At 68.8% G+C, this 55,053-nt stretch carries 55 protein-coding genes (1 of these 55 only partly in view); 36 read left to right on the top strand and 19 right to left on the bottom strand.

What is annotated here, in order from left to right:
* The 9 genes from hflX to WG923_RS25405 form a co-directional block, all read left to right on the top strand.
* A protein-coding gene (gene hflX / locus WG923_RS25445; RefSeq protein WP_340353817.1) for a GTPase HflX crosses the window boundary here: on the top strand, positions 1–959 show its 3' portion. It extends 217 nt beyond the left edge of the window; 959 of the gene's 1,176 nt are visible here — the last part of the coding sequence; the start codon falls outside the window, past its left edge; its stop codon occupies positions 957–959.
* Positions 960–1,011: 52 nt separating this feature from the next.
* The gene (gene hflK / locus WG923_RS25440; RefSeq protein ID WP_340353816.1) at positions 1,012–2,355 is read left to right on the top strand and encodes an FtsH protease activity modulator HflK; all 1,344 of its coding nucleotides are present in this window, start codon (positions 1,012–1,014) and stop codon (positions 2,353–2,355) included.
* Positions 2,356–2,441: 86 nt separating this feature from the next.
* A complete protein-coding gene (gene hflC / locus WG923_RS25435; RefSeq protein WP_340353815.1) occupies positions 2,442–3,365 on the top strand; it encodes a protease modulator HflC in 924 nt (307 codons plus the stop codon).
* Between the two features lie 6 nt (positions 3,366–3,371).
* Complete coding sequence (locus WG923_RS25430) at positions 3,372–3,560, top strand: DUF2065 domain-containing protein (protein WP_340353814.1); 189 nt, start codon at positions 3,372–3,374, stop codon at positions 3,558–3,560.
* Positions 3,561–4,040: 480 nt separating this feature from the next.
* A complete protein-coding gene (locus WG923_RS25425) occupies positions 4,041–5,204 on the top strand; it encodes an ATP phosphoribosyltransferase regulatory subunit (RefSeq protein WP_340353813.1) in 1,164 nt (387 codons plus the stop codon).
* Between the two features lie 48 nt (positions 5,205–5,252).
* The gene (locus tag WG923_RS25420; protein WP_340353812.1) at positions 5,253–6,581 is read left to right on the top strand and encodes an adenylosuccinate synthase; all 1,329 of its coding nucleotides are present in this window, start codon (positions 5,253–5,255) and stop codon (positions 6,579–6,581) included.
* Between the two features lie 15 nt (positions 6,582–6,596).
* A complete protein-coding gene (locus tag WG923_RS25415) occupies positions 6,597–7,121 on the top strand; it encodes a phosphoribosyltransferase (protein ID WP_340353811.1) in 525 nt (174 codons plus the stop codon).
* Between the two features lie 157 nt (positions 7,122–7,278).
* On the top strand, positions 7,279–8,493 hold the full coding sequence (locus tag WG923_RS25410) for a PLP-dependent transferase (protein ID WP_340353810.1): 1,215 nt from the start codon (positions 7,279–7,281) through the stop codon (positions 8,491–8,493).
* A gap of 43 nt (positions 8,494–8,536) precedes the next feature.
* Positions 8,537–9,322, top strand: coding sequence for a DUF2189 domain-containing protein (locus WG923_RS25405; RefSeq protein WP_340353809.1), 786 nt, complete (start codon positions 8,537–8,539; stop codon positions 9,320–9,322).
* 144 nt (positions 9,323–9,466) lie between these two features.
* Here WG923_RS25405 and mnmH read toward each other — a convergent pair whose 3' ends face one another.
* Both mnmH and WG923_RS25395 read right to left on the bottom strand, forming a co-directional pair.
* On the bottom strand, positions 9,467–10,522 hold the full coding sequence (gene mnmH, locus WG923_RS25400) for a tRNA 2-selenouridine(34) synthase MnmH (RefSeq protein WP_340353808.1): 1,056 nt from the start codon (positions 10,520–10,522) through the stop codon (positions 9,467–9,469).
* A gap of 82 nt (positions 10,523–10,604) precedes the next feature.
* A complete protein-coding gene (locus WG923_RS25395; protein WP_340353807.1) occupies positions 10,605–11,243 on the bottom strand; it encodes an arylesterase in 639 nt (212 codons plus the stop codon).
* Between WG923_RS25395 and WG923_RS25390 the strand changes: the two genes are divergently transcribed.
* From WG923_RS25390 to WG923_RS25355, 8 genes are all read left to right on the top strand, one after another.
* Entirely contained in the window at positions 11,242–11,913 is a 672-nt protein-coding gene (locus WG923_RS25390; protein WP_340353806.1) for an ABC transporter ATP-binding protein, read from the top strand. The genes WG923_RS25395 and WG923_RS25390 overlap by 2 nt on opposite strands.
* Positions 11,914–11,960: 47 nt before the next feature.
* On the top strand, positions 11,961–12,794 hold the full coding sequence (locus WG923_RS25385) for a TauD/TfdA dioxygenase family protein (RefSeq protein ID WP_340353805.1): 834 nt from the start codon (positions 11,961–11,963) through the stop codon (positions 12,792–12,794).
* 24 nt (positions 12,795–12,818) lie between these two features.
* A complete protein-coding gene (locus WG923_RS25380; protein ID WP_340353804.1) occupies positions 12,819–13,787 on the top strand; it encodes a Bug family tripartite tricarboxylate transporter substrate binding protein in 969 nt (322 codons plus the stop codon).
* A 44-nt stretch (positions 13,788–13,831) separates the two neighbouring features.
* A complete protein-coding gene (rlmB, locus tag WG923_RS25375) occupies positions 13,832–14,575 on the top strand; it encodes a 23S rRNA (guanosine(2251)-2'-O)-methyltransferase RlmB (RefSeq protein ID WP_340353803.1) in 744 nt (247 codons plus the stop codon).
* The gene (locus WG923_RS25370) at positions 14,572–15,696 is read left to right on the top strand and encodes an NAD(P)/FAD-dependent oxidoreductase (RefSeq protein ID WP_340353802.1); all 1,125 of its coding nucleotides are present in this window, start codon (positions 14,572–14,574) and stop codon (positions 15,694–15,696) included. Before rlmB ends, WG923_RS25370 begins: the two co-directional genes overlap by 4 nt.
* Positions 15,693–16,412 carry an SIR2 family NAD-dependent protein deacylase gene (locus tag WG923_RS25365; RefSeq protein WP_340353801.1) on the top strand — a complete coding sequence of 240 codons (720 nt, stop codon included), beginning with the start codon at positions 15,693–15,695 and terminating at the stop codon, positions 16,410–16,412. The genes WG923_RS25370 and WG923_RS25365 overlap by 4 nt, the downstream gene beginning before the upstream one ends.
* Positions 16,413–16,417: 5 nt before the next feature.
* Positions 16,418–16,753, top strand: coding sequence for a hypothetical protein (locus tag WG923_RS25360; RefSeq protein ID WP_340353800.1), 336 nt, complete (start codon positions 16,418–16,420; stop codon positions 16,751–16,753).
* 87 nt (positions 16,754–16,840) lie between these two features.
* Entirely contained in the window at positions 16,841–17,455 is a 615-nt protein-coding gene (locus WG923_RS25355; RefSeq protein WP_340353799.1) for a 3-keto-disaccharide hydrolase, read from the top strand.
* A gap of 92 nt (positions 17,456–17,547) precedes the next feature.
* On the opposite strand, the gene WG923_RS25350 is transcribed toward WG923_RS25355, so the two are convergent.
* From WG923_RS25350 to WG923_RS25335, 4 genes are read right to left on the bottom strand one after another with little or no spacing between them, the layout of a single operon-like run.
* A complete protein-coding gene (locus WG923_RS25350; RefSeq protein ID WP_340353798.1) occupies positions 17,548–18,123 on the bottom strand; it encodes a chromate transporter in 576 nt (191 codons plus the stop codon).
* Entirely contained in the window at positions 18,120–18,707 is a 588-nt protein-coding gene (locus WG923_RS25345; protein WP_340353797.1) for a chromate transporter, read from the bottom strand. The genes WG923_RS25350 and WG923_RS25345 overlap by 4 nt, the downstream gene beginning before the upstream one ends.
* A gap of 8 nt (positions 18,708–18,715) precedes the next feature.
* Entirely contained in the window at positions 18,716–19,603 is an 888-nt protein-coding gene (locus WG923_RS25340; protein WP_340353834.1) for a DMT family transporter, read from the bottom strand.
* An 8-nt stretch (positions 19,604–19,611) separates the two neighbouring features.
* Entirely contained in the window at positions 19,612–20,547 is a 936-nt protein-coding gene (locus tag WG923_RS25335; protein ID WP_340353796.1) for a bifunctional helix-turn-helix transcriptional regulator/GNAT family N-acetyltransferase, read from the bottom strand.
* A 59-nt stretch (positions 20,548–20,606) separates the two neighbouring features.
* On the opposite strand from WG923_RS25335, the gene WG923_RS25330 reads away from it, so the two are divergent.
* Genes WG923_RS25330 through WG923_RS25320 form a run of 3 tightly spaced genes read left to right on the top strand, consistent with a single transcriptional unit; the run spans position 20,607 to position 22,347 of the window.
* On the top strand, positions 20,607–21,473 hold the full coding sequence (locus WG923_RS25330; protein WP_340353795.1) for an SMP-30/gluconolactonase/LRE family protein: 867 nt from the start codon (positions 20,607–20,609) through the stop codon (positions 21,471–21,473).
* Between the two features lie 17 nt (positions 21,474–21,490).
* Entirely contained in the window at positions 21,491–22,147 is a 657-nt protein-coding gene (locus tag WG923_RS25325) for a sigma-70 family RNA polymerase sigma factor (RefSeq protein WP_340353794.1), read from the top strand.
* Entirely contained in the window at positions 22,144–22,347 is a 204-nt protein-coding gene (locus WG923_RS25320; RefSeq protein WP_340353793.1) for an anti-sigma factor family protein, read from the top strand. The genes WG923_RS25325 and WG923_RS25320 overlap by 4 nt, the downstream gene beginning before the upstream one ends.
* Here WG923_RS25320 and WG923_RS25315 read toward each other — a convergent pair.
* The 4 genes from WG923_RS25315 to WG923_RS25300 form a co-directional block, all read right to left on the bottom strand.
* Entirely contained in the window at positions 22,334–23,347 is a 1,014-nt protein-coding gene (locus tag WG923_RS25315; RefSeq protein ID WP_340353792.1) for a hypothetical protein, read from the bottom strand. The genes WG923_RS25320 and WG923_RS25315 overlap by 14 nt on opposite strands.
* A 120-nt stretch (positions 23,348–23,467) precedes the next feature.
* A complete protein-coding gene (locus WG923_RS25310; RefSeq protein WP_340353791.1) occupies positions 23,468–24,877 on the bottom strand; it encodes an aldehyde dehydrogenase family protein in 1,410 nt (469 codons plus the stop codon).
* A 1-nt stretch (position 24,878) separates the two neighbouring features.
* Entirely contained in the window at positions 24,879–27,026 is a 2,148-nt protein-coding gene (locus tag WG923_RS25305; protein ID WP_340353790.1) for a 3-hydroxyacyl-CoA dehydrogenase NAD-binding domain-containing protein, read from the bottom strand.
* 2 nt (positions 27,027–27,028) lie between these two features.
* Positions 27,029–28,234, bottom strand: coding sequence for an acetyl-CoA C-acetyltransferase (locus WG923_RS25300; RefSeq protein WP_340353789.1), 1,206 nt, complete (start codon positions 28,232–28,234; stop codon positions 27,029–27,031).
* 185 nt (positions 28,235–28,419) lie between these two features.
* Here WG923_RS25300 and WG923_RS25295 point away from each other — a divergent pair, with 185 nt between their 5' ends.
* Both WG923_RS25295 and WG923_RS25290 read left to right on the top strand, forming a co-directional pair.
* Positions 28,420–30,861: a DUF6351 family protein gene (locus tag WG923_RS25295; RefSeq protein WP_340353788.1), complete on the top strand. Its 2,442-nt coding sequence runs from the start codon at positions 28,420–28,422 to the stop codon at positions 30,859–30,861.
* A 52-nt stretch (positions 30,862–30,913) separates the two neighbouring features.
* On the top strand, positions 30,914–32,080 hold the full coding sequence (locus WG923_RS25290) for an acyl-CoA dehydrogenase family protein (protein WP_340353787.1): 1,167 nt from the start codon (positions 30,914–30,916) through the stop codon (positions 32,078–32,080).
* A 22-nt stretch (positions 32,081–32,102) separates the two neighbouring features.
* Here the strand turns inward: WG923_RS25290 and WG923_RS25285 are convergent, their stop codons facing one another.
* Positions 32,103–32,624, bottom strand: coding sequence for a GlcG/HbpS family heme-binding protein (locus WG923_RS25285; RefSeq protein ID WP_340353786.1), 522 nt, complete (start codon positions 32,622–32,624; stop codon positions 32,103–32,105).
* Positions 32,625–32,765: 141 nt separating this feature from the next.
* On the opposite strand from WG923_RS25285, the gene WG923_RS25280 reads away from it, so the two are divergent.
* Both WG923_RS25280 and WG923_RS25275 read left to right on the top strand, forming a co-directional pair.
* Entirely contained in the window at positions 32,766–33,113 is a 348-nt protein-coding gene (locus WG923_RS25280; protein ID WP_340353785.1) for a GFA family protein, read from the top strand.
* Between the two features lie 75 nt (positions 33,114–33,188).
* Positions 33,189–33,584: a VOC family protein gene (locus WG923_RS25275; protein ID WP_340353784.1), complete on the top strand. Its 396-nt coding sequence runs from the start codon at positions 33,189–33,191 to the stop codon at positions 33,582–33,584.
* A 22-nt stretch (positions 33,585–33,606) separates the two neighbouring features.
* Here the strand turns inward: WG923_RS25275 and WG923_RS25270 are convergent, their stop codons facing one another.
* The 3 genes from WG923_RS25270 to WG923_RS25260 form a co-directional block, all read right to left on the bottom strand.
* Positions 33,607–34,116, bottom strand: a complete 510-nt coding sequence (locus tag WG923_RS25270; protein ID WP_340353783.1) for a hypothetical protein — start codon at positions 34,114–34,116, stop codon at positions 33,607–33,609.
* Between the two features lie 115 nt (positions 34,117–34,231).
* The gene (locus tag WG923_RS25265; RefSeq protein ID WP_340353782.1) at positions 34,232–34,699 is read right to left on the bottom strand and encodes a J domain-containing protein; all 468 of its coding nucleotides are present in this window, start codon (positions 34,697–34,699) and stop codon (positions 34,232–34,234) included.
* Between the two features lie 105 nt (positions 34,700–34,804).
* Positions 34,805–35,131, bottom strand: coding sequence for a hypothetical protein (locus WG923_RS25260; protein ID WP_340353781.1), 327 nt, complete (start codon positions 35,129–35,131; stop codon positions 34,805–34,807).
* A gap of 203 nt (positions 35,132–35,334) precedes the next feature.
* On the opposite strand from WG923_RS25260, the gene WG923_RS25255 reads away from it, so the two are divergent.
* The 4 genes from WG923_RS25255 to WG923_RS25240 are packed head-to-tail and all read left to right on the top strand — an operon-like array spanning position 35,335 to position 39,969.
* A complete protein-coding gene (locus tag WG923_RS25255; protein ID WP_340353780.1) occupies positions 35,335–36,735 on the top strand; it encodes an efflux transporter outer membrane subunit in 1,401 nt (466 codons plus the stop codon).
* Entirely contained in the window at positions 36,732–38,021 is a 1,290-nt protein-coding gene (locus WG923_RS25250; RefSeq protein ID WP_340353779.1) for an efflux RND transporter periplasmic adaptor subunit, read from the top strand. Before WG923_RS25255 ends, WG923_RS25250 begins: the two co-directional genes overlap by 4 nt.
* Positions 38,018–38,761 carry an ABC transporter ATP-binding protein gene (locus tag WG923_RS25245; RefSeq protein ID WP_340353778.1) on the top strand — a complete coding sequence of 248 codons (744 nt, stop codon included), beginning with the start codon at positions 38,018–38,020 and terminating at the stop codon, positions 38,759–38,761. The genes WG923_RS25250 and WG923_RS25245 overlap by 4 nt, the downstream gene beginning before the upstream one ends.
* On the top strand, positions 38,761–39,969 hold the full coding sequence (locus tag WG923_RS25240) for an ABC transporter permease (RefSeq protein WP_340353777.1): 1,209 nt from the start codon (positions 38,761–38,763) through the stop codon (positions 39,967–39,969). The genes WG923_RS25245 and WG923_RS25240 overlap by 1 nt, the downstream gene beginning before the upstream one ends.
* Positions 39,970–39,990: 21 nt before the next feature.
* Here the strand turns inward: WG923_RS25240 and WG923_RS25235 are convergent, their stop codons facing one another.
* Positions 39,991–40,500, bottom strand: a complete 510-nt coding sequence (locus tag WG923_RS25235; RefSeq protein ID WP_340353776.1) for a hypothetical protein — start codon at positions 40,498–40,500, stop codon at positions 39,991–39,993.
* Positions 40,501–40,507: 7 nt separating this feature from the next.
* The gene (locus WG923_RS25230) at positions 40,508–41,671 is read right to left on the bottom strand and encodes a mandelate racemase/muconate lactonizing enzyme family protein (protein ID WP_340353775.1); all 1,164 of its coding nucleotides are present in this window, start codon (positions 41,669–41,671) and stop codon (positions 40,508–40,510) included.
* Positions 41,672–41,933: 262 nt separating this feature from the next.
* Here WG923_RS25230 and WG923_RS25225 point away from each other — a divergent pair, with 262 nt between their 5' ends.
* From WG923_RS25225 to WG923_RS25195, 7 genes are all read left to right on the top strand, one after another.
* Positions 41,934–42,407: a transposase gene (locus WG923_RS25225; protein WP_340353774.1), complete on the top strand. Its 474-nt coding sequence runs from the start codon at positions 41,934–41,936 to the stop codon at positions 42,405–42,407.
* Positions 42,408–42,762: 355 nt separating this feature from the next.
* Positions 42,763–43,575, top strand: coding sequence for a hypothetical protein (locus WG923_RS25220; protein WP_340353773.1), 813 nt, complete (start codon positions 42,763–42,765; stop codon positions 43,573–43,575).
* 201 nt (positions 43,576–43,776) lie between these two features.
* Complete coding sequence (locus WG923_RS25215) at positions 43,777–44,943, top strand: DUF4062 domain-containing protein (RefSeq protein WP_340353772.1); 1,167 nt, start codon at positions 43,777–43,779, stop codon at positions 44,941–44,943.
* 189 nt (positions 44,944–45,132) lie between these two features.
* Complete coding sequence (locus tag WG923_RS25210; protein ID WP_340353771.1) at positions 45,133–46,176, top strand: hypothetical protein; 1,044 nt, start codon at positions 45,133–45,135, stop codon at positions 46,174–46,176.
* Positions 46,177–46,361: 185 nt separating this feature from the next.
* Positions 46,362–47,003 (top strand): HAD family hydrolase, encoded by a 642-nt coding sequence (locus WG923_RS25205; RefSeq protein WP_340353770.1) that lies wholly within the window; start codon positions 46,362–46,364, stop codon positions 47,001–47,003.
* A 123-nt stretch (positions 47,004–47,126) separates the two neighbouring features.
* Positions 47,127–47,657 (top strand): dihydrofolate reductase family protein, encoded by a 531-nt coding sequence (locus WG923_RS25200; protein WP_340353769.1) that lies wholly within the window; start codon positions 47,127–47,129, stop codon positions 47,655–47,657.
* Between the two features lie 44 nt (positions 47,658–47,701).
* Positions 47,702–48,154 carry a VOC family protein gene (locus WG923_RS25195; protein WP_340353768.1) on the top strand — a complete coding sequence of 151 codons (453 nt, stop codon included), beginning with the start codon at positions 47,702–47,704 and terminating at the stop codon, positions 48,152–48,154.
* Positions 48,155–48,341: 187 nt separating this feature from the next.
* Here WG923_RS25195 and WG923_RS25190 read toward each other — a convergent pair whose 3' ends face one another.
* The 3 genes from WG923_RS25190 to araD all read right to left on the bottom strand — a co-directional run bounded on the left by WG923_RS25190 (position 48,342) and on the right by araD (position 52,181).
* Positions 48,342–49,862, bottom strand: coding sequence for a tripartite tricarboxylate transporter permease (locus WG923_RS25190; RefSeq protein ID WP_340353767.1), 1,521 nt, complete (start codon positions 49,860–49,862; stop codon positions 48,342–48,344).
* A gap of 1 nt (position 49,863) precedes the next feature.
* Positions 49,864–50,286, bottom strand: a complete 423-nt coding sequence (locus WG923_RS25185; RefSeq protein WP_340353766.1) for a tripartite tricarboxylate transporter TctB family protein — start codon at positions 50,284–50,286, stop codon at positions 49,864–49,866.
* Positions 50,287–50,450: 164 nt separating this feature from the next.
* A complete protein-coding gene (gene araD, locus WG923_RS25180) occupies positions 50,451–52,181 on the bottom strand; it encodes an L-arabinonate dehydratase (RefSeq protein ID WP_340353765.1) in 1,731 nt (576 codons plus the stop codon).
* A gap of 467 nt (positions 52,182–52,648) precedes the next feature.
* Between araD and WG923_RS25175 the strand changes: the two genes are divergently transcribed.
* Positions 52,649–54,808: an AAA family ATPase gene (locus WG923_RS25175; RefSeq protein ID WP_340353764.1), complete on the top strand. Its 2,160-nt coding sequence runs from the start codon at positions 52,649–52,651 to the stop codon at positions 54,806–54,808.
* Positions 54,809–55,053 lie beyond the last annotated feature (245 nt).

The following is a 55,053-nucleotide window of genomic DNA, read 5'->3' as shown; positions in this document are numbered from 1 at the left end:
AAACCGGCGCCAGCGAGATCCTGTTCGACCAGTCCCTGAGCCCCGCGCAGCAGCGCAACCTGGAGCGGCACATGGGCCTGCCGGTCAACGACCGCACCCTGCTGATCCTGGAGATCTTCGCCCAGCGCGCCCGCAGCCACGAGGGCAAGCTGCAGGTGGAGCTGGCGCGCCTGCAGTACCTGAGCACGCGCCTGGTGCGCCGCTGGTCCCACCTGGAACGCCAGACCGGCGGTGCGGGCGTGCGCGGCGGCCCGGGCGAAAAGCAGATCGAACTGGACCGGCGCATGATCGACGATTCGATCAAGCGCACCCGCGAGCGGCTGGTGAAGGTGAAGAAGCAGCGCGCCACGCAGCGGCGCCAGCGCGAGCGGCGCGACACCTTCAACATCTCGCTGGTCGGCTACACCAACGCCGGCAAGTCCACGCTGTTCAACGCGCTGGTCAAGGCCCGCGCCTATGCGGCCAACCAGCTCTTCGCCACGCTGGACACGACCACCCGCCAGCTGTTCCTGCAGGACGAATCCGCGGGCAACGGCATGGCCGGCCGCTCGGTCTCGCTGTCCGACACCGTGGGCTTCATCCGCGACCTGCCGCACGGCCTGATCGACGCCTTCCAGGCCACGCTGCACGAAGCCGCCGATGCCGACCTGCTGCTGCACGTGGTGGATGCGGCCAACCCGCACCATCCGGAGCAGATCGCGGAAGTCCAGCGCGTGCTGCATGAAATCGGCGCGGCCGGGGTGCCGCAGCTGCTGGTGTTCAACAAGATCGATGCGCTGGAGGCCGGGCAGCGGCCGCGCCAGCTGGTGGACCATTTCGAGGTCGAGGGGATGCAGCATCCGCGCGTGTTCGTCAGCAGCCAGACGGGCGAAGGCCTGCCCGAGCTGCGCCGCGAACTCACGCGCATCGTGGCCGAGGCGACACGCCCGGCGGACGCCGTTGCCCCTGGCTCATCCTGACGTCAGGCGCTTTGGGCACAATGCGCCTGCCGATAACGAGAGATCCGAACGAATGAAGCTTCTTTCCCGCAGCCTGAGCCCGACCGGGCTGATAGGCCGCATCCGGGGCATGTTCAACCTGAACGATCCCCGCTGGGGCCGCGGCGAAGACAAGAACAGCGACCGCGACCGTGACCGCGGGGACGGCAAGGGCCCCAACCAGGGCCCGCCCGACCTCGACGAACTGTGGCGCGACTTCAACCGCAAGCTCGGTGGCCTGTTCGGCGGCCGCAAGGGCGGCAGCGGCGGCGGCTTCGGCGGCGGCGGCAACGGCAACTTCCAGCCGGACATGAAGAGCGCCGGCGTGGGCGCCGGCCTGATCGCGATCGTGGTGGTGGTGATCTGGATGGGCACCGGCATCTTCATCGTGCAGGAAGGCCAGCAGGCTGTGATCACGCGCTTCGGCAAGTACAGCGCCACCGTCGGCGCGGGCTTCAACTGGCGCCTGCCGTACCCGATCGAGCGCCACGAGGTCGTGTACGTCACGCAGATCCGCTCGGTGGACGTGGGTCGCGACAACGTGATCCGCGCGACCGGCCTGAAGGAATCGGCGATGCTGACCGAGGACGAGAACATCGTCGAGATCAAGTTCGCCGTGCAGTACCGCCTGAACGACGCGCGCGCCTGGCTGTTCAACAGCAAGAACCCGCAGGAGGCCGTGGTACAGGCCGCCGAGACGGCCGTGCGCGAGGTGGTGGGCAAGATGCGCATGGATTCGGCGCTGGCCGACGAGCGCGACCAGATCGCGCCCCGCGTGCGCACGCTGATGCAGCAGATCCTGGACCGCTACCAGATCGGCGCCGAGGTGGTCGGCATCAACCTGCAGCAGGGCGGCGTGCGCCCGCCCGAGCAGGTGCAGTCGGCCTTCGACGACGTGCTGCGCGCCGCCCAGGAACGCGAGCGCGCCAAGAACGAGGCGCAGGCCTATGCCAACGACGTGATCCCGCGCGCGGTGGGTGCCGCCTCGCGCCTGTCGCAGGAAGCCGAAGGCTACAAGGCGCGCATCGTGGCGCAGGCGCAGGGCGATGCGCAGCGCTTCAAGCTGCTGCTGGTGGAGTACCAGAAGGCGCCGCAGGTCACGCGCGACCGCCTGTACATCGATTCGATGCAGCAGATCTACGGCAACGTGACGAAGGTGCTGGTGGAATCGCGCCAGGGCGGCAACATGCTGTTCCTGCCGCTCGACAAGATCCTGCAGCAGGTGGCCGCCGGCGGGGCCGCCGCCACGCCGGCGCACGAGAGCGCCACGCCGCAGCCGTCCCCGGCTTCGGCACCGCCGCCGTCCTCGTCTTCCAACGCGTCCACCGACGCCCGGGCCCGCGACAGCGGCCGCGGCCGCGAGAGGGAGTCTCGCTAGATGTACCCCCACGCTCGTCACTACGTGTACTCGCTGCCCCCCGGGGTGGCGTCTGGCCTCCTTGAGGCGGCTCGGCGGAGGCCAGAATGAACAGAATCGGTTTTATCGTCTCCTCGCTGCTGGTCCTGCTGGCGCTCCTGAGCTCCATGCTGTTCGTGGTGGACCAGCGCCAGTTCGGCGTCGTCTATGCCTTCGGCCAGGTCAAGGACGTGATCAGCGAGCCGGGGCTGAAGTTCAAGCTGCCGCCGCCGCTGCAAAGCGTGAGCTACATCGACAAGCGCCTGCTGACGCTCGACAGCGTGGACACCGAGCCCATGCTCACGGCGGAGAAGCAGCGCGTGGTGATCGACTGGTACGTGCGCTGGCGCATCACCGATCCGCTGCAGTACATCCGCAACGTGGGCCTCGACGAGGCCGCGGGCAACAACCAGCTCAATCGCGTGGTGCGCAACGCCTTCCAGGAGGAAGTGAACCGCTTCACCGTGCGCGAGCTGCTGTCGACCAAGCGCGAGCAGCTGATGGCCGACGTCAAGCGCGAGGTGCAGGAAGTCGTCAAGGGCGCCAAGCCCTGGGGCATCGACGTGATCGACGTGCGCATCACGCGGGCCGACTACGTCGACGCGATCACGACGGCGGTCTACGGCCGCATGGAAGCCGAGCGCAAGCGCGTGGCCAACGAACTGCGTTCGACGGGCGCCGCCGAGGGCGAGAAGATCCGCGCCGACGCCGACCGCCAGCGCGAGGTGACGGTCGCCAATGCCTACCGCGACGCGCAGAAGATCAAGGGCGAGGGCGATGCGCTGGCCGCGTCGACCTATGGCGAGGCCTTCGGCCGCGACCCGCAGTTCGCGCAGTTCTATCGCAGCCTGGAGGCCTACAAGTCGAGCTTCAGCAAGAAGAGCGACGTGCTGGTGGTCGACCCGAACGGCACCGAGTTCTTCCGCGCCTTCCGCGGCGGCCTCACGGGCGGCGCCGCGCCCGCGGCGCCTGCCGCAGCCCCGCGCCGGTAGTCCGCATTGGATACGGATGTCTTCTGGGCCGCACTGGCCCTGATGCTGGTGCTGGAAGGCCTCTTTCCCTTCCTGTCGCCGGGGGGCTGGCGGCAGACATTCCTGAAGCTGCTGCAGCTCAAGGACGGGCAGCTGAGGTTCTTCGGGCTGACCAGCATCATGCTGGGGCTCGTGCTGCTCTGGATCGTGCTTTGACGTTGTTGTGACATCATTCCCGCGCGGGCGGCATGCGCGTTTCGGCGCTGCGCGTCCGTTCCCCTGACCCGGACCAGGATGGAACAGTCCGCCTCCGCGACTGTCCTCCGGCGCGGATGAGAACCGTTGCCCGTCATAGCATGGCGCCCGCGCCTCCTCCTTGATGTCGCCGAGTCGGACTGTCCCATCCTGGTCCTCGCCTTGCGCGTGACCGACACGCGCGCCTCCGGCGAGCTCCACCGAAGCCGCGGTGCCCGATCGCGCACGCTCCAGGATCAGCCCGGGAGTGTCCGTCTCAGCGGCATCAAGGAGGAGGCGCGGGCGCTGCGACATCACGGGCAACGGTTCTCATCCGCGCCGGGGGACAGTCGCTGAGACGGACACTCCCGGGCTGATCCGGCGGGAAGGCCCACCAAGGACCCGGCGAGGCCACCACATCCTCACCCGGTAGAATCACGTTTTTAACAGCGTCCCCTTCCCATGTCCGCCTGGGTCCTGCCGGATCACATCGCCGATGTGTTGCCTTCCGAGGCCCGGCACATCGAAGAACTCCGCCGCGAATTGCTGGACACCGCCCGTGGCTACGGCTACGAGCTGGTGATGCCGCCCATGCTGGAGCACCTGGAATCGCTGCTCACGGGCACGGGCGAGGCGCTGGACCTGCAGACGTTCAAGCTGGTCGACCAGCTCTCCGGCCGCATGCTGGGCCTGCGCGCCGACACCACGCCGCAGGTCGCCCGCATCGACGCGCACCTGCTCAATCGCCAGGGCGTCACGCGCCTGTGCTATTGCGGCCCCGTGCTGCACACCCGCCCCGATCGCCCGCACGCCACCCGCGAGCCGCTGCAGTTCGGCGCCGAGATCTACGGCCACGCCGGGCTCGAGGCCGATCTCGAGGCCCTGCTGCTGGCCCTGGACTGCCTGAAGGCCACGCGCGTGGAGCCGCTCACCGTGGACATGGCCGACGCGCGCATCGTGCGCGCGCTCGTCGCCGACCTCGGCCTGTCCGCCGAGCGCCTGGCGCGCGTGCACGCGGCGCTCGCCACCAAGGATTCGACCGAGCTGGCGGATCTGACGAAGGAATTCCCGCGCGCCGCCCGCGAAGGCCTGCTGGCGCTGATCAACCTCTATGGCGATGCCAGGGTGCTGGACGAAGCCGCGCGCGTGCTGCCGGATTCGCCGCTGACGCAGCAGGCGCTGCAGCACCTGCGCTGGATCTCCGGCCACGTCGAGGGCGCGAAGATGCGCTTCGACCTGGCGGACCTGCGCGGCTACGCGTATTACAGCGGTATGCGCTTCGGCATCTACACGCCGGGCGCGAGCGACGCGCTGGTGCGCGGCGGCCGCTACGACGAAGTGGGCGCCGTGTTCGGGCGCAACCGTCCGGCCGTGGGCTTCAGCCTCGACGTGCGCGAACTGGTCGGCGTGGCCGCCACGCGCTCGCTCAAGGCCGCGATCCGCGCGCCGTGGCTGGATGCCGGCCCCGACGCCTCCGAGCTGCGCGGCGCGATCGCGCAGCTGCGCGGCCAGGGCGAGACGGTCGTGTGCGTGCTGCCCGGCCACGAGAGCGAGCTCGACGAGTTCGACTGCGACCGCGAGCTCGCGCGCGACGCGGCGGGCCGCTGGGCCGTGCGCACGCTCTGATCCTCCCAACCGAAACTTTTCCCGGATTTTTTTCGAATGGCGACAGCGATGACGAAGACGAAGGGCCGCAATGTGGTCGTGGTCGGCACCCAGTGGGGCGACGAAGGCAAGGGCAAGCTCGTGGACTGGCTCACCGAGATGGCCCAGGGCGTGGTGCGCTTCCAGGGCGGGCACAACGCCGGGCACACGCTGGTGATCAACGGGGTGAAGACGGCGCTGCACCTGATCCCCAGCGGCATCATGCGCCCGGGCGTGAAGTGCTACATCGGCAACGGCGTCGTGCTGTCGCCGGCCAAGCTGCTCGAGGAGATCGCCAGCCTCGAGAAGGCCGGCGTGGAAGTGCGTTCCCGGCTGCGCATCAGCGAGGCCTGCCCGCTGATCCTGCCGTTCCACGCGGCGCTGGACCTGGCGCGCGAAACGCGGCGCGAGGAAGGCGGCACCGAGAAGATCGGCACCACCGGCCGCGGCATCGGCCCGGCCTACGAGGACAAGATCGCCCGCCGCGCGCTGCGCGTGCAGGACTTGAAGCACGCCGACCGCTTCGCCGAGAAGCTCAAGGAACTGCTGGACCTGCACAACTTCGTGCTGACGCAGTACCTGAAGTCGCCCGCCGTGGATTACCAGCAGGTGCTGGACGAGGCGCTGGCGCACGGCGAGCAGATCCGCCCGATGATGGCCGACGTGTCGCGCGAGCTGAACGAGGCCCACCTCCACGGCGACAACCTGCTGTTCGAAGGCGCGCAGGGCACGCTGCTGGACGTGGACCACGGCACCTATCCCTACGTCACTTCCAGCAACTGCGTGGCGGGCAATGCGGCGGCGGGCGCCGGCATCGGCCCGGGCATGCTGCACTACATCCTGGGCATCACCAAGGCCTACTGCACGCGCGTGGGCGGCGGCCCGTTTCCGACCGAGCTCGATTGGCAGACGCCCGGCACGGTGGGCTACCACCTCTCCACGGTGGGCGCGGAGAAGGGCGTGACCACGGGGCGTTCGCGCCGCTGCGGCTGGTTCGACGCCGCGCTGCTCAAGCGCAGCGCGCAGGTCAACGGCCTGTCGGGCCTGTGCATCACCAAGCTGGACGTGCTCGACGGCCTGAAGGAACTGCAGATCTGCACCGGCTACGAGCTCGATGGCCAGCACACCGACATCCTGCCGCTGGGGGCCGACGAGATTTCCCGCTGCAAGCCCGTCTACGAGACCATGGAGGGCTGGAGCGAATCGACCGTGGGCGTCACGCAGTTCGACAAGCTGCCGGTGAACGCGCGGCTGTACCTGCAGCGCATCGAGCAGGTCACGGGCGTGCCGGTCGATATCATTTCCACCAGCCCCGATCGTGAGCACACGATCATGATGCGCCACCCCTACCTGGCCTGAACGAGGATCCGAGCGATGTTGACGGAAGACGGCAAGCACCTGTACGTGAGCTACGACGAGTACCACAACCTGTGCGAGAAGCTCGCGATCAAGGTGTACCAGTCGGGGTGGCAGTTCGACACCATCCTGTGCCTGGCGCGCGGCGGCATGCGGCCGGGAGACATCCTCTCGCGCATCTTCGACGTGCCGCTGGCGATCATGTCGACGAGCTCGTACCGGGCCGAGGCCGGCACGGTGCAGGGCCACCTGGACATCGCGCACTACATCACGACGCCCAAGGGCGAGATCGCCGGCCGCGTGCTGCTGGTGGACGACCTGGCGGACTCGGGGCACACCCTGCACCGCGTGGTGGAGATGCTGCGCAGCAAGTACCCCGGCATCACCGAGCTGCGCAGCGCGGTGATCTGGACCAAGGGCATCTCGAAGTTCACGCCCGACTACTCGGTCGACTTCCTGTCCACCAACCCGTGGATCCACCAGCCCTTCGAGACCTACGACGCGATGCGGCCGGAGAAGCTGCTGGAGAAGTGGAAGGTCTGAAGGAGACAGGACTTCCGGACGCAGAGGACGCGAAGGGTACGCAGAGAGCGCAAAAGGAATCCCATTTATTGATGGCTGTTCTTTTGCGTCCTCTGCGTACCCTTTGCGTCCTCTGCGTCCGGCTGTCCGGTTTTCTGAGGCCGGGTACGATCCCGGCATGAGCAAGCCGGTCACCGACCTCATCCACCATCCCTACCAGCCTCCCGCCGGATTCAGCGCGCCGCAGCCGGGCGTGTTCAAGGCTTCGACGGTCATCTTTCCGGATACCGCCGCCCTGCGGGCCCGCGACTGGCGGCACAAGAACGGCTACACGTACGGGCTGCACGGCACGCCCACCACCTTCCTGCTGGAAGAGCGCATCGCCACGCTCGAAGGCGGCCTGCAATGCATCTTGGTGCCCAGCGGGCTGGCCTCGATCGCCAACGTGGGCATGGCACTGCTGAAGGCCGGCGACGAAGTCCTGCTGCCGGACAACGTCTACGGGCCCAGCCGCGCGCTCGCCGAGGGGGAGTTCAAGGGCTGGGGCATCACCCACCAGCTCTACGACCCGCTCAAGCCCGCCGATCTGGAAGCGCGCATCGGGCCGCACACGAAGCTCGTGTGGCTCGAGGCGCCCGGCTCGGTGACGATGGAGTTTCCCGACCTGCCGGCGCTGGTGCGCATCTGCCGCCGCCAGGGCGTGACCTGCGCACTGGACAACACCTGGGGGGCCGGCCTGGCGTTCAGCGCCTTCGACCTCGCGCCGGGCAGCGGCGAGACGCTCGCCGCCGACATTTCCGTGCACGCGCTCACGAAGTACCCGAGCGGCGGCGGCGACATCCTCATGGGCAGCATCGTCACGCGCGACGAGAAGCTGCACCAGCGCCTGAAGCTCACGCACATGCGCGTGGGCTGGGGCGTGGGCGGCAACGACGCGGAGGCTGTGCTGCGCTCGCTGCCCAGCCTGGCACTGCGCTATCGCGCGCACGACGAGAGCGCCCGCCGGCTCGCGCGCTGGTGCGCCGGCCGCGACGAGGTCGTGCAGGTGCTGCAGCCCGCGCTGGAGGGCGCGCCCGGGCACGAACACTGGCAGGCCCTGTGCGGCCGCGACGGCCTCGCCGCCGGCCTGTTCTCCATCGTCCTGCACGAGCGCTATTCCGCCGCGCAGGTCGACGCCTTCTGCGACGCGCTGAAGCTGTTCCGCCTCGGCTACTCCTGGGGCGGGCCGGTCAGCCTGGTCGTCCCGTACGACATCCCCTCGATGCGCAGCGCGCAGCTGGGCACCTGGAAGCACAAGGGCGTGCTGGTGCGCTTCTCGGTCGGCCTGGAGGCCACCGAGGACCTGCAGGCGGACCTCGAACAGGCCCTGACCGCCCTGCACCGACCCGGGTAAATCCCGGCTGGGCTGGCGCTCGGCCGCGGCTACGCTGCGGCCCATGGAGAACCCCGCCGGCATCCAGGCCAGCAAGCCCGTTCCCGCCCTGCCGCGGGTGCGCCGCATCGGCCTGGCCGCGCCGCTGCGCTGGCTGGCGCTGGGCGCGCGCGACCTCGTGGCGAATCCGGGCATCTCCGCCTTCTACGGCATCGCCTTCTGCGCGATGGCGGCGTGCATCGCCTCGATCTTCCGCCACAGCCCCGAGTACACGATGACCTTCGTCTCGGGCTGCCTGCTGGTGGGGCCCTTCCTCGCCATGGGCCTGTACGACGTGAGCCGCCGGCGCGAGCAGGGCCTGCCGGTGGCCTTCGGCGACTCGCTGACCTGCTGGGACAAGCACCTGGGCAGCATGGGCCTGCTGGTGCTGGTCCTGACGATCCTGGAGCTGCTGTGGGGCCGGGCGTCGCTGGTGGTGTTCGCGGTGTTCTTCAACACCGGCATGCCGTCCACCGCGAGCGTGCTGGAGGCGGTGTTCAACCCCCGAAACTGGGAGTTCCTGGCCGTCTACGTGGCGGTGGGCGGGGTGTTCGCGGGGTTGGTGTTCTGCACCACGGTGGTGGCCATCCCCATGATCCTGGACCGCGACACCGACGCGATCACGGCCGGCCTGACCAGTTTCCGCGTGGTGCTGGAGAACCTCGCCGCGATGCTGTTCTGGGGCGCGCTGGTGGTGGCGCTGACGCTGCTGGCGCTGTGGCCGTGGACGCTGGGCATCCTGGTGGCGGGGCCTTGGCTGGGGCATGCGACGTGGCATGCGTACCGCGATGCCGTCGCGTGGGATTCGTAGGCAGTCGAAAAGCGGACTGCCGGACGCAGAGGACGCGAAGGGTACGCAGAGGACGCAAAAGAACATCCATCAATAAGATGTTTCTTGTCTTCCTTTTGCGCCCTCTGCGTACCCTTTGCGTCCTCTGCGTCCGGCTGTCGGTCTTCAGCGTTCGACCAGTTCGCGCGCGAGTTCAGCCATCGCACCCGGGCTCCGATCCCTCGGCGCGATCGCCCGCGCGTCCGTGAACTGCCTGAAGTTGCGCTGCGTCGAGCCGGCATAGCCCGGGTCGTAGTGCTTGACCAGCAGCTCGCGCACCACCGGCTCGATGTCGCCCGCGCGCACCTGCTGCTGCCAGGCCTGCACCTGCTCGCGTCCGCGCAGTTGCGTCAGGGCTTCCAGCCGCTCGCAGAACAGGTCGCGGTCGCGGCTGAAGAAGTCGTAGTCCTCCAGCAGCAGCTTCACCCGCTCGTCGTCCGGCAGGTCCAGCCGCAGGCAGGGGCTGGCGCGCATGGCCTCGATCAGCGAATCCGGCACGGCCACGTTGCCGACCTTCTTGCTCTCGCTCTCCACGTACACCGGCCGCGCCGGATCGAAGCCGCGCAGCTTCTCCCACACCAGCGTGTCGAAGCGCTTCTGCGTGGGCTGCGGCTGCCCCGGGATCAGGCCCAGCACCGAACTGCGGTGGCTGGCCAGCGCTTCCAGGTCCAGCACCTGGGCGCCCGCGGCTTCCAGGGCCTGCAGCAGGCGCGTCTTGCCCGAGCCCGTGGGCCCGCACACCACGCGGTACTGCAGGCGGGTGGCGAGCGCCGGAAGTTCGGCCAGCAGCGCCCCGCGGAAGGCCTTGTAGCCGCCCTCGACCAGGTGCACCTGGAAGCCGATCTGCCCCAGCACCAGGGAGAGCGAGCCGCTGCGCTGGCCGCCGCGCCAGCAGTACACCAGCGGCTTCCAGTCCTTGGGCTTGTCCATCACCTCCCGCTCGATGTGGCGGGCGATGTTGGCGGCGACCAGCGCGGCGCCGCGCTTGCGCGCCTCGAACGGGCTGACCTGCTTGTACATCGTGCCGACTTCGTGCCGCTGGGCGTTGTCCAGCGAGGGCCAGTTCACCGCCTGCGGCAGGTGGTCCTCGGCGTACTCGGCTTCGCTGCGCGCATCGATGACCGCATCGAAGTCGGCCAGCCGCGCGATCGCGTCCGCCGCCGGAATGGGCCGCACGCTCATTGCAATGCCCCCACGCTTGTCACTTCGTGTTCTGCGCTGCCCCCCGAGGGGGCCTTCGCGCCTTCGGGCGGCCGTGCGGCGCTCATTTCAACTGCTTCTTCAACTCGGGCCAGACGTTGTCCAGCATCCGCGGCTGCGCCTCTTCGCTCGGGTGGATGCGGTCGGCCTGGAACAGCTTGAGCGGATCGGGCGCGTCGGCGATGCCTTCGAGCAGGAAGGGCACCAGGCCTGCCTGGTGGCGTCTGGCCACCTGCGCGAACAGGTCCGAGAACTGCCTGGCGTAGGCGCTGCCGTAGTTCGGCGGCACCTGCATGCCCACCAGCAGCACCCGCGCGCCGGCCTTGCGCGCCAGGTCCGCCATCTGCGACAGGTTCTCGCCGGTCTGCGCCAGCGGCAAGCCGCGCAGGGCGTCGTTGCCTCCCAGCTCGATCACCACGTGCGTCGGCTTGTGCTGCTGCAGCAGTGCCGGCAGGCGCGAGCGGCCGCCGGACGTGGTGTCGCCGCTGATGCTGGCGTTGACCACCCTGGCGGGGATCTTCTCCCTGGCCAGCCGCTGTTCGAGCAGCGGCACCCAGCCGGTGCCCCGCTTCAGGCCATACTCGGCGCTCAGCGAATCGCCCACCACCATGATCACCGGGGTGCCGGCGGCGAAAGCCCCGCCGGCCGCGCCCACCAGGGCGGCAGCGATAAAGTCACGCCGCCTCCACGTCCCAAGCCGCATGTCAGAACCCATCATCTCCGTAGAACACGTTTACAAATCCGTCACCGATTCGACGGGCACCCTGGAGATTCTCCGCGATATCGATTTCTCCCTCGCGGCGCGGGAAACGGCGGCGATCGTGGGCGCCTCCGGCTCGGGCAAGAGCACGCTGCTGTCGATCATCGCGGGCCTGGATACGCCCACCCGCGGCACCGTGCGCTTGGCGGGACAGGACCTGTTCGCGATCGACGAGGACGCGCGCGCCGAGCTGCGGGCCCACCAGGTCGGCTTCGTGTTCCAGAGCTTCCAGCTGCTGGGCAACCTCTCGGCCCTGGAGAACGTGATGCTGCCGCTCGAATTGGCCGGCCGGCGCGATGCGCGCAAGGCCGCCACCGAGATGATGGGGCGCGTGGGCCTGGGCGAACGGCTGGGCCAGTATCCGCGCGTGCTCTCTGGCGGCGAACAGCAGCGCGTGGCCCTGGCGCGCGCCTTCGTGGTCCGGCCCGCGGTGCTGCTGGCGGACGAGCCGACCGGCAGCCTCGATTTCGCCACCGGCGAGACGGTGATGGAGCTCATGTTCGCGCTGAACCGGGAGCAGGGCACGACCCTGGTGCTGGTGACGCACGACCGCGCCATCGCCGAGCGCTGCGAGCGCCGCATCACCATCGAGGCCGGCCGCATCGCCGCCTGAGGGATTCCCACATTCCGGCGCGGGCAGGGCGCCGTTAGCATGCATCCATGTCCGAATTCGCAGTCAAGCGCGTGGCCGGCGCCCTGGGCGCGGAGATCCTGGGGGTCGACCTGGCCCGGGACCTCGACGACCGCCTCGCCGCCCGCATCCGCCAGGCCTTCCTGGAGCACCAGGTCATCTTCTTCCGCAACCAGGACCTCACGCCGCCGCAGTTCCAGCGCTTCGCGCAGGCGATGGGCCAGCCCGTCGAATACCCGTTCGTCAAGGGACTGGACGGCCACCCGGTGATCATCGAGGTCAAGAAGCTCGAACACGAGCGCACCAACTTCGGCGGCATCTGGCACTCCGACACCACGTACCTGGAGCAGCCGCCCATGGGCTCGATGCTGCTCGCGCGCGAGCTGCCGCCCTTCGGCGGCGACACGCTGTTCGCGAGCCAGTACGCCGCCTACGAGGCGCTGTCCGAAGGCATGCGCAGGCTGCTCGATCCGCTGCGCGCGATCAGCAGTTCGGCCAAGGCGGACGTGTCCAAGACGCGCGAGGACCGCATTGCCTCCGACGGCCGCGCCGACGCGAGGAAGGACTACGTCGCCTCGCACCCCGTGGTGCGCACCCATCCCGAGACCGGCCGCAAGGCCCTGTACGTGAACGTGGCGCACACCGTGCGCTTCGACGGCCTGACGGAGGAGGAAAGCGCGCCGCTGCTGCAGTTCCTGTTCCAGCACCAGGTGCGGCCCGAGTTCACCTGTCGCTTCGCCTGGCAGCCCGGCTCGCTCGCGTTCTGGGACAACCGCTGCGTGCAGCACAACCCGGTCAACGACTACCACGGCTACCGCCGCCTGATGCACCGCATCACCCTTGCCGGCGACACGCCGCGCTGACGCTTTCCCTCCAGGAGTCCGAACATGTTCGTGCAACGATTCGCAGCGCTGCTGCTGCTGGCGGCCTGTGCCGCCGGCCCCGCTGGCGCCCAGTCCTTTCCCCACAAGCCGGTGAAGCTGGTCGTGCCGCAGACGCCCGGCGGCGCCTCCGACGCCTTGGCGCGCATCGTCGGCCAGAAGCTGTCGGAGCGCTGGGGCCAGCCGGTGGTGGTGGAAAACAAGCCCGGCGCCGGCGGCAACCTCGGCACCGATTTCGTGGCCAAGTCGCCGGCCGACGGCTACACGCTCCTCATGAGCTACGTCGGCACGCAGGCGATCAACGGCAGCCTCTACAAGTCGCTGCCCTACGACCCGTACAAGGACTTCGTGACGATCGCGACGGTCGCCACGGTGCCGTTCGCGCTGGTGGTCAACCAGAACTTCCCGCCGAAATCGGTGGCCGAACTGGTCGCCTACGCGAAGGCGCACCCGGGCCAGGTGAACTTCGGCTCCGCCGGCAACGGCTCGCTCAACCAGCTGCTGGGCGAGATGGTGAACATGAGCCAGGGGATCAAGCTGGTCCACGTGCCGTACAAGGGCGCGGCCGGGGCGCTGACCGACACCATCGCCGGCCAGATCCAGATGACCTTCTCCAGCCTGCCCTCGGTGGCCGGCCACATCCGCAGCGACAAGCTGCGGGCGCTGGCGGTGACGGGCGCCCACCGCTCGGCCACCTTCCCGAACGTGCCCACGCTGGGCGAGGCCGGGCTGCAGGGCTTCGAGCTGAGCCCCTGGTTCGGCCTGCTGGCCCCGGCCGGCACCCCCGACGCCGTGGTGAAGAAGATCAATGCCGACGTGGCCGATGTGTTGCGCGACCGCGACCTTCTCGACAAGTTCGCGGCCAACGGGGCGGACCCCTACGCCACTTCGCCCGACCAGTTCGCACGGGTGCTGGCCAACGACATCCAGCGCTGGTCGCAGGTGGTGCGGACCTCGGGTGCCCGCATCGACTGATCCGGTGACAGACAGGTAAGGCCAAGGCGGGATAATCCCGCCCAATGTCGTCTTCCCCGAAAGTCCTGTTCGGCTTCCATGCCGTGGGCGTGCGGCTGCGTACCGCGCCGAAATCCATCGTCGAGCTTTATGTGGAGGCATCGCGCAGGGATGCGCGCATGCGCCAGTTCCTGCACAAGGCCCAGGAGGCCGGCCTGCGGCCGATCGAGGCCGACGGGCTGCGCCTGTCCCGGCTGGCCGGCAGCGCCGGCCACCAGGGCGTGGTGGCGCGCGTCGAGCCGCTGCCCGTCACCCACTCGCTGGACGACCTGCTGGATGCCCTGAAGGAGCCGCCCCTGCTGCTGGTGCTCGACGGCGTGACGGACCCGCACAACCTGGGCGCCTGCCTGCGCGTGGCCGACGGCGCCGGCGCGCACGCGGTGATCGCGCCCAAGGACCATGCGGTGGGCATCAATGCGACCGTCGCCAAGGTCGCCAGCGGCGCCGCCGAGACGGTGCCGTACTTCATGGTCACCAATCTGGCCCGCACGATGGGCGAGCTGAAGGAGCGCAACATCTGGTGCCTGGGCCTGAGCGACGAGGCCACGCAGACCCTGTACGAGGCGGACCTGAAAACGGCCACGGCGCTGGTGCTGGGCGCCGAAGGCACCGGCCTGCGCCAGCTCACGCGCAAGACCTGCGATGCGCTGGTCTCCATCCCCATGCTGGGCGCGGTGGAGAGCCTCAACGTGTCGGTGGCCAGCGGCATCTGCCTGTACGAGGCGGTGCGCCAGCGGGGGGGCCGGTGATCTACGACCTCGTCGTCGTGGGGGCGAGCTTCGCCGGCCTGGCCTGCGCGCGCGCGGCCGCCCTGGCGGGTTCGCGCGTGCTGGTGATCGACAAGAAGCCCGATGCGGGCGCGCGCCTGCACACCACCGGCATGATCGTCAAGGACGCGGTCGACTCGATCCCGTGGCTGCGCGACGTCCCCGGCGAACTGGTGCGCCGCATCGAAGGCGTGCGCTTCTACGCGCCCAACCTCAAGTACTTGAACCTGCATGCGCCCGGCTACTACTTCTGGGCCACGGACGTGCCGCGCCTCATGCAGTGGATGGTCGGCATCGCGCAGGCGGCGGGCGCGGAGGTGCGCTTCGGGGCGCTGTTCACGTCGGTCGGCCGCGAGCGCGAGCACGATCCCTGGTCGGTGGTGCTGGGCACGGGGGAGACGGTGCTGTGCCACTACATCGTCGGGGCCGACGGGCCGCACTCGCGCGTGGCCAAGTCGCTGGGCCTGTCGCAGAACCGGCAGTTCCTGTTCGGCGTGGAGCACGAATACGCGCAGGCCGACCTCGAGCCGAACTACCTGCACTGCTTCATCGACTCGGAACTCGCGCCGGGCTACATCGGCTGGGGCTTCGCCGGCGTCGGCGTGACGCAGGTGGGGCTGGCGCGGCGCGTCACGCCCGGCTCGCGGCAGGGGCGCGTGGACCTCGCCGCCTTCCTGCGCAAGACCGAAGGCTGCGTGACGCCGCACGGCACGCCGATCTCGATTCGCGCCGGCATGATCCCCTGCGGCGGCCGGCTGCCGCACGTGGCGCGCCCCGGCGCGCTGCTGGTGGGCGACGCCGCGGGACTGGTCTCGCCGGCCACGGCGGGCGGGATCCATTCGGCCCTGCGCTTCGGCGAGGAGGCCGGGGTGGCGGTGGCGCGCTTCATCGCCGGCAAGGCGCCGGATCCCGCGACCTGGCTGCCGCGCCAGTACCCCACCTACCGCCTCAAGCGGGCGATGCGCGCGGTGTTCGAATGGACCCAGGGCGATTGGACGTACAACTGGCTGCTGCGCACGCGCGCCATGCGCGGCGTCTGCGAGCGGGTCTATTTCCATTCGAAGGGCACGCCGATCCTGCGCAGCGGCACGGGGCCGGGATGAAGCCGCAGCAGGTGCGCGAGTGGGTGCGCGCGGCGCGCCGCATCGTGGTGCTGAGCGGCGCGGGCATGAGCGCCGAATCCGGCGTGCCCACCTTCCGCGACGCGCAGACGGGCCTGTGGGCGAAGTTCCGGCCGGAGGAACTCGCGACCGAGGAGGCCTTCCGCGCGCGGCCGCAGATGGTGTGGGACTGGTATGCCGCGCGGCGGGAGAGCCTGGCGAAGGTGGAACCCAACGCGGGCCACCATGCGATCGCCGCGTTCCAGCAGCGGCACCCGGGGCGCCTCACCGTCGTCACGCAGAACGTCGACGGCCTGCACCAGAGGGCAGGTTCGCCCGGCGTGCTGGCGCTGCACGGCTCTATCCTCGAAGACCGATGGCTGGAGGCCCCGCGGCCCTGCTGCGCGGGGGCCGAACCCTTGCCGGGCCGGCCGCCGCGTTGCGGGGTGTGCGGCAACCTGCGCCGTCCCGCCGTGGTGTGGTTCGGCGAGATGCTGCCGGCGCGCGAACTGGCCGCCGCGGAAGATGCTGCCGCGGCCTGCGACCTGATGCTGGTGGTGGGGACCTCGGGCGTGGTCTATCCGGCGGCGGGACTGGCGCGTGCCACCCAAGGGCGTGTCGTGATCGTGAACCCGCAGGCGAGCGAGCTCGACGACGCCGCCGATGCGGTGCTGCGCGGCACGGCCGCCGCCCTGCTGCCCGAGTTGCTGGAGGACTGACGACGATGAAGACGATTCTTGCGGCGCTGGCCTGCGCGGCCCTCGCCCTGGCGGGCTGCACCCAGGAGCAGCAGAACAAGCTGGGGCGCTCGGTGCAGAACTGGACCGGCACCAACGGCGTGCTGGAGATCTATGCCGGCGACAAGCTGGTGCGGCGCTTCGTGCGCGTCGACAAGCTCAGTACCGGGCTGGGCACCGACGACGACCAGCCGCGCGCCTACCGCTATGGCTACGGCGTGCTCGACGAGAACCTCAATTTCGTGGCGGATCCGGGCGAGAAGAAGGTGTACTTCGAGGTCGGCGGCTACGCGAGCTACGTCTTCTTCGAGAATCCGCGCTAGTTCTTCCTCTCTTGCGCCGGGCCGCGGAACGCCTCCAAGATTCGCCGCACGCGCATTCCAGCGCGGGGCAGAACAAGGAGAACCCAGATGAAGAATCGCACCGCCGTGGCCCTCGCCGCGGCAGCCCTGGCCGCCACCCTGGGCGGCTGCGCCCAGATGCAATCGATGATGCCCGGCAGCGGATGGACCACGCTGATCGAAGGCACGCGCGGCATGGAGAACTTCCGCCGCGTCGGCGAAGCGAACTGGACGGCCACGGACGGCGCCATCCAGGCCAACGCCGGCGGCAAGGACCCGGCCTACCTCGTGACCCACAACAGCTATCGCGACTTCATGCTGCGGGCGGAATTCTGGGCCAGCGACGACGCCAACAGCGGCATCTTCCTGCGCTGCCAGAACCCCAACGTGATCACGGACGAGAACTGCTACGAGGCCAACATCTTCGACCAGCGGCCGGACCCGAGCTATGCCACGGGGGCCATCGTGAAGGTGGCGAAAGTCCCCGCGACCTTCCAGCGCGCCGGCGGCAAGTGGAACACCTACGAGATCACCGCCCAGGGCGACCACCTGGTCGTGGTGCTCAACGGGCAGAAGACCGTGGACATCCGCGAAGACGCCCGCAAGTTCGGCGGCGGCCCCATCGGCCTGCAGTGGGGCCGCGGCACGATCAAGTGGCGCAAGGTGGAGATCAAGCCGCTGTGATCAGCGGCCGGCGCGTAGGCTGGCGGTGACGCGCGGAACGCCGGAACCCCAGCGATGCGGCGGTGGAGCGAAGCGCAACCCCGGCGCTTCCTTCACAGCCACCCCACCCACCCCAGGATCGCCCCCGCCCCCAGCAGCCACAGGAGATGCACCCGCGTCTTCCACACCACCAGCGCCGACACGATCGTCACCGCCCACGTCGGCCAGTTCTCCAGCACGTAGCCGTTCCCGGTGGTGAGGATCCACCCCGTCGCCACCAGCAGCGCGATCACCAGCGGCGCCATGCCCTGCTTGAACGCGCGCACCGCGCGCAGGTCGCGGTTGCGGTGGCTCCACTGCGACGTGAGGTACACCACGACCGAACTGGGCAGCATGATGCCCAGCAGGCACAGCATCATCCCCAGCAGCGCGGTCCACAGGCTGCCGGCGTTGAGCCCCACGTTCCATCCCATGAGCGCCGTGAACAGCACGTTGGGCCCCGGCGCCGCCTGCGCGATCGAGATCGACGCGCTGAACTGCGGATCCGTGAGCCAGCCCTTTTCCTGCACCAGGAAGCGGTGCATGTCCGGCGCCGTCGTGATCGCGCCGCCCACGCACAGCATCGACAGCGACAGGTAGTGCACCAGCAGCGACACCCAGTCGCCGGCGTTCAGCACGATCGGGTTCATCCGAGCTTCCGGTACGCCAGCATGCAGGACAGGCCGCCCAGCGCGAGCAGCACCCAGAACAGCGGCAGCTTGAACCACGCGATGGCGACGAAGGCCGCCACGCCCAGCGCCGCCGACAGCGGCACGCCCAGCACGTTCTTCTTCAGCGCCGGCATCAGCTTCAGGCCGGTGGCGGTGATCAGGCCGGCGGCCACCGCGCCCATGCCGCGCACGGCGCCGGCCATGTGCGGGCTGGACGCGAATTCCGCATAGACCAGCGCCAGGGCGAGCACCACCAGCAGCGGAAAGGTGATCATCCCTGCCACCGCCGCCAGCGCCCCGGTGAAGCCGAAGTAGCGCGAACCGAGCGTGATCGACAGGTTGATCACGTTGGGGCCCGGCATGATCTGCGCCACGGCCCATTCCTCGACGAATTCCTCGCGCGTCATCCAGCGCTTGTTCTCCACCAGTTCGCGCTGCACCACGGCGAGCACGCCGCCGAAGCCCTGCAGGGCCAGCAGCGTGAAGGAGACGAAGAGATCGGTGCGGGAGCGGGGGCGGGCCAGCGGTGCGGCGTCCGCGGCGGCATCGAAAGTGGACGACATCCCCTCGATTATCGGGGGGCTGCCGGTCGTTTGCCCGGCGAGGGTCTTGTCGTCGCCAACCACAGGCCGGCCGCGATCAGGGCCAGCGCCGCCAGCAGGAGTGGCGGCAGCGGTTCGCCCAGCAGGGCCCATGCGAGCACCGCGGCCGTCACCGGATTGAGCGCCAGGAAGACCGTGACGCGCGTCGGCGCCTCGTGCTTGAGCGCGTGCAGCCACCAGAAGTAACCCACGCCGCTGGCCAGCCCGATGAAAGCCACCACGGCCCAGGCCGTGCCGCCGAGGGCCAACACGCGCGTGGGCCACCCTTCCGCCAGCGCCGCGGCGGCCAGGAACAGCACCGAGGCCAGCATCGCGAAGGCCGACACCGGCACGGTCGGATAGCGTTGCAGGTAGGGCCGGTACAGCACGCTGCACAGCGCGCCCACGCAGGCCGACGCGAAGACGGCCAGCTCGCCCCACCAGCTGCCGCGCCCGGCACCCTGCAGCTTGGGCGCGAGCGCCAGCGCCACCCCGGCGATCGACAGCAGCACGCCGGCGAAGAGGCGCAAGGTGATGCGCTCGCTGCCCAGCGCGGCCCCGAGCAGCAGCGTGACCAGCGGGAACAGGCTGAAGATCAGCGCGGCCGGCGCGGCGGCGACGTGCTGCAGGCCCCAGTTCAGGAGCGCGATCAGGATCGCGAACTGCCCGGTGCCGAGAGCGGCCATGGCCCACAGGTCCCGCGCCGGCGGCATGGCGGTCGTGCCGCGCAACGCGCCCAGTGCGAAGGGCAGCAGGCACAGGAAGCCCACCGCATAGCGCAGCAGCGCCAGCGTCAGCGGCGGCACCTCGGCCACGACCGAACGCGAGGCCACGATCGCCGCGCCCACCAGCACGCCGGACCCTGCCGCCGCGAGCAGGGCGCGGTTCAGAGCCTGAGCTCCCAGGTTTCGGCGACCAGCTCGCGGCCGAAGGCGGTGTACGGTTCGCTCTCCTTGAGCACGAAGCCGCGGCTCGCATAGATGCTGCGGGCGGCCGTGAGGATGCTCTGCGTCCACAGCACGATCCTGCGGTAGCCCTTCGCCCGCGCGAAGGCGGTGCATTCGTCGGTGAGGCGCCCGCCCAGCCCGAGGCCGCGCGCCTCCGGCCGCAGGATCAGCAGGCGCAGCTTGGCGACGGTGGCCGACTTGCGCACCAGGAACACGCTGCCGGCGCGCTCGCCGTCGACCTCCGCGATCCAGCCCCTTTCCCATGCGGGATCGAAGTCGCGCAGGTACTTCGCCGCGACGTCGGCGACCAGCGCCTCGAACTGCGCGTCGAAGCCGTACTCGCGCGCGTAGAGCTCACCATGCATCTGCACCACCCAGCCGAGGTCGCCGGGGCGCGGGTCGCGCAGGACGACGCGGCGTTCGGCGGCGCTTGCGGGTTCCAGCAGCCGCTGCACGGTGTCCATCGCGGCGATCAGGCGCGGCCGCGCAGCCGGCGGCACGGCGGCCAGCAGGGCCGCGGCCTCGTCGCGCGACTTCTGCTGCAGCGGCGCGAAGGTGGCGTAGCCGGCCTCGGTGAGCCGCAGCAGGCTCTGGCGCGCGTCGTGCGGCGCCGTCTCGCGCGCGAGCCAGCCGGCGTGCTCGAAGCGGCGCAGGATGCGGCTGAGATATCCGGCGTCGAGCTCCAGGTCGCGCACGAGGTCGCGCGCGGCCAGGGGCGGCCGGTGCGCGAGCTCGTACAGCACGCGCACCTCGGTCAACGTGAAGTCGGAGTCGAGGTAGCGCTTGAGGATGCCGATGCGCTGCGTGTAGAAGCGGTTGAACGCGCGCACCGCCTTCACGTGCGAGCGGGCCACGCGGGGGGAGGGGCGGGACATGCGCGGCAGTGTCCGGGAAATGCTTGCCGGAGTCAACGATCGGGGGCTATGCTGCGGGCATGAGCGAGCCCGCACTGCAAGCCTTCGCCACCGGCCTGGCCTTCCCGGAGGCGCCGCGCTGGCACGCGGGGGCGCTGTGGTTCTCCGACTTCTACCTGCAGCGCGTGTGCCGCGCCACGGCGGACGGCGACGTGCGCACCGTGGTCGAACTGGACGACCAGCCCTCCGGCCTGGGATGGCTGCCCGACGGCCGCCTGCTGGTCGTCGCCATGCACCGGCGGCAGGTCCTGCGGCTGGATCCGGAGGGGCTGCGGGTGCACGCGGATCTCTCCGGCCTCGTGGCCTGGCCCTGCAACGACATGCTGGTCGATGCGCAGGGCCGCGCCTACGTCGGCAATTTCGGCTTCGACCTGCATGCGAAGGCGCCCTTCGCGCCGACGGTGCTGGTGCTCGTGGCCCCCGACGGCGCGACACGCGTGGTCGCCGACGACCTGCACTTTCCGAACGGCATGGCGCTGGGCGCCGACGGCCGCACGCTGATCGTGGCCGAGAGCTACGGCAAGCGCCTCACCGCCTTCGACGTGGAGGAAGACGGCGGGCTGCGCGACCGGCGCGTCTGGGCGCGCTTCGAGGAGAAGGGCGTTGCGCCGGACGGCATCTGCCTCGACGCCGAGGGCGCCGTCTGGATGGCGTCGCCGGTGAGCCGCGAGGTGCTGCGGGTGCGCGAAGGCGGCGCGATCACGCACCGCATCCCGACCGGCGAACAGGCGACGGCCTGCGCCATCGGCGGCGAAGACGGCGGCAGCCTGTTCGTCACCACGGGGCGCGTGATGGTCACGCCGGAGCAGTCGCGCCGCGCCCGCGGCGGCGCCGTGCTGCGCATGCCCCTTCCGGCGACCCTCCCGCGCTTTGCCGCAGGGGGCTGAACATCCTGGTCGGCGCGATGAGCCGCGCCCGGACCTTGCTGCGCGTGATCATGGAACTGGCGCGCGGCCGCCAGGGGCCTTGCCGCCGCGCGTGCGGCGACTATCATCGGCGCACCATGGGTGCGGACTACCGTCGCGAACTCGAGGCCATGCGCCCGGATCTCGTGCGCTACGCCTCGCACCTGCTGCGCGCGCCGCAGGCCGCCGAAGACGCGGTGCAGGAAACGCTGCTGGCGGCCCTGGCCGCGCCGGCCGCCTTCGACGGCCGCTCGAGCCTGCGCACCTGGCTCACCGGCATCCTGAAGAACAAGTGCATCGACGTGGTGCGGCGCGAGCAGCGGGAGACGCCGATGGCAGCCGTGGATCCGGAGGCCGCGGCGCAGGAGTTCGAGGACCTGTTCGACGAGCGCGAGCACTGGCGCGAGCATCCGCGCGAATGGCAGACGCCGGAAGCGGCGCTGCAGGACAAGGAGTTTCGCCGCGTGCTGGAGTCCTGCCTCGCCCACCTGCCGCGGCGTACCGTGCAGGTCTTCCTGCTGCGCGAGCAGATGGGGCGCGAGATCGAGGAGATCTGCCGCGACCTGGGGCTCAGTGCCGCCAACTGCTCGGTGCTGCTGCACCGCTCCCGCATGGCGCTGCGGCTGTGCCTGCAGAAGAACTGGTTCCGCGCATGAGCCCCGACGTCTCCTGCCGGCGCGCGACCGAGCTGCTGTCGGAGCAGCTCGATCGCGAGCTGTCGCTGGAGGAGAAGGCGGCGCTGAAGGCCCATCTGCTGATCTGCCGCGGCTGCCGCGCCGTGGACCACCAGTTCCGCTTCCTGCGCGATGCGATCCGCGGCCTGGTGGACCGGGACGAGCCTCCTAGTCCCGGCTGACGATCGGGCAGTTCACCACGAAGTCCGCGGAGGCGAAGGGCGCGCCGCCGGGCCCGGTGATCACGCCGTCCTGCGCCAGGTTCTCCACCTGGCCGAAGTCGGTTTGCCGCAGGTTCTGCCGCGTCGCGACCGCCTGGGCGCTCCATTGCGCCGGGTGCACGTCCCACAGCGGGCTGTAGCGGCCCTGCTTCGGGTTCCAGAACAGCACGTTCAGCGGCGACAGGCCATCGAGCAGTGCCGAATTCAGGCCCTGGCGCTGCGGGTTGGCCGCGCCGGTCTGGCCGTTGACGAAGGCCGCGAGGCTGGCGCGCGCGGAGTCGGTTCCGTCGCCCCCGGCCCGCGGGGCGAACTTCAGCTGCGGCGCGAAGGTCACGTTCTCCAGCGCCGCCACGGCGGGATCGGAAGCGTCGGTGGACAGGTACTTGACGCCGCGGCCGCCCTGGAATCCGCGCGTGAGTTCCATGCGCACGGTGTAGGTTCCCACGTCGATGCCGATCACCTTCGCCGCCCGCCCGGTGGCGTTCGCGATGTGCGGCGCGTTCAGGATCACGCCATTGGGCAGTTCGATCAGCGGGCTGTAGCCGATTTCGCCCACCGCGCCGGGGTCGGCGAGGGAGGGCGGGAAGCCCGCGGGTCCCGGGATCACCCGGCGCTGGAACGAGAAGTCCACGCTGGCGGGGAAGCGCACGACGCCATCGGGGTCGACGCTCGCCTTCTGCACGGCCTGCGTGCCGCGCGCATTGGCGAGCTTCTGCGCGTGGTTGACGCCGCGCCGCTGCGCATCCTTGTCGTCGGAGCTGTCGAGGACGATGTACCAGACGTCCGCGTTGCCGCGCCGGCCGCGGTACAGCGGGAACGTGGCCGTGTCGTCGACGTGCTCGGTGGCGCTGGTGATGAACAGCGTGCGCTCGTCCGCGAAGGCCGGTGCGGTGCCGGCGCCGACGAAGGCGGTGAGCGCGAACAGGGCGCTCGCGGCCCACCTGCTTGCCTGGATGATCATGGTCTGCCCTTTCCTTGGCGATGGGGTCCGCACCATGCGGACTCCTTCGTTGGTCGGGGCAGGCGCCGCGTTCTTACACCCGCCGGTGCAAGTCCCTGCGCGGCGAAAGGGAATGCGGGCCTAGACCAGCCGCCGCAGCAGCGCGACGATGCGCTCGGCGCGCGGCCCGTAGGGCGGCCGCAGCATGTCGTTGCCGGCCCAGCGCGACTGCTCGAACACCGGCTTCTCCTTGGAGAACAGGCGGAAGCCGTATTCGCCGTGGTAGGCGCCGATGCCGCTGTCGCCGACGCCGCCGAAGGGCAGGTTGTCCTGGGCGATGTGCAGCAGCACGTCGTTGACCGTCACGCCGCCGGCGACGGTGCGCGTGAGCACCTCCTGCCGGCGCGCGCGGTCGCTGCCGAACCAGTAGAGCGCCAGCGGCCGCGGCCGGTCGTTCACGAAGGCGATCGCTTCCTCGTGCGAGTCGCAGGCCACCAGGGGCAGCACCGGCCCGAAGATCTCCTCGCGCATGACGGCCATGTCCGGCCGCGGGTCGAGCAGCAGCGTCGGCGCGAAGGTGCGCGAGCGCGCCGCATCGCCGTCCGCCGGCAGGCGCAGCGCCCGCGCGCCGCCCGCCTCGGCTTGCGCCACCAGCCGCTGCAGCCGCTCGTAGTGGCGCTCGTTGACGATGCTGGTGTAGTCGGGGTTGCCTTCCAGCCGCGGGTACATCCGGCGCGCGGCGGCCGTGAACGCCGCCACGAAGGCGTCCTGCGAGGCGCGCGGCAGCAACACGTAGTCGGGTGCGATGCAGGTCTGCCCCGCGTTGAACAGCTTGCCGGCGGCGATGCGCGCCGCCGCCTGCGCGACATCGGCCGTGGCATCGAGGATGGCCGGCGACTTGCCTCCCAGTTCCAGCGTCACGGGAACGAGGTTGGCGGCCGCGGCCAGCGCGACCTGCCGGCCCACGGCTGTGGAGCCGGTGAAGAACAGGTGGTCGAAGGGTTGGCGCACGAAGGCCTTGCCGACTTCGGCGTCGCCCAGCACCACGGCGCATTCGGCGGCATCGAAGTGCTGCGCCACCAGTTCCGCCAGCAGCGCGGAAAAGCCGGGCGTGATCTCGCTCGGCTTGACCAGCACGCGGTTGCCGGCGGCGAGCGCGGCCACCGCCGGCGCCAGCGCGAGCTGCAGCGGGTAGTTCCAGGGGCTCACCACGCCGACCACGCCCACGGGCTGCGGCAGGATCCGGCTGGTGCCCGGCAGCGAATGAAAGGAGGTGGGCACGCGGCGCGCCTTCATCCAGCGGCGCAGGTGCCGGCGCGTGTGGGAGATGCCGGCGAGCACGAAGAAGGTTTCCGCGATCGCGGTCTCGTGCAGCGAGCGGTTGCCGAAATCGGCCGAGATCGCGCGCGCGATCCGCTCGCCGTTGGCTTCCAGCAGGGCCTGCAGCCTTTGCAGCCGTGCCAGCCGCGCGTCCAGCGTGGGGTAGGGCTCACGGCCGAACGCGGCGCGCTGCTGCGCCAGCAGGCCGGACAGGGGATCGTCGCGGTCCATGTCAGTAACGCGGCTCGAAGCGGCGGATCGCGTCCTGAACCTCCGGCGCGACGGCGAAGCCCGGACCGTACTTCGCCGCCAGTTCGCGCGCGCGCCCGAGGAAGGCCTCGATGCCCATGCCGTAGATGAACTGCAGCGCCCCGCCGGTCCAGCCGGGAAAGCCGATGCCGAAGATCGACCCGATGTTGGCGTCGTGCACGCTCGTGAGCACGCCTTCGGCGAGGCAGCGCGCCGTCTCCACCGACTGGCGATACAGCAGCCGGTCCTTCAGGTCCTGCAGGTCCCAGGCGGCACCCGGCTTCTCGAACAGGGTCTTCAGCTCGGGCCACAGGAACTTGCGCGCGCCCGGTTCCTGCGGGTACTCGTAGAAGCCGCCGCCGGCCGCGCGGCCGTTGCGGTCGAACTCCTTGACCATGCGCTCCACCAGCAGCTCGCCGGGCGTCGCGATGTAGGTCTTGCCTTCGGCGCGGTAGTCGGCGCGCGTCTGGTCCAGCACGTGAACCGAGAGCGAGAGCGCCGTCTCGTCCAGCACCGCCAGCGGGCCTACCGGCATCCCGGCCTGGATGCCGGCCTGTTCCACCACCGGGGCGGGGATGCCTTCGCCCACCATCGCGGCGCCCTCCATCACGAAGGTGCCGAACACGCGGCTGGTGAAGAAGCCGCGCGCGTCGTTGACCACGATGGGGATCTTGCCCAGCGCCTGCACGTAGTCGTAGGCGCGCGCCACGGTCTCGTCGTCGGTGGACTGGCCGCGGATGATCTCCACCAGCTTCATCTTGTCCACCGGGCTGAAGAAGTGGATGCCGACGAATTTCTGCGGCCGTGCGCTGGCGCGGGCCAGGCCCGTGATCGGCAGCGTGGAGGTGTTGCTGGCGAAGAAGCCGTCCGGCGCCAGCATGGGCTCGGCTTCCTTCGTCACCCGCGCCTTCAGTTCGCGGTTCTCGAACACGGCCTCGATGATCAGGTCGCAGCCTTGCAGGTCCTTCATGGCCTCGGTCGGCGTGATGCGCGCGAGCAGCGCCTGCTCCTCTTCGGCGCCCATGCGGCCCTTGGCGACGCGCGGCTGCGTGAGCTTTGCGCTGTAGGCCTTGCCCGCTTCCGCCTTGGCGAGGGAGACGTCCTTCACCACGGTGGCGATGCCGCGGCTCGCCTGCGCGTAGGCGATGCCGCCGCCCATCATGCCGGCGCCCAGGATGCCCACCTTCCGCGGCGTGAAGCGCCCCTCCCACTTCGGACGCGACTGGCCGGCCTTGATCGCGTTCATGTTGAAGAAGAAGGTGTTGATCATGTTCTTCGCCACCGGCGACACGATCAGCTTGGCGAGGTAGCGCGTCTCGATGCGCAGCGCGGTGTCGAAGTCGACCTGCGCGCCTTCCACCATGGCCGCCAGCGCGTATTCCGGCGCGGGGTAGAGGCCGCGCGTCTTCTGCTTCATCGCCGCGGGGGCGACGGCCAGCATGCCGGCGATCTTGGGGTTGGACGGCGTGCCGCCCGGCATCTTGTAGTCCTTGGCGTCCCAGGGCTGCTGCGCCTGCGGATGCTCCGCGATCCAGGCCAGCGCCGCCGGCCGCAGGGCCGCCGCATCGCGCACCAGTTCCTGCACCAGGCCGAGGGCGAGCGCATCGCGCGGCGAGAACAGCTTGCTTTCCAGGACGTAGGGCTGCGCGCCCAGCAGGCCCAGCAGCCGCGTCATCTTGGTGATGCCGGAAGCGCCGGGGATCAGCCCCAGCGTGATCTCGGGCAGGCCGAACTGGATCTTCGGCGAGTCCACCGCGATGCGGTGGTGCGCCACCAGCGCCAGCTCCCAGCCGCCGCCCAGGGCGGAGCCGTTCAGGCACGCCACCACCGGCACGCCCAGCGTCTCCAGCGTGCGGAAGTTCTTCTTCACCAGCTCGATCTCGCGGAACACGCGCGGCGCGTCCTGCGGCTGCAGCCGCATGGTGGCCTTGAGGTCGGCGCCGGCGAAGAAGGTGCTCTTGGCCGAAGCCAGCACGATGCCGCGGATCGCGGCGCGGTCCGCCAGCACCTGCTGCACGGCCTCGGTCAGGTCCTGCTGCCACTGCTCGCACATGGTGTTGACCGGCGAGCCGGGCTCGTCGAGCGTGAGCGTGGCAATGCCGTCGGCCAGTTCGTAGCGGATGGTCTTCATGGTCACACCCGCTCCACGATGGTGGCGATGCCCATGCCGCCGCCCACGCACAGCGTGGCCAGGCCGAAGCGCAGCTGCCGGCGATGCAGTTCGTCGATCAGCGTGTTGAGGATCATCGCGCCGGTGGCGCCGAGCGGATGGCCCATGGCGATCGCGCCGCCGTTGACGTTCACCTTGTCCGCTGGCACGCCCATCTCCTTCATGAACTTCATGGGGACGGCGGCGAAGGCCTCGTTGACCTCGAACAGGTCGATCTGGTCGATCGTCATGCCCGCCTTGGCGAGCGCCTTGCGCGCGGCGGGCATGGGGCCTGTCAGCATGATCGTCGGGTCCGCGCCCGAGAGCGCGGCGGCGACGATGCGGGCGCGCGGCGTGAACCCGTGCGCCCGGCCGGCCTCCTCGCTGCCGACCAGCACCGCGGCCGCGCCGTCGACGATGCCCGAGGAGTTGCCCGCGTGGTGCACGTGGTGGATCCGTTCCACCCACGGATAGCGGCTGATCGCGACCTGGTCGAAGCCCATCGCACCGAGCTGCTCGAAGGCGGGCTTCAACGACGCCAGGCCTTCCATCGTGGTGTGCGGCTTGATGAATTCGTCCTGCTCCAGGATGGCCTGGTCCAGCCAGTCCTTGACCGGCACCACCGAGCCGGCGAAGTACCCGCCTTCGCGGGCCCGCGCGGCGCGCCGCTGCGATTCCAGCGCGAACGCATCGACGTCCTGGCGCGTGAAGCCTTCCAGGGTGGCGATCAGGTCCGCGCCTATGCCTTGCGGCACGAAGGACGTGGCCGAATTCGTCTCCGGGTCCTGCGCCCAGGCGCCGCCGTCGGAGCCGATCGGCACCCGGCTCATGCTCTCGACGCCGCCGGCGACCACCAGGTCCTCCCAGCCGGAGCGCACCTTCTGCGCCGCCATGTTCACGGCCTCGAGGCCCGAGGCGCAGAAACGGTTGAGCTGCACGCCGGAGCAGCGCCAGTCCCAGCCCGCCTTCAGCGCCGCGACCTTGGCGATCACGGAGCCCTGTTCGCCGATCGGCGAGACCACGCCCATCACCACGTCGTCGACCGCCGCCGTGTCGAAGTCGTTGCGCCGCTGCAGCTCGGCGAGCACGCCGGCCAGCAGGTTCACGGGCTTGACCTCGTGCAGACTGCCGTCCTTCTTGCCCTTGCCGCGCGGCGTGCGGATCGCGTCGTAGACGAAGGCTTCGGTCATGGTGGTCTCCCGTGTCGGATGTGCCGGGGCAGTATAGGCAGCGGAAGGGGCGCTGTCGCGCTGCGGACCATGTCACGCAGGCGACGGGATCGGGGTATCCCTCAGGGAAGGCGCGCCCGGCTGCGCCTAGATTGCACGCCAGCCCGCCGCCGAGAGCGGGCCACCCCCACATCAAGGAGACCATCTTGCGATCCAGCCCGTACCGGCCGCGGCCTGCCGCCGGCCGCCTCGCACTCGTCGCGCTCGCTTCCGCCGTCCTCGCGTCCTGCGGCGGCGGCAGCGGCGAACAGCACCTGCCCGTGCAGATCAGCACCCTGAGCAACCGCGCCGACCTCGTGAGCGGCGGCCATGCGCTGGTGGAGATCGCGGCGCGCTCGAATCCCTCGCTCGGCAACCTGAAGGTCAGCCTCAACGGCACCGACGTCACCGGCCAGTTCGCGCGCGGCGCGGACGGCCGCATGATCGCCACGCTCACGGGCCTCAAGGAGGGCGAGAACGTCGTCACCGCCTCGGCCGAGAATGCGCTGCCCGCGCGCCTGACGATCACCAATGCGCCGCGCTCCGGCCCGGTGATGACCGGGGCGCAGCCCACGCCGTTCTACTGCGCCACGCCCACGCCGCAGGCCGCCAGCGGCAACACGCCGCAGACGGCGCCCAGCGGCCTCGCGGGCCAGCCGGACGCGAACTGCAACATCGCCACCGAGTTCAGGCTGTACTACCGCACCACGCTGGCCACGCCCCTGGGCGGCTGCCCCTTGCCGGATCCCTTCAGCAACAGCGCGCTGGCGCAACCCGCCCCGTCCGCCAACCAGTGCTTCAAGCCGTTCACGCCCGGCACCACGCCGGCCGACATGGCGGCGCCCGTCACCACGATCGACGGCGTGACGGTGCCCTTCATCGTGCGGCTGGAGCGCGGCACGATCAACCGCGGCATCTACGACATCGCGGTGCTGTTCGACCCGGCCAAGCCCTGGACCGTGCAGGCGCCGCAGGCCGGCTGGAACGGCAAGGTCTATTACAGCTTCGGCTCCAGCACGGGCCAGCCGCGCCGGCAGGTGCGCACCACGGTGAACTGGACGACGCTGGAGGAGCAGCTCAAGCGCGGCTACCTCGTGGCCCAGAACAGCATGACGGACTCCTCGCGCAACTCCAACCGCGTGCTGATGGCCGAGACCACGATGATGATGAAGGAGCACATCATCGAGAGTTACGGGCGGGTGAAGTACACCCTCGGCACGGGCTGCTCGGGCGGCTCGATCAACTCGAACATGAACCTGTCCATCATGCCCGGCACGCTGGACGGCGTGATCACCACCTGCACCTATCCCGACTCCGAGACCACCTCGATGGAGGTCGGGGACTGCTCGCTGCTGGTGGAGGCGTACCAGAAGCCCGCGCTGCTGAACGTATGGACCGGCATGGGCTTGACGCAGGCGGAGATCAACGCGCGCCGCGCCGCCATCAACGGCCACCAGGACCACACCAGCTGCATCGCCTGGTTCAACCTGTTCGGCAGCAACGGCAAGGCGGGGCTCTACAACTTCCGCCACGTCAACGCCGCCGACATCGCCACCGGCGCGATCACGCAGGACGCCGCGCAGGTCAACAACTGCGAGTTGCCCAACACCGCGGTGTTCGACCCGGCGCGCCCCACCGAGACGGCGAGCCTGCCGCGCTGCAACGCGTGGTCGTGGGCCGAGTCGATCTGGGGCCGCGCCTCCGGCAGCACCGCGGCGCGCGACACGCGCGACAACACGGGCGTGCAGTACGGCCTGGGCGCGCTGCTGGCGGGGCGCATCACGGCGGAGGAGTTCGTCACCCTCAACGAGGTGGTCGGCGGCATCGACCGCGACTCCACCCCGCGCGCGCAGCGCAGCATGGCGGACGCCGAAGCGCTGGAGACCGCCTACCGCTCGGGCATCGTCGCTTCCGGCAGCAACCTGGCGAAGGCGGCGATCCTCGACATGCGCGGCTGGGACGACTCGCTGATCAACCTGCCGCCGGCCACCGTGGCGCCCGGCAGCCCGATCTCGCCGGTGTTCGGCATCCACCACCAGTGGTTCAGTTTCGGCATCCGCGACCGCATCGCGCGCGATGCGGGAGACGCGAACTCGCAGGCGATGTGGCGCTTCGCCCGCGGCGGCATGATCCCCAACGCGGCACTCGCCAACGAAGGCATCAGCGTGATGGACCAGTGGCTCACCACGCTGGTGGCCGACGCCAGCAGCCGCACCCTGGCGCAGAAGGTGCGGGCGGCGCGTCCGGCGGGCGCGGCCGATTTCTGCCTCCTGAGCAACGACACCGCGCAGGCCACCCGCGTGACCGACCCGGCCACCTGCGACGCCGATCCCTTCCTGAAGCCGGCCGCGTCGCCGCGCCAGGTGGCCGGCGGCCCGCGCACGGAAGACGTGCTGAAGTGCCAGCTCAAGCCGCTGGCGCAGTCGGACTACCCGGCCGGCACCTTCACCGGCGCGCAGTTCGCGCGCCTGCAGGCGGTGTTCGCGAGCGGCGTGTGCGACTGGAGCAAGCCGGGCGTGGGCCAGCAGGCCGCGGTGGCGCCGCTCACCTTCCAGGCCGGCCCGGGCGGGCGTCCGCTCGGTGCCGCGCCGGTTTCCACGGCGCAGTGAGGCAGCACGCCGGGCGCGGCCACCGCGGCCGCGCCCGGCGCATCATCGGGACATGATCCAGCGCACTCTCTTCTCGGCCGAACACGACGCCTTCCGCGACGCCTTCCGCCGCTTCGTCGACAGGGAAATCGCGCCCTTCCACGCCCAGTGGGAGGAGCAGGGCTACGTGGACCGGGAGGTCTGGCGCAAGGCCGGCGCCAACGGCTACCTCTGTCCCACCATGCCCGAAAGCTGCGGCGGTGCCGGCGCCGACAAGCTGTACTCGGTGGTGCAGATGGAGGAACTGGCCCGCGGCGGCTTCACCGGCATCGGCTTCGGGCTGCACAACGAGATCGTGGCGCCTTACCTGCTGCATTACGGCACGCCGGAGCAGAAGGAGCGCTGGCTGCCGCGGCTGGCCAGTGGCGAGCTGGTGGGCGCCATCGCCATGAGCGAGCCCGCCGCCGGCAGCGACCTGCAGGGCATCCAGAGCACGGCCATCCGACAGGGCGACGGCAGCTATCTCCTGAACGGCAGCAAGACCTTCATCACCAACGGCTGGCACGCCGACCTGGTGATCGTGGTGGCCAAGACCGATCCCGCCGCCGGGGCCAAGGGCACCAGCCTGCTGGTGGTGGAGCGGGGCATGCAGGGCTTCGCGTACGGCCAGCGCCTGAAGAAGCTCGGGCTGAAGGCGCAGGACACGTCGGAGCTGTTCTTCGACAACGTGCGCGTGCCGGCCGACAACCTGCTCGGTGGCCCCGCGCTGGAGAACCGGGGCTTCGCGTGCCTGATGGAGCAGCTGCCGTGGGAGCGCATGCAGATCGCCGTGACGGCGGTGGCGGCCTCGGAAGCCGCCATCGGGTGGACGGTGGAGTACGTGAAGGACCGGCGCGTGTTCGGCCAGCCGCTCGCCTCCTTCCAGAACACCCGCTACAAGCTCGCCGAGCTGCAGACCGAAGTGCAGGTGGCGCGCGTCTTCGTCGACCGCTGCCTCGAGCTGGTGCTGATGGACCAGCTCGACACGGCCACCGCCAGCATGGCCAAGTACTGGACCAGCGACCTGCAATGCAAGGTGATGGACGAGTGCGTGCAGTTGCACGGCGGCTACGGCTTCATGTGGGAAGTGCCGATCACCCGCGCCTACGCGGACGCGCGCGTGCAGCGCATCTACGGCGGCACCAACGAGATCATGAAGGAGGTGATCTCGCGGGCCATGGGGCTGGGCGGCGGCCGCTAGGCGCCGCCCGGGGGAAACCGGATCAGCGGCCGATCGCCGCGACGCCGCCCGCCGCCACCACGCCGTCCTGTTCCGCCGAACCGCCGGAGACGCCGATCGCACCGATGATGCGGCCGCCCTCGGTGAGCGGGATGCCGCCTTCGACCGCGCTGGCGTGGCGCAGCGTCAGGATGCGCAGTCCGGCACCGGCGGCGGCGAGGCCATCCTGGAACACCTTGGTCGGGCGCCGGTACATCGCGGCGGAGACGGCCTTGTCCTGCGCCACGAAGACGCTGGCCGTCTGCGTGTTGTCCATCTTCTCGAACCCGACCAGGTTGCCGGCGGTGTCCACCACGGCGACGGCCATGGGCACGTTGATGCGCCGGGCTTCGGCGATGGCGCCGGCGATGGCACGCCGGGCCTGCTCGTGCGTCACGTTGTTTCCGTACTGCGGCACGGAGGGGGCGGCCGGGGCTGGCGCCGGCGCCTGGGCCAGGGCCAGGCCGGCCGTGCCTGCCAGCGCGAGGCCGGCGACGAACGATGCGATGGGACGGGTGCTGCGCATGGTGGGATCCTCGTTGTGGTTGGCGGGAAAAAGCGCCCGGCGAGGCTAGCACTGCCGTGCAGGCGCGGCAATGGTGCTTCCTTGACAGGGCGCGCGGCGCGCCCTACAAAGTTCGCCCGTTCACTGCGCGACGAGGTTTCCATGCTCTACCACGGCAGCTGCCACTGCGGCCGCATCCGCTACGAAGTCGAAGGCGAGGTCGACAGCGCGCTGGCGTGCAATTGCTCGCTGTGCTCGCGCAAGGGTTCGCTGCTGTGGTTCGTGCCGCGCGAGAAGCTGCGCCTGCTCACGCCGGAGGACGCCGCATCGACCTACGAGTTCAACAAGCACGTGATCAAGCACCGCTTCTGCCCCACCTGCGGCATCCATCCGTATGCGGAAGGCGTGGGGCCGGGCGGCGCGAAGATGGCGGCCATCAACCTGCGCGTGCTGCAGGACCTCGACCTGGAAAGCGTGCCGGTCAAGCATTACGACGGCCGCTCCGCGTAGGAGGCGATGCGATGAAGAAGCTGGACATCGCCGCGCTGCAGCCCGCGCATGCCGGCGCATGAAGGAGACCGATCCATGGACCCCGTGGTGCATTTCGAGATGCCGTACGACGACCGCGAGCGCATCGCGCGCTTCTACCGCGCGGCCTTCGAGTGGGAGTTGCAGATGCTCGGGCCCGACATGGGCAACTACGTGCTGGCGACCACCGCGGAGCGCGACGGCCCGCCGGAAGCCAAGCGCGGCGCCATCAACGGCGGCTTCTTCCCCCGCCAGCCCGACATGCCCGGGCAGCATCCCTCGGTGGTGATCGCGGTGGAGGACATCGCCGCGTCCTCGCGCAAGGTGAAGGACGCGGGCGGGGAAGTGCTCGGCGAGCCGATGGAGATCCCCGGCGTGGGGCTCTACGTCGCCTTCTTCGATACCGAGCGCAACCGGCTCAGCATGCTGCAGCCGAAGAGGGCAGGCGCCTGAAGCGGCGCCCGCCTCGAAGCGCTTAGTAGCGCGACGGATCGCGCGGATAGCGGTCGTCGCGGTTGATCACGCCGTCGCGGTCGCGGTCGCCGTAGGGGCCGCGGCGCGCTTCGCCGTTGTACGCGAGGTCGTCGCGGCGCATCCAGTGGCCGGCCACGAACTGCCACGAGCCGTCGCTGGCCTGCTCCCAGTGGCCGGCGCGCCAGGCGAAGCCCGGGCGGGCGCTCATCCACTCGCCCGTCATCCACACGTACTGGCCATTGCGCCACTCGTAGTGGCCGGGCGACCACACGTAGCCTTCGCGCGGGGCGGGCACCGATTCGTACACGGGCGCGGGGGGCGCCGGCTGCACGATCACGGCCTGGCCGGGATAGCTGTAGACCGTGGTGTTCGGCTGGCTGGGGTAGACGGTCGTCCCCGGATAGTAGGTGCCGGTGTTGGCGACGACGGCGGGCACCGCCTGGGCGACGGACGCGACGCCCATCAGCGCGCCGGCCGCCAGCGCGGCGGCGATCAGGGTCTTGTGGTTCATATGCACTCCTTGTTGCTATAGCCACAAGGTGCGGCCGGGCTGGCCGCGGCGGCATCGGACCGCGTCGGGTCTGCCCGTCAGCGCCGTCCGGCGGACGGCACGAACTTGGGACCGATCAGCTGCGGCGGGCGCACTGGCCAGGCTGGGCGGGCGCGGAGACGGAACAGGGCTGCGCCGCCGGCGCCGCCGTGGCGCGCGCGGGCATGGCGGCCAGGTAGATGGCGGTGCCTATGGTGCCCAGCGCGACGGCCATGGTGCCGAACAGCAGGTACCAGGGCCAGCTGTCGTTGGCGCGCAGCAGGTGGGCGAGGGTGCGCGGGGCGGGCTGCGCGGGCCGGCGTGCCTGCGGGGCGCGCTCGACGCGGCGGATCCACAGGTCGTGTTCGGCGCGGCGATGCGCGTCCGACAGCACTTCGTAGGCGGCGTTGATGGCGGCCATCGCGCGGCTGGCGTTGGCGTTGTCCGGCATCTTGTCGGGGTGGTACTTCTGGGCCAGCCTGCGGTACGCCGCGCGCACGCGCTCGGGCGAGGCGTTGCGCTCGACCTGAAGCACGTCGTAGTAGGTGGGCGTGGAAGCGGCCATCGCTACGATTTTCATAGCCTCGTCCGGCCGCGGTCCAGCAAAAGCGCTCTTCATGGCGGCGACTGTGGGCTCGCTGCTACAAAAACAGCAGCGAGGCACCGCACCTCAGGCCATGCGGTGGCGGAAGAACGAGGTGGCGAACAGGCGCGGGATGGTGATCCGGTCGCGCTGGCGCCGCTCGGCGAGGGTGCGGGCATGCGAGGGCAGGTGCAAGACCTCGTTGCGGGCGTCCATCGCCACGGCCGCGAGCGCGCCCTCGATCGAACGGTGCTGCTCGCCGCCGAAGATCTTGAAGGCGCAATCGGCGTCCCAGTAGCTTTCCGGGCGCGTCCAGCACACCTTGGCATAGCTGCAGAACCGCTCGCCGTCGCCGGCCGGCGAGGCGTAGGCCGCGAGATAGAAACCGTTGACGGGGCCCCAGATGCGTTCCATGAACTGCTCCCTGCACTGCTTGGTGGGCGCGAGTTTGCTGCGGGCGAACGCGCTTGTGGCACCCCCGACAAGCTGTCGCGGCGCGGTCCTACAGGAGAAGTTGGCAGGGCAGCGCGCTTCGCATTTCCATTTCTTTACGGCCGCGTACGACACCACTTGCGCCGCATCAAGGGAGGCCGCCCGCACGCTCCTAGCATGAAGCCATGGTTCCGGATCGACACCTGCGCGCGGCCTCGGCCGCCGTGCTGGTCGTGCTCGCTGCTTGCGCCACCCGCCCGCCGGGAGTGGCGGACATGGCCGGCGTCGCCGTCCCCACCCAGTGGGCCCAGCCCCGACCCGCCGGCGGCGCGACGTTCGCGAGCTGGTGGAGCAGCTTCGGCGACCCGATGCTGGCGGAACTGGTGGCCGCCGCGGCACGAGGGAACACGGACGTTGCGCGCGCAGGCGCCAACCTGCGGCTGGCCCGCGCGCTGCGGCAACAGGCCGCGGCCGGGCTGCTGCCGACGATTTCGGCCGGCGCAAGCGGCCAGCGCAGCGACTCCGCCGCGGGTGGGCGCACCACCCTCCAGGCCGGGCTCGATGCGGCCTGGGAACCCGACCTGTTCGGGGCCAACCGGCACGCGCTGGGCTCGCAGGAGGCGCAGGTGCGCGCCAGCGCGGCCACGCTCGCGGCGACGCATGTCAGCGTGGCCGCCGAAGTGGCGCTCGCGTACCTGGATGTGCGCGCCGCGCAGGTGCGCACCGCGGTCGCGCGGGAAAACCTCGCCAGCCAGGAAGAGACGCTGCAGATCAGCCGCTGGCGGCAGCAGGCCGGGCTCGCGAACTCGCTGGAAGTGGAGCAGGCGCTGGGCGCAGTCGAACAGACGCGCGCGCAGGTGCCGGGCCTGCTGGCGGCGGCCGCCGCCGCGGCGCATGCGCTCGCCGTGCTGGTGGGCGAGCCGCCCGAGGCGCTGCTGCAGCGGCTGGCGGCCACCCCGGCCGTCCTGCCGCAACCGTCGGCGGCGCTGGAGGTGGCGATCCCCGCGCAGGCGCTGCGACAGCGGCCGGACGTCTTCGCGGCCGAACAGCAGTTGCGCGCGGCCGCCTCCGATGTGGCAGCGGCCGATGCGCAGCGCAAGCCCGCGGTGAACCTGAGTGCATCGCTGGCGTGGACCGGCGCGACCCTGGGCTCCATCGGCAGCGTGGCGGCGGCGCGCAGCCTGCTCGCCTCGATCGCGCAGCCGCTGTTCGACGCCGGCCGGCGCGACGCGCAGCTGGCCGCGCGCGAGGCGGCGTTCGATGCCGCCGGCGCGGGCTACCGCGCGACCGTGCTCGTCGCCCTGCAGGAGGTGGAGGACGCCCTGGCGTCGCTCGCCGCCGACCGCGAACGGCTCGCCGCCCTGCAGCGTGCGCTGGCCGCTGCCCGCAATGCCTCGCTGCTGGCGACGCAGCGGCACGCCAGCGGCCTGATCGACTTCCAGACCGTGCTGGAGACGCAGCGCACGCTGCTGTCGGTGCAGGACAGCGTCGCCAGCGTCCAGGCGGCCGTCGCGGCCGACCATGTTCGCCTGTACAAGGCGCTGGGCGGCGGCTGGCGCGACACCGGGATGGAGATGAATTCGTGAACGCCCCCGAAGTTGCCCTGCGCAAGCTGCTGGGACAGGTCGAAGGCCGCGCGCCCTGGCGTCGCCCCGCCGTGTGGGCCGGCGTGGCCGTGGTCCTGGTGCTCGGCGCGGCCCTCTGGGCCTGGCTCTCGCCCTCGGCGCAGGACCAGCAACCCCGCTACACCACCGAGGCCGCCCATCGCGGCAACCTGGTGGTGAAGGTCACGGCCAGCGGCACGCTGCAGCCCACCAACAAGGCGCAGATCGGCAGCGAGCTTTCGGGCACCGTCGCCCGCGTCCACGTGGACGTGAACGACCGGGTGCGCAAGGGCCAGGTGCTCGCCGAACTCGACACGAGCCGCCTGCAGGACCAGGTGGCCCGGTCGCGCGCCAGCCTCGATGTCGCGCGCGCGAACGTGCAGCAGGCCCAGGCCACCGTGCGCGAGGCCACGGGCAACCTGCAGCGGCTGCAGGAGGTCGCGCGCCTGAGCGGCGGCAAGGTGCCTTCGCAGGCCGAGCTGGCCGCGGCCGAGGCCGTGCTGGCCCGTGCCAGATCGGCCGTCACCGGCAGCGAGGCGGGCGTGGTCGACGCGCGCGCCGCGCTCAGCGGCGACGAGACCAACCTGCGCAAGGCCGCGATCCGCTCGCCCATGGACGGCGTCGTGCTCGCGCGCGCGGTGGACCCGGGCAATGCGGTCGCGGCCTCGCTGCAGGCCGTCACGCTGTTCACGCTGGCGGAGGACCTCACGCGCATGAAGCTGGAGGTGAACGTGGACGAGGCCGACGTGGGCCTGGTGCGCGAAGGCCAGAAGGCGAGCTTCACGGTCAGCGCCTACCCGAACCGCGCCTATCCCGCGGTCATCCGGCGCGTGAGCTACGGCTCGACGACCAAGGACAACGTGGTCACCTACGTGGCGGAGCTGCAGGTCGACAACCAGGACCTGAGCCTGCGCCCCGGCATGAGCGCCACCGCGTCCATCCTGGCGACCGAGCGCAACGACGTGCTGCTGGTGCCGAACGCGGCGCTGCGCTTCACGCCGGCCGCCAGCGCGGCGCCCGCCGCGGCGGCCAGCGGCAGCGGCATCGTCTCCAAGCTGATGCCCCGGCCGCCGCGCGGCGGCGAGCGCCGGCAGGCGGGCACCAGCACCGCGGCGGCGCGCCAGGTGTGGGTGCTGGAGAACGGCAGCGCGACGGCCGTGCCGGTGCTGCCGGGCGTGTCGGACGGCCGCATGACCGAGGTGGAGAGCAGCGTGCTGAAGGCCGGCATGGCGGTGATCACCGGGCAGGCGGCCAGGAGCGGTTCGTGAGCGACGCGGCCGCGGCGGACGGCGACGCGCTGATCCGGCTGCGGGGCGTGAGCCGCGTCTACGGCACGGGGCAGGCGGAGGTCTGCGCCCTGCGCGACGTCGACCTTGCGATCCGCCGCGGCGAGTTCGTGGCGATCATGGGGCCCAGCGGCTCGGGCAAGTCCACCGTGATGAACATGATCGGCTGCCTCGACTCCCCCACCAGCGGCGAGTATTTCTTCGAGGGCGTGCCGGTGCACGGCATGACGCGCAACCAGCGGGCGCTGCTGCGGCGCGGCCACCTCGGCTTCGTGTTCCAGGGCTTCAACCTGCTGCCGCGCACCTCGGCGCAGGAGAACGTGGAACTGCCGCTGCTGTACCGCGGCGCCAGTGCGGCGGAGCGGGCCCGCTTGGCGCGTGAGGCGCTGGCCTCCGTGGGGCTGGCCGGCCGGGAGGCGCACACGCCCTCCGAACTCTCGGGCGGGCAGCAGCAGCGGGTGGCGATCGCGCGGGCGCTCGTCACGCGGCCCACCGTGCTGCTGGCCGACGAGCCCACCGGCAACCTCGACAGCCAGCGCGGCCGCGAGATCATGGAACTGCTGCGCGCCTTGAACCGCGACCGCGGCATCACCGTCGTGATGGTGACGCACGAGCCGGAGATGGCGGCCTATGCCAGCCGCATCGTGCGCTTCATCGACGGCCGCATCGCGAGCGACTCGGCCTCGGCGCCGCAGCCGGCCGCCCAGGCGGAGCCCGCCTGATGTGGTGGAACACGCTGCTGCTGGCGCTGCGCGAGATCCGCCGCAACGTGCTGCGCTCCTTCCTCACGGTGCTGGGCGTCGTGATCGGCGTGGCGGCGGTGATCACCATGGTGACGCTGGGCAACGGCGCCACGCGCGCCGTGTCCGACCAGATCTCCAGCCTGGGCAGCAACCTGCTGATGATCCGCCCCGGCCAGCGTCTGGGAGCGGTGAGCGACACGGCCGGCGCCCAGGCCTTCAAGGAAGCCGACGCGCAGGCGCTCGCCAGCCAGGTGGCGGGCATCCGCGCCGTGGCGCCCTCGCAGGGCGCGGCGGTGTCGGCGGTGTTCGGCGCGCGCAACTGGTCGACCCGCGTGACCGGCACGACCGGTGCCTACCTGGAGACCAACAACTGGAAGATCGCCGCCGGCCGCGGCTTCACGGAGGCGGAAGAGCGTGCCGGCGCTTCCGTGTGCCTGATCGGCGAGACCGTGCGGCGCGAACTCTTCGGGCAGCAGGATGCGCTGGGCGCGCAGCTGCGCGTGCGGCAGTTCACCTGCCAGGTGATCGGCCTGCTCGGTGCCAAGGGCCAGGCCGCGATGGGCAACGACCAGGACGACACCATCGTGATGCCGCTGCACACCGTGCAGCGCCGCCTGTCCGGCAACCAGAACGTGGGCACGCTGCTGGTCTCGCTCGAGGACGGGGTCGACAGCGAGCGGGTGAAGAACGCCATCCGCGACCTGCTGCGCGAGCGCCGCAAGCTGGCCGACGGCGACGAGGACAACTTCAGCATCCTGGACACGCGGCAGATCGCCGACACCCTCTCCGGCACCACGCGCGTGATGACGATGCTGCTGGGGGCCGTGGCCGCCGTGAGCCTGCTGGTGGGCGGCATCGGCATCATGAACATCATGCTGGTGAGCGTGACCGAGCGCACCCGCGAGATCGGCGTGCGGCTGGCGGTCGGCGCGCTGGAGCGGGAGGTGCTGCTGCAGTTCCTGATCGAGGCGGTGGTGCTGGCCTGCGTGGGCGGGCTGGTGGGCGTGCTGCTGGCCACCGGCGCCTCGGTGCTGCTGGCGCGCGCGATGTCGGTGCCCTTCCTGTTCGATCCGGGCATCAACCTGCTGTCCTTCGGCTTTTCCGCCGCGATCGGGATCGTGTTCGGGTACTTCCCGGCGCGGCGCGCGGCGCGGCTGGACCCGATCGAGGCGCTGCGGCACGAGTGAGGCCCGCCCGCGGGCCCGCGTTCAGCGCAGGCCGGCGCAGGCGCGGCGCATCTTCGCGCTGCGCGCGCGCTCTTCCCGCTCCTGCATCGCGATGTCGCTGCCGAGGTCGTCCAGCTCGTAGACCAGGTCGGGGATCTTCTGGTCGCAGCCCGAGGCGCAGCGCAGCACCGTCGCCGTGCGGAAGCGCTGGTCGTTGGCCAGCACGAAGGTGGCGCCGGCCAGCGGGAAGTCGAGCTGCGGCACGCAGCCCATGCGCGCCTTGCCGCCCACGCGCCGGTACGAGCAGGCGCCGTACTTGTGCAGCGAGCCGCCTTCGGGCAATTCGGCGGTGGCCGCGAACACTTCCAGCCCGCCGCGGGCCCGCGCCTTGGCGGTGCGCCAGGCGGGCGAGCGCACCGGCTGGTCGGCGCGCGTGATGGACCACTGGAGGCACTTGCGCAGGTCGTAGGCTTCCAGCTCCAGGTGACTCGCCAGCGCCGGTGCCGCCAGCGCGAGGCCGACGGCGAGCAGGGCGGGAAGGCGCAGGCTCATGGGGGCATCAGGCGGACAGCGCCCGCATTTCCCGGATCAGGTCGCTCTTGCCCTCGAAGCCGATGCCGGGCAGGTCGGGCATGGTCACGTAGCTGTTCTCCACCTTCACGCCATCGGGGAAGCCGCCATAGGGCTGGAACAGGTCCGGATAGGATTCGTTGCCGCCCAGGCCCAGGCCGGCGGCGATGTTCAGCGACATCTGGTGGCCGCCGTGCGGGATGCAGCGCGAGGGCGACCAGCCGTGCTGGCGCAGCATGTCCAGCGTGCGCAGGTATTCGACCAGGCCGTAGGCGAGGGCGCAGTCGAACTGCAGCCAGTCGCGGTCGGGGCGCATGCCGCCGTAGCGAACGAGGTTGCGCGCATCCTGCATCGAGAACAGGTTCTCGCCGGTGGCCATCGGGTTCTTGTAGTAGCTGCGCAGGATCGCCTGCAGCTCGTAGTCGAGGGGGTCGCCCGCCTCCTCGTACCAGAACAGGTCGTACTGCGACAGGGCCTTGGCGTAGGCGATGGCGGTGTCCATGTCGAAGCGGCCATTGGCGTCCACGCACAGGCGCTGGCCGGGGCCGAGGATGGACAGCACCGACTCGATGCGGCGCTGGTCCTCCGCCAGGCTCGCGCCGCCGATCTTCATCTTCACCACCGAGTAGCCGCGATCGAGGTAGCTGCGCATCTCCGCCTTGAGCTGCTCGTCGTCCTTGCCCGGGTAGTAGTAGCCGCCGGCGGCATAGACGAACACCTTGCGGTTGACCGTGCCGTCGCCGTAGCGGTCGGCCAGGAGCTGGAACAGGGGCTTGTTCTCGATCTTCGCCACGGCGTCCCAGACGGCCATGTCGATGGTGCCGATGGCCACCGAGCGTTCGCCGTGGCCGCCGGGCTTCTCGTTCGTGAACATCGTGTCCCACACCTTGTGCGGGTCGAGGATGCCGCGGGCGTCGAGGAGGGACTCGGGCTTGGCTTCCATGACGCGGGGCAGGAAGCGTTCGCGCATCAGCTGGCCCTGGCCGTAGCGGCCGTTGGAATTGAAGCCGTAGCCGACCACTGGCCTGCCGTCGCGAACCTGGTCCGTGATCACCGCGACCAGGCTCAGCGTCATCTTGCTGAAGTCGATGTAGGCGTTGCGGATGGGGGAGGCGATGGGGACGGTCTTCTCGCGGATTTCGAGGATCTTCATGGGGACTGCGTGTGGGGGAGTGGGGGGATCATACGGACAGCGGTGGGGAGTGCCGGAATCGGGCTGCTGCAGCTGCTGGTGCGGGCCGGACGAGGACGGGGAGGCCCTCCTCGGCGAATGTCCCCCGAAGCGGGCTTGCAGCCCGCTTCTCCTCCTTTATTTCGCCGAGGAGGGCCTCCCCGTCCTCGTCCTGCGGCGGTGGGGCCGTGGGTGACGCGGTTTCGTCGCCCATGGTGGGTTCGCGGCCACGACTGGGTCGTCTATGCCAAGACGCCGCTCGCAGGGCCCGGCGGCTGTCGTGGACTACCTGGCGCGTTACACCCATCGCACAGCAGTGGGCAACGAGCGTCTGATCGCGATCGATGGCGATGCCGTGCAACCGCGTGTGCGCAAAGACAAGGGCAAACGCGGGTGCGTCAGCATCGCGGGTATCGACTTCGTCGCGCGACTGCTGCAGCACGTGTTGCCCCCCGGCTTCAAGCGAATCCGGCACTACGGGGTGTTGGCTCCCGCAGCCAAGCGGCAGCGCCTTGCGGCTGCTCGATTTCTGCTGCGCATGCCTGCACCGAACCCGATCGCCTGGGAAGACGCCAGCGCGTTCATGCGGCGCATTGCCACCACGGAAATCAGCCGGTGCGCCCACTGCGCGAACGGCCACTGGATCGTGCTGGGGGAACTGCGCGCCGACCGCCGTGCCCTGGCACGTGAACCTCCAGCCAATCGGGGTCCGCCGTGAGCAACGAGATCTCCGACATGCAGGAGCCAACCTTCGGTCGCCGTCACGCCGTGGGCAGAGGCGGCTGCGTCCTCCATTCAGGAGGCACGCGCCCAATCGCGAGGGTAGGATCGCAGGAGGTTCGCAATCCTCCAAGTAGTGGATGCGGTGCCCCCAATGCGCGCACGCGCCGCCGTGTCCCCGCCACAGTTCCATTGCTGCAGGCCAGCCTCCAACCTTACACTGCCCAATAGCAAGCCGCCGGCGCCGGCGGTTCACTTCAACGAGGTTTATCTGCCGCGGGAGGACTCGTGAACTATCGAAACGCTGCGTGGCGGCAGATAAACGCTATTCGTTAGACGCTAGGAGGGCGTAAATGGCGACCGATCCCGAAGTTCTCCGTATTGCCAACGACTCTGGCTTTCCGCTCCAGATCGCGGTGCAGCAGTCCGTCACGGCTGAAGAGGACAGGCACGGGTGGCGCGTCGTCCATACGGAGCATGGCTGGCACAACCCCGCCGATTGTCAGTCTGGATTTATCGACCTCGTCCTTCGCGACAGAAACGACTTTGCGAACATCGTTGTCGAGTGCAAGAGAGTGCGGAACGCTACTTGGCTTTTCTTCAACACAGCCGGCACCTCCAATCCTCGCCGCCATTGCAAGGCGTGGGTTTCATATTATCGAGATGGGCAGTTCAGGGCATTCGGATGGCACGATGTTCCAATCGACCCACCTTCACCCGAGGCGAAGTTCTGCGCAGTACGAGGTCAGACCACGAACGACAAGAACACCTACTTGGAGCGCGTGGCCGGTGAGCTTATTTCGTCTACGGAGGCTCTTGCACTCGAAGAGCGCGACTACCGTAGAGAGAACGATGAGGACATGCGGATGTACTTCAACGTTGTCGTGACCACTGCGGAGTTGAAGGTGGCTTCCTTTGACGTAACCCATCTCTCCGTGGCAGACGGAACATTGAAAGAGGCCGAAGTTGTTGACGTGCCATTCGTTCGCGTCCGCAAGCAGTTTTCGATGCGCCCCGCGAACCTCACTCCGGCGGACTGGCTTCGACATGACGATCCAGACTATCGCCGGGAGAACACCGTGATTGTGGTGCGCGCCGATAAGCTGAACGATTTTCTGCAAGGCTTCGATATCCCCAACGCCTCCATTCGAAGGCTTGGCGTATGAGATCTCTCGTGGCGTCGACCGGCAGCGCGTCTAACAGGTCGTTCGACGCGGACACGCACCGGCAAGGCGCCGCAAGCCGTGCGCGGGAGCATACGTCTCGCGGCGCCTTGCCGCTGCGTGCCGGTCAACTCCGACGTTAGGCTGCACGGTTAGCATTCGTGCGCAATAGAAGATGCAAAATCACAGAGGAGGCAAAAATTCATGGCAAAGCCGAGGGTGTTCGTCAGTTCGACTTACTACGACTTGAAGCACATTCGAGCTTCACTGGACCTGTTCATTGACTCCTTAGGATTTGAGCCGGTACTGTCGGAGAAGGGAGATATCGCATACACGCACGATCGGCCTCTCGACGAGTCTTGCTACAGAGAGGCGGAGAACTCAGACATCTTTGTTCTAGTCGTAGGCGGCCGCTATGGGACGGAAGTTAGTAACGACAAGAAGCGGGTTTCTAAGGAATTCTTTGAGCGGTACGACAGCATTACTCGGAAAGAATACGAGTCCGCTGCGGCGAGAGATATTCCGATCTACATCCTCTTGGAGAAGGGCGTCCACTCCGAGTATCAAACCTACCTCCGAAATAAGGAGGTTGAATCGATTTCATATGCTCACGTGGACTCTGTGAATGTGTTTGTCCTTATTGAGGACATCCTCTCGCGACCAAGGAACAACCCCGTTCAAACATTCGAGAGGTTCGAGGAGATCGAGACTTGGCTAAGGGATCAATGGGCAGGTTTGTTCCGGGAATTGCTGCGCAGGCAATCACAGCAGCAGCAGCTAGCCGGCCTCTCGGCTCAAGTAGGAGAGTTGAAGGCAACGAACGAGACCCTGAAGAAGTACCTTGAAGCGGTGATGCTAGGTGCGGACCGCACGGAGTCATCTCGATTGATCGAGAGCGAGGAGCAACGACTGCTGTCGCTGCGCCGAGAGGAGGCGGCGAGCAAGAACGATTGGGTTAAATACGTAGCGGGTCGAGTCGAGCTTCCAGTTACCGCGGTCGTGGAAGCTGTTCGCGCGGCGAATGGGCGCGAGGACTTCGTTAAGTCGGTGTACAAATTGTCCCCGGCAAGTGGCAATGAGAAGAGGACTATCGCCGACACCTTGCGCAAGAGTGCCACGGCGAGACGTGATCTGAATGAAGCTCGGATGCTCCTTGGCCTTCAACCGTTCAGTGAAGAGCCTGGGGACACTCGCTTTGAGCACGAGAAGGAAGAAGCGAGGCCATCCGTTGAACGAGCCGTGCTCACGGAGTTTGGAGCCAGCGACCCCGAGGACGAAAGTGCATCCGTGCATGCGCCAACCACGCGCTCGAGAGCCCAGGCGCCCAAAGGGACCGTAGCAAAAAAGCGAAGCCCCAAGAGCAAGGCATAGTCGTGCAGCCTAACTTTGCAATCGACACGGACGTCCTATCGGCTGGCCTTGACCAGCCTACTGTCCGCCGGTCATTTCTACGTTAGACGGCATAATTCCACAGCATTGGTGCGAAGGGAGTCGACAACTATGGCATACCGATTTTCAACCCTCCGCATTTCCCCCGCAGATCGCCTTTGGCTGGCCGAGATGGCCAAACCCGACTTTGATGAACGCGTAGCGCGAATAAATCTCGGCAACAAGATTCCCTTTGACTTCGATCCCAGCAGAATCGATCGGAAGCTATGCTTTGAAAAACGCCTCACCCTCATCGGCCTGTGGCACGTCGATCCGCAGGATGCGGTGTTCTCTGCAATCGGGATCTTGCTGACCGCAATAAACGAGAAGATGAAGGCGGATGCTTATAAGACGCAGTTTTCCGTATCCGAGATCGCTGCTGAAAGCAAGTTCCCCCACCCGCAACTGCGCCGCGTAGTTGAAGAGTTGGAACGCATTCCAAGCTACTCGTCTATACCTCGTGTTTTTGACAGAGTGAAAGTCAGAACCGACGGAGAGGTCGACCTCAACATACTCTCCGCAAGCACGGCGGAACCGTTCTTAGCATGCGGGGGACCGGAGCAGTTTCTCGAGTGGCTGTTCCTGAAGATGGACGCGGGGCAGAGCGGTCTTGCTTCAGGGGCAAGAAGCGAGGTCAGCGCCCAAGGGGCGGCCGCCGAACTACCTATAAGGCCAGGAACGGCGTTTGTCCTAATGGCGATGGATCCAAAGAAGCCTGAACTTGATGATGTGTATGCAGCAATACGCGCAATATGTGGGGAGTTCAACATCGACGCTAGAAGAGCAGACAAGTTCGAGCATGATGAGCAAATTACGGACCTCATCCTGAGGGAGCTTCGTACCTCGGAGTTTCTCATTGCTGATCTCACCTATGAGCGACCCAATGTCTACTATGAGGTTGGGTACGCGCACGCTCTGCGCAAGCGGCCCATACTGTTCCGACGAGAGGGAACAAACCTGCATTTCGACTTGGCTGTTCACAACGTGCGCGAGTACAGAAATTTAGAGCACCTGAGAGACTTGTTGCATCGCCGGCTTGCAGCGATCTTTGATCGGGAGCCAGGTCTCGCAGAAGCCAAGAAGCCTGCACGAAAGCGAAAACCAGGCGTCGCCGACGTTCTTGCAGAGATGCAGGTTCGGAAGAAGAAAGCAGCCAAGGGCAGGAGCCAAAGTTAAGATTGGGCGCGTGAAGTGGGCTGCGTTATTGTTCAAGCGCGTGCAACCGGATTGGCGCTGCCGTCTAACAGGTCGTTCGACGCGGACACGCAGCGGCATTGCGCCGCAAGCCGTGCGCGGGAGCATACGTCTCGCGACGCCCCGCCGGTGCGTGCCGGTCAACCCCGACGTTAAACCGCAGGTTCATGCCCCAGCTGCCCCCCATCGTCCTCGACCTGGACGGAGTGGTCCTCCAGACGAACCTGCTCAAGCACCGCGCCATGCTGTCCCTGTTCGAGGACTGTCCTGAACAGAGCGCGATCAGCGAGTACATCCTGAGCAACGTTGGCGTTCGACGCGACGTCAAGATTGCACACATTCTCCGGACATTCGCCAGAGGAAGTGCGACTGACGATCTTGGGCATTACCTGGTTGCGTATGCGGGGAAGCTGGAGCAGTTGCTTCGCTCGGCGCCACTTGTTCCAGGTGTGGAAGATTTCCTGAGATCCGATCGCTCCTTCTTCCTCAGCTCCTCGGCGCCCGAGCCGGAAATCGAGTTGCAGCTTCGCTCTCGCGGTTTGTGGTCGCGCTTCGAGAGAGTCTTCGGGGCCTCCAAACCCAAAGCGATGGCATTGTCGGAAGTACATCAAGCGTCCGGGTCTCGTCCTGTCTTTTTCGGCGACTCGCCCCCCGACCTTGACGCTGCTGTCGAAGCAGGAGCGTCCTTCGTCGCGGTCGTGTTCGAGCGCGACAACTTTGCTGGAGTGCCCGTTGTCAAGCTGCCTGATTTCACTTCAGCAGAACGTGTCCAATACTGCATCGATGCGGCAAGTCGAGCTGTGGTCTGACCTGTCGTTCGACGCGGGCGCGCAGCGGCATGGCGCCGCGAGACGTATGCTCTCGCGCACGGCTTGCGGCGCACTGCCGCCGCGTGCCGGTCAACTCCGTCCCGCGTGAGAAAGAGGAGTGGTATGGCCAAGCTCGTGTTCGGAATGAACCTGTCCCTGGACGGCTACGTCGACCATCTGGCGTTCGGGCCCAGCCCCACGCTGTTCCGCCACTTCATCGAGGAGGCTCGGCAGCAAGCGGGCAGCGTCTACGGTCGCCGGATGTATGAGGTCATGCGGTACTGGGACGACGAGCACCCTGAATGGGGTGCAGAAGAACAAGCCTTCGCGGCGGCCTGGCGGGCCCAGCCGAAGTGGGTCGTCTCGCGCTCGCTCAAGTCGGTCGGCCCCAACGCCAAGCTGGTCGAGGGTGATCTGGAGGCCGCGATCCGCGAGTTGAAGGCCGGGCGCGACGGGGAGATCGAAGTGGCCGGCCCGGAATTGGCGCACAGCCTCACCGAGCTCGGCCTGATCGATGAGTATCGAATCTACCTGCACCCCGTCGTGCTGGGTCACGGCAAACCCTATTTCGCCGGACCCCGGCCGCGGCTCCGCCTCATGACGCAGGACCGGATTGGCGAGGATGTGATCAGGTTGACCTACGTTCCTGCTTAGTCGCGCGCGACCCGCCGGACAGATCGAGAAGGAGCGCCGACGCCATGACTCTCAAGCGGATGGACAACGTCGGCATCGTCGTGGAGTCCCTCGACGCCGCCATCCCCTTCTTCGTCGAGCTGGGCATGCGGCTCGAAGGGCGGGCCACCATCGAGGGGGAGTGGGCAGGGCGCGTCACCGGGCTGAGCGCCCAGCGCGTGGAGATCGCCATGCTGGTCACGCCGGACGGCCATAGCCGGCTCGAGCTTTCCCGATTTCTCAGCCCGCCGGTCGTTGCCGATCACAGGGAAGCCCCGGTGAACGCGCTCGGCTACCTGCGCGTCATGTTCACGGTGGAAGACATCGACGACACGCTGGCCCGGCTCCGCGGGCGGGGCGCGCAGCTCGTGGGCGAAGTCGTTCAGTATCGGGATGCCTATCGGCTTTGCTACATCCGTGGGCCCGAAGGGGTGCTGATCGGGCTGGCAGAGGAGCTCGAGTCCGGTGAGCTCGCATAGGCGGCAGGGGATCAGGCCATCACCGCTGCCTTGCGCCGGGGAGTGCCCCCACCCCAGCCCTCCCCCGGAGGGGGAGGGAGCAAGACAGGGGGAGGGGCAAGATTGGCGAGACAAAAAAAGCCCGGCTTCCGCCGGGCAATCCGTCCAACCGCTTTCGCGGGGGCCGTGTCGCAAAGAGTCCTGTTCGTCAGGCCGGCAGCGTCGCCTCCGCGTCCGCTACCGCGCCCTTGCGCTCGCGCGCCTTCAGGAAGAACGTCAGCACCTGCCATGCGATGAAGGCGCCGATCAGGGCCATCAGCGTTCCGCTGATCGGCCGCGTGAAGAAGGTGCCGAAGCTGCCGCGCGACAGCAGCAGCGCGCGGCGGAAGTTCTCTTCCAGCATCGGGCCCAGGATGAAGCCGAGCATCAGCGGGGCCGCGTCGAGTTCCAGCCGCATCATCAGGTAGCCCATGAGGCCGAAGGCCGCCGTGATGAAGATGTCGTCCACGTTGTTGTTCACGCTGTAGGTGCCGATGCAGCAGAAGAACAGGATGCACGGGAACAGCACGTTGTACGGGACCTTGAACACCGACAGCCAGTAGCGCACCAGCGGCACGTTCAGCACCAGCAGGAAGCAGTTGCCGACCCACATGGAGGCGACCAGGCCCCAGAACAGCTCGGGGTGGCCCGCGATCATGTTGGGGCCCGGCTGGATGCCCTTGATGATGAAGGCGGCCATCATCAGCGCCATCACCGCGTTCTCGGGGATGCCGATGGACATCAGCGGGATGAAGCTGGTGCGCGCGGCGGCCTCGTCGGCCGCGGCCTGGCCGGCCACGCCCTCGATGCAGCCGGTGCCGATCTCGTGCTTGTACTTGGAGACCTTCTTGTCGATCGCGTAGGCCGCGAACTGCGCGATGGTGGGACCGCCGCCGGGCAGGATGCCCAGGAAGGAGCCGACCAGCGAGCCGCGGATGGCGCTCGGCCAGATCCGCTTGAACTCGGGCCACGTGGGCATCAGCTTGATCTTGCCGTTGAAGGGCGAACGCTCCTCGCGCGAGTCGAGGTTCTTGGTGATCTCCGCGATGCCGAAGCAGCCCAGTGCGATCGAGACGATGCCGATGCCGTCGGCCAGGAAGGGCAGGTCGAGCGTGAAGCGCTGCAGGCCGCTGTTGACGTCGGTGCCGATCTGTCCGAGCAGCACGCCGATCAGGCACATGGCCAGGCCGTTCAGCAGCGAGCCCGTGGTCACGAAGGACACGCAGACGAAGCCCACCATCATCAGCGCGCAGTAATCCGCGGGACCGAACAGGAAGGCCACCTCGCCCAGCGTCGGCGCCAGGAAGGCCAGCACCACGATGGCGACCGTGCCGCCGATGAAGCTGGAAAGGCCCGCCGTGAAGAGCGCCAGGCCGGTCTTGCCCTTGAGCGTCATCGCGTAGCCGTCGATGCAGGCCACGATGGAGCTCGCGTGCGGAATCTTCATCGTGATCGCCGAGACCGAGTCGCCGTACTGCGCGCCGTAGTAGATGCCGGCCAGCATGATCAGCGCACCGGTGGTGTCGATCGAGTACGTGAGCGGCAGCAGGATCGAGATCGTCGCCAGCGGGCCCAGGCCGGGCAGCAGGCCGACGAGCGTGCCGACCACGCACCCGATGGCGCAGTACATCAGGTTGTGCAGGGTGAGGGCGTGCGAGAAGCCGAACGCCAGGTTGTGCAGGACTTCCATGTCAGTACAGGGGCAGGTTCATGCCGAGGAGCTTGGCGAACACGAGCGCCATCAGGCACAGGCCGATGGCGATCTTGACGTTGCGCTTCCACGAATAATTGGTGCCGGCGAGCGTGGCGATGAACACCATCGTCACGATGGCGATCGTCATGTTCACCAGCAGCGTGATCACGGCGAAGGCGCAGAGGCTGCCCAGGATGATCGCGATGTTCTTCAGGTGCAGGTCCAGGGGCACCTTCTGCACGAAGCGCGAGCGGATCACGGTGGCGATGCCGATCAGCAGCAGCATGGAGCTCACGACGACGGGGAACAGGCCGGCGCCGGCGCGGGCGAAGTCGCCGATGGGGTAGCGCAGGGCCGTCAGGCCGAACGCGAGGGAGATCGCCACGAGGAACAGGCCGCGGGCGAGATTGCGGTCATTCATTGAACAGGTCAGTAGAGGTTTGCGACGGCGCGATGTTCGGCGGCGGCGACTGACCGGAAACTGACCTGGGCGGTGCGGAGTTGTACGTAGCGGGGACTACGCAGGGGGCCTTGCGCTCGGGCGTGCCCCCACCCCAGCCCTCCCCCGCAGGGGGAGGGAGAAGATCAGTAGATGTCCGGCTCGCCGGCGCTCTCGCCGAAGTCGGCCTGCAGGAAGTCCATGTCGCATCCTTCGTTGGCCTGCAGGATGTGTTGCGTGAACATCCAGCCGTAGCCGCGGGCGAAGCGCGGGGGCAGCGGCTTCCACTGCGCGCGGCGCTGCGCCAGTTCCTCGTCGGAGACCTCCAGCCGGATGCTGCGGTTCGGGATGTCGATGGCGATGCGGTCGCCGGTTTTCACCAGCGCGAGGTTGCCGCCGATGTAGGCTTCCGGCGCCACGTGCAGCACGCAGGCGCCGTAGCTGGTTCCGCTCATGCGCGCGTCGCTGATGCGCAGCATGTCGCGCTTGCCTTCCTTCAGCAGCTTCACGGGCATCGGGATCATGCCCCACTCGGGCATGCCGGGGCCGCCCTTCGGCCCGGCGTTGCGCAGCACGATCACGTCGTCCTCGGTGACGTCGGCGTGCTCGTCGTCGATCATCTTCTTCATGCTGGCGTAGTCGTCGAACACCAGCGCGCGCCCGCTGTGCCGCATGAACTTCTCGCTCATGGCCGAAGGCTTGATCACGCAGCCGTCCGGCGCCAGGTTGCCGCGCAGCACGGCCAGCGCGCCTTCCTTGTAGACCGGGTTCGACCAGGGCCGGATCACGTCCTCGTTGAAGCACTCGGCGCCTTCGAGGTTCTCGCCCACCGTCTTGCCCGTCACGGTCAGCTGGTCCAACCGCAGGTGCGACTTCACGCGGTCCATCAGCGCGCGCAGACCGCCGGCGTAGTAGAAGTCCTCCATCAGGTACTGGCTGGTGCCGTTGGGGCGGATGTTCGCCAGCACCGGCACCTCGCGGCTGATGCGGTCGAAGTCGGCCAGCGAGATCTCCTGCTTCGCGCGGCGCGCCTGCGCGATCAGGTGGATGATCGCGTTGGTGGAGCAGCCCAGGGCCATGGCCACGGTGATGCCGTTCAGGAAGGCCTCGCGGGTCTGGATCTTCGAGGGCCGCAGGTCCTCGTGCACCATCTCCACGATGCGGCGGCCGCAGGCCGTGGCCATGCGCTGGTGGCTGGCGTCGACGGCGGGGATGGAAGCCGCGCCGGGCAGCGCCATGCCGATCGCCTCGGCGATGGACATCATCGTGCTGGCCGTGCCCATGGTCATGCAGGTGCCGGCGCTGCGCGCGATGCCGCCCATGATCGACATCCACTGCGGCTCGGTGATGGTGCCGGCGCGGCGCTCGTCCCAGTACTTGAAGGCGTCGGAGCCGGAGCCGAGCGTCTGCCCGCGCGACATGCCGCGCAGCATGGGGCCGGCCGGCAGGAAGATCGCCGGCACGTCGGCGCTGGTGGCGCCGAGCAGCATGGCGGGGGTGGTCTTGTCGCAGCCGCCCATGAGGACCACGCCGTCCACCGGGTAGGCGCGGATCATCTCCTCCACCTCCATCGCCAGCATGTTGCGATAGAGCAGGGCGGAGGGCTTGATCAGCACCTCGCCCAGCGACACCGTGGGCAGCTCCAGCGGGAAGCCGCCCGCCTGCAGAACCCCGCGCTTGACCTCCTCGCCGCGGTGCTTGAAGTGCTGGTGGCAGGGATTGAAGTCGTTCCAGTTGTTCAGGATGGCGATGACGGGTTTCCCCACCCAATCCTGGGGGTCGTACCCCATCTGCATGATCCGCGAGCGGTGGTTGAACGAGCGGAATTCGTCGCGGGCCAGCCAGCGCTGGCTGCGGAGCTTTTCGAGGTTCGCCATGGGGGCGCATTGTCGCGCGGGCGCGGCACCCTCACGGTGCACCCGCGCCCCCGAGTCAAGCGCGGCACGGCATGTCCGCCGGCAGCGTGGGGGCGTCCGGCGCTGCAGCAGCCGCCGTTTTGCGTTGCAGCGCACAATAAAAAATCCCCCGGGGCTGCTCGAGCTCCGAGGGATAAGTAGGCGGGAAAGAAACTTGAAAAAGAACCCGCCTCAATCACTGAGATTGCACATTGCGTGCCCGGGTTCCGGATATCGCCCTCCCGACTTGATGTGCAGCGAAATGCCAACACCATTGTTCGTGAATTTGTCACGTGGCCATGCCCAGCCCGACGAGGGTGTGGTATTGGAACTCGCCTCTCGGGAACCCTTTCTGTAGGATGGCTCTGACAGAGGAGACTCCTGCCGCGAGCTCCCTGGAAGCATTTTCGTGCTGGCGCCGCCGCCAGCTCGCCCCGAGCAGGAACACCATGTCCGACCTTTCCGCCGCCGACAAAGACCCCGTGGACGGCAACGCCTCCGGCAACTCCACGCCCAGCCCCTGGCTCAGCATCAAGAAGCTGGGCGCGCGGCTGTCGGACTGGTTCTCGATCCAGTCCGTGGCCGTCAAGGCCATGCTGATCGCCGTGGCCATCATGATCCCGGTGACGGCCGGCTACTCCTTCATGGTGCTGCAGCGCCAGGCCGCGGTCGCCGAGCAGGTGAAGGCCATGGCGGGGGCCAAGGGTGCCGATTCCATGTGGACCCTCGACGAGAAGCTGCCGGTGGTGTTCGGCACGGGCTCGGTGCTGGGCTTCCTGGAACAGCACCCGGTGCAGCGCATCACGGTGGTCTACAAGCCGCTGATGTGGAACGTCTCCGAGCGCATCATCCTGATCGAGTCGAACGGTACGCAATACGCTTACTACCCGAGCGACATGGAGACCAAGATCTTCGCCGACAAGGCGGTGAACGCCTCCTGGGGCGGCAAGATGGTCTTCATCCCGCGCGGCGAGCTGTCCGCGACCAGCCTCGACATGCTGGAGAAGCTCGACGAGCGCTTCGCCGGCGCCCGCCCGCAATCGGAAAAGGACGGCTGGAAGGCCGGCGTGAGCGGCGTCCTCTCCGCCGCGCTGACGCTCGGCCTGCTGGGCTTCCTCGCCTTCCACCTCAAGGGCCAGTTCAAGTCCCTGCGCTTCATCGAGCCGAACCAGGTGCACGGCTCCATCGAGGACCTGGTGGGCATGGACGACATCAAGTCCGAAGTCCGCCAGATCAAGGACCAGTACGAGCGGCGCGCCGCGTACGCGGAGTACGGCATCAACAAACCGTTCAACGTGATGTTCAGCGGCCCCGCGGGCACCGGCAAGACCAAGCTCGCCAGCTACCTGGCCAAGGAGCTGAACCTGCCGATCCTGTTCCACTCGGCGGCCAACCTCGAGACGGGCTACGTGGCCGGCGGCTCCAACACGCTGGGCCGCATCCTGGCTATCGCCAAGCGGCGCAAGCGCTGCATCGTCTTCCTCGACGAGGCGCAGGACCTGTTCATGAAGCGCGGCGGCCACCGCAAGTTCGACGACGACACGCAGAACATGCTGCTGGCCATCCTGGACGGCGTGCGCACCAAGAACGACGCCGAGATCATCTGGATCGTGGCCTCCAACTTCAACGCCGAGTCGATGCAGATGGACGAGGCCATGCTGCGCCGCTTCCAGATGAAGGTGGACTTCCGCCTGCCGAACAAGGAAGAGCGCCGCGCGATCGTGGAGTACTACCTGGCCCAGCGCGCCGTGAAGGTGGCCGAAGGGCTCGACCTGCGCCACTTCGTGGAGATCACCGAAGGCCGCAGCCCGGCGGACCTGGAGACCATCGTCAACCAGGCCGGCATCACCGCGGTGCAGGCGGGCGACCTGATCGACGCCGACACGCTGATGCAGGCCGCCGAGCGCGTGATGGTGGGCAACGTCAACGGCAACACCACCAAGGAGCGCGAGCGGGATCGCCGCATCATCGCGATCCACGAGTGGGGCCACTTCCTGGTCGATTTCGAGCTGGAGCGCAAGCGCGCCGCCGGCGACTGGGACAAGCTGCAGGCCGAGATGAAGACGATCAAGATCTCGCTGAAGGCCAACCCGCGCAACAACGCGCTGGGCTTCGTGTTCCACAAGCAGGGCAACAACCTGCTCAAGACCAAGGCCGACATCGAGCACGACGTGCGCGTGCTGCTGGGCGGCATGGCCAACGAGGAACTGTTCTTCGGCGAGGAAGGCACCACCAACGGCGCGCACAACGACATCACGCGCGTGACCAAGCTGCTGCACCACGCCGTCGCCGAGATGGGCATGTACCGCAAGACGCGCCTGAACTTCGGCGCGCTCAACGACGGCAGCAACCGGACGGTGGACGAAGAGACGCGCTCGATCATGGAGATGCAGAGCGAGCGCCTGTACGGCGAGACCAAGGCGACGCTGTCGCGGCTGAAGCCGCTGACGGAGCACCTGGCCGGCAAGCTGATGGATACCAGCGAGATGAGCCTGAAGGAGGCCCTGTACGAGATTCGCGCCTTCGAGGCGGCCTGCTTCAGCTTCGACTCGAGGGTCGGACTGAACGGCGCATCGACCGCGCAGGCGGCGCCCGACGCGGCGGCCTGAAACGGAACAACAGAGGAGTCGAGGTAGGGCGGCCTGCGGGTCGCCCTTTTTTTTGGCTCTTCGCCGATTTGCGGGGATCGAGGCAAGGCCCCGATCGCCACCATTGCTACTGGTTGTCGAGATGGGTTGATCTGCGACCGGCGAACGCTTGGGAGCCGTGTCCGGTGGACGTCGCGCCGCTCGGGCCGGACCAGTCCGTGGCTGTCCGTCTCAGCGACTGTCCCCCGGCGCGGATGGGAACCGTT

It is taken from the genome of Ramlibacter sp. AN1133, assembly GCF_037890035.1.
In the GTDB taxonomy this organism is placed as follows: domain Bacteria; phylum Pseudomonadota; class Gammaproteobacteria; order Burkholderiales; family Burkholderiaceae_C; genus Ramlibacter.
The sequence above is the reverse complement of the archived record's forward strand: the minus strand, read 5'-3'. Positions and strand labels throughout refer to the sequence as shown.

What these genes read in the sequence shown, in the direction of transcription:
- WG923_RS25255 (WP_340353780.1), top strand. Translation starts at nt 35,335, where the DNA reads ATGGTTCCGGATCGACACCTGCGCGCGGCCTCGGCCGCCGTGCTGGTC.
- WG923_RS25235 (WP_340353776.1), bottom strand. Translation starts at nt 40,500, where the DNA reads ATGAGCCTGCGCCTTCCCGCCCTGCTCGCCGTCGGCCTCGCGCTGGCG.
- WG923_RS25345 (WP_340353797.1), bottom strand. Translation starts at nt 18,707, where the DNA reads ATGTCGTCCACTTTCGATGCCGCCGCGGACGCCGCACCGCTGGCCCGC.
- WG923_RS25275 (WP_340353784.1), top strand. Translation starts at nt 33,189, where the DNA reads ATGGACCCCGTGGTGCATTTCGAGATGCCGTACGACGACCGCGAGCGC.
- WG923_RS25415 (WP_340353811.1), top strand. Translation starts at nt 6,597, where the DNA reads ATGTTGACGGAAGACGGCAAGCACCTGTACGTGAGCTACGACGAGTAC.
- WG923_RS25335 (WP_340353796.1), bottom strand. Translation starts at nt 20,547, where the DNA reads ATGTCCCGCCCCTCCCCCCGCGTGGCCCGCTCGCACGTGAAGGCGGTG.
- WG923_RS25240 (WP_340353777.1), top strand. Translation starts at nt 38,761, where the DNA reads ATGTGGTGGAACACGCTGCTGCTGGCGCTGCGCGAGATCCGCCGCAAC.
- WG923_RS25175 (WP_340353764.1), top strand. Translation starts at nt 52,649, where the DNA reads ATGTCCGACCTTTCCGCCGCCGACAAAGACCCCGTGGACGGCAACGCC.
- WG923_RS25300 (WP_340353789.1), bottom strand. Translation starts at nt 28,234, where the DNA reads ATGACCGAAGCCTTCGTCTACGACGCGATCCGCACGCCGCGCGGCAAG.
- araD (WP_340353765.1), bottom strand. Translation starts at nt 52,181, where the DNA reads ATGGCGAACCTCGAAAAGCTCCGCAGCCAGCGCTGGCTGGCCCGCGAC.
- WG923_RS25385 (WP_340353805.1), top strand. Translation starts at nt 11,961, where the DNA reads ATGTCCGAATTCGCAGTCAAGCGCGTGGCCGGCGCCCTGGGCGCGGAG.
- WG923_RS25360 (WP_340353800.1), top strand. Translation starts at nt 16,418, where the DNA reads ATGAAGACGATTCTTGCGGCGCTGGCCTGCGCGGCCCTCGCCCTGGCG.
- WG923_RS25290 (WP_340353787.1), top strand. Translation starts at nt 30,914, where the DNA reads ATGATCCAGCGCACTCTCTTCTCGGCCGAACACGACGCCTTCCGCGAC.
- WG923_RS25315 (WP_340353792.1), bottom strand. Translation starts at nt 23,347, where the DNA reads ATGATCATCCAGGCAAGCAGGTGGGCCGCGAGCGCCCTGTTCGCGCTC.
- hflC (WP_340353815.1), top strand. Translation starts at nt 2,442, where the DNA reads ATGAACAGAATCGGTTTTATCGTCTCCTCGCTGCTGGTCCTGCTGGCG.
- WG923_RS25195 (WP_340353768.1), top strand. Translation starts at nt 47,702, where the DNA reads ATGACTCTCAAGCGGATGGACAACGTCGGCATCGTCGTGGAGTCCCTC.
- hflK (WP_340353816.1), top strand. Translation starts at nt 1,012, where the DNA reads ATGAAGCTTCTTTCCCGCAGCCTGAGCCCGACCGGGCTGATAGGCCGC.
- WG923_RS25320 (WP_340353793.1), top strand. Translation starts at nt 22,144, where the DNA reads ATGAGCCCCGACGTCTCCTGCCGGCGCGCGACCGAGCTGCTGTCGGAG.
- WG923_RS25350 (WP_340353798.1), bottom strand. Translation starts at nt 18,123, where the DNA reads ATGAACCCGATCGTGCTGAACGCCGGCGACTGGGTGTCGCTGCTGGTG.
- WG923_RS25220 (WP_340353773.1), top strand. Translation starts at nt 42,763, where the DNA reads ATGGCGACCGATCCCGAAGTTCTCCGTATTGCCAACGACTCTGGCTTT.
- WG923_RS25310 (WP_340353791.1), bottom strand. Translation starts at nt 24,877, where the DNA reads ATGGACCGCGACGATCCCCTGTCCGGCCTGCTGGCGCAGCAGCGCGCC.
- rlmB (WP_340353803.1), top strand. Translation starts at nt 13,832, where the DNA reads ATGTCGTCTTCCCCGAAAGTCCTGTTCGGCTTCCATGCCGTGGGCGTG.
- WG923_RS25355 (WP_340353799.1), top strand. Translation starts at nt 16,841, where the DNA reads ATGAAGAATCGCACCGCCGTGGCCCTCGCCGCGGCAGCCCTGGCCGCC.
- WG923_RS25305 (WP_340353790.1), bottom strand. Translation starts at nt 27,026, where the DNA reads ATGAAGACCATCCGCTACGAACTGGCCGACGGCATTGCCACGCTCACG.
- WG923_RS25270 (WP_340353783.1), bottom strand. Translation starts at nt 34,116, where the DNA reads ATGAACCACAAGACCCTGATCGCCGCCGCGCTGGCGGCCGGCGCGCTG.
- WG923_RS25410 (WP_340353810.1), top strand. Translation starts at nt 7,279, where the DNA reads ATGAGCAAGCCGGTCACCGACCTCATCCACCATCCCTACCAGCCTCCC.
- WG923_RS25390 (WP_340353806.1), top strand. Translation starts at nt 11,242, where the DNA reads ATGTCAGAACCCATCATCTCCGTAGAACACGTTTACAAATCCGTCACC.
- WG923_RS25330 (WP_340353795.1), top strand. Translation starts at nt 20,607, where the DNA reads ATGAGCGAGCCCGCACTGCAAGCCTTCGCCACCGGCCTGGCCTTCCCG.
- WG923_RS25265 (WP_340353782.1), bottom strand. Translation starts at nt 34,699, where the DNA reads ATGGCCGCTTCCACGCCCACCTACTACGACGTGCTTCAGGTCGAGCGC.
- WG923_RS25425 (WP_340353813.1), top strand. Translation starts at nt 4,041, where the DNA reads ATGTCCGCCTGGGTCCTGCCGGATCACATCGCCGATGTGTTGCCTTCC.
- WG923_RS25405 (WP_340353809.1), top strand. Translation starts at nt 8,537, where the DNA reads ATGGAGAACCCCGCCGGCATCCAGGCCAGCAAGCCCGTTCCCGCCCTG.
- WG923_RS25365 (WP_340353801.1), top strand. Translation starts at nt 15,693, where the DNA reads ATGAAGCCGCAGCAGGTGCGCGAGTGGGTGCGCGCGGCGCGCCGCATC.
- WG923_RS25215 (WP_340353772.1), top strand. Translation starts at nt 43,777, where the DNA reads ATGGCAAAGCCGAGGGTGTTCGTCAGTTCGACTTACTACGACTTGAAG.
- WG923_RS25380 (WP_340353804.1), top strand. Translation starts at nt 12,819, where the DNA reads ATGTTCGTGCAACGATTCGCAGCGCTGCTGCTGCTGGCGGCCTGTGCC.
- WG923_RS25280 (WP_340353785.1), top strand. Translation starts at nt 32,766, where the DNA reads ATGCTCTACCACGGCAGCTGCCACTGCGGCCGCATCCGCTACGAAGTC.
- WG923_RS25185 (WP_340353766.1), bottom strand. Translation starts at nt 50,286, where the DNA reads ATGAATGACCGCAATCTCGCCCGCGGCCTGTTCCTCGTGGCGATCTCC.
- WG923_RS25205 (WP_340353770.1), top strand. Translation starts at nt 46,362, where the DNA reads ATGCCCCAGCTGCCCCCCATCGTCCTCGACCTGGACGGAGTGGTCCTC.
- WG923_RS25325 (WP_340353794.1), top strand. Translation starts at nt 21,491, where the DNA reads ATGAGCCGCGCCCGGACCTTGCTGCGCGTGATCATGGAACTGGCGCGC.
- WG923_RS25395 (WP_340353807.1), bottom strand. Translation starts at nt 11,243, where the DNA reads ATGCGGCTTGGGACGTGGAGGCGGCGTGACTTTATCGCTGCCGCCCTG.
- WG923_RS25190 (WP_340353767.1), bottom strand. Translation starts at nt 49,862, where the DNA reads ATGGAAGTCCTGCACAACCTGGCGTTCGGCTTCTCGCACGCCCTCACC.
- WG923_RS25200 (WP_340353769.1), top strand. Translation starts at nt 47,127, where the DNA reads ATGGCCAAGCTCGTGTTCGGAATGAACCTGTCCCTGGACGGCTACGTC.
- WG923_RS25225 (WP_340353774.1), top strand. Translation starts at nt 41,934, where the DNA reads ATGCCAAGACGCCGCTCGCAGGGCCCGGCGGCTGTCGTGGACTACCTG.
- WG923_RS25420 (WP_340353812.1), top strand. Translation starts at nt 5,253, where the DNA reads ATGACGAAGACGAAGGGCCGCAATGTGGTCGTGGTCGGCACCCAGTGG.
- mnmH (WP_340353808.1), bottom strand. Translation starts at nt 10,522, where the DNA reads ATGAGCGTGCGGCCCATTCCGGCGGCGGACGCGATCGCGCGGCTGGCC.
- WG923_RS25230 (WP_340353775.1), bottom strand. Translation starts at nt 41,671, where the DNA reads ATGAAGATCCTCGAAATCCGCGAGAAGACCGTCCCCATCGCCTCCCCC.
- WG923_RS25285 (WP_340353786.1), bottom strand. Translation starts at nt 32,624, where the DNA reads ATGCGCAGCACCCGTCCCATCGCATCGTTCGTCGCCGGCCTCGCGCTG.
- WG923_RS25210 (WP_340353771.1), top strand. Translation starts at nt 45,133, where the DNA reads ATGGCCAAACCCGACTTTGATGAACGCGTAGCGCGAATAAATCTCGGC.
- WG923_RS25260 (WP_340353781.1), bottom strand. Translation starts at nt 35,131, where the DNA reads ATGGAACGCATCTGGGGCCCCGTCAACGGTTTCTATCTCGCGGCCTAC.